Below are 50,773 nucleotides of genomic sequence, written 5' to 3' on the forward strand. Positions count from 1 at the left end.
GTCCCGCTTTGCTCCCCCCCAGCTATCTCCCGCGGGGGGTGGGCCGGCTCGCCCCCCTCCCCCCCCCCCCGCCGCTGTTTCCGGCATCGGCGGCCGCCCTGCCACCGCGGGACGTGCGACAAAGCTTGATTCTTGTCTCAGCTTCGTTATGCTCGTGGTAAGCGATCACCGGCCTGGAGGTGCGATGCCCGCCTCGTCCTCGTCCGTCGCCGCCGGCCGGGCCCGGTCGTCCCGGACCGCCGCGCACGCGCCGCTCGTGCCCGGGACGCTGCTCTGGCGGCACGCCGCCGATCTGCGCTCGCTGCTCCCGGGGGCCGCCGCCGGGCTCATGCAGCTCATGCATCCCGGCATCGGCGCCGGCGTCGGCGAGCACTCCGCGTTCTTCGACGCCCCGTTCGACCGGATCCACCGGTCCGTCCCGCAGATCTGGGCGACGATCCTCGCGCCGGACGGCGTCACCCGCGCCCGCGGCATCCGCGACCTGCACCGCGGCATCGGCGGCGTCGACGAGCACGCCCGCCGCTACCACGCCCTCGAACCCGAGACGTTCTGGTGGGCGCACGCCACCTTCACCTGGGAGATCTTCAAGGCCGCCGAGACCTTCCACCCCGGCACCCTCACCGCCGAGGACCACGAGCAGATGTACGCCGAGACCGTCACCTGGTACTCCCGGTACGGCGTCAGCATGCGGCCCGTCCCCGCCGACTACGCGGCGTTCCAGTCCAAGTTCTGGCACGTCTGCGCCCGGACGCTCGAACTCACGCCCGCCGCCGCCCGCGCCCTGGAGATCGCCAAGCACGGCTCCGAGACGATCACGATCCTGCCCGTCGGCGGGCCCCGCCTCGACCGCGCCGGGCGCATGGTCATCGAGCGGCCGCTGCGCCTGATCACCTTCGGCTGCCTGCCGCCGCTCGTCCGGGAGCGGTTCGACATCCCCTGGTCGGCGCTCGACCAGGCCCGGTTCGCCGCGCTCGCGCTGGCCAACCGGCAGGGCTACCGGATGATGCCGAGCGGCGTCAACCACTGGGCCCTGCGCAGCATGCTCCGCTACATCGGCGCCCAGACCCGCGAGGACCGGTACCGGCCCGCCGCGTGACCCTCACACGGCGGCGCCCTCACACGGCGGCGGCGACCTGGGGGCGCAGCTCCTCGCACGCCTCCAGGACGCGGGCGACGTCCCCGTCCGTCAGGCCCGCGTGGGCGGAGAGGCGCACCAGCGTGCGGCCCACCGACGCCGTCGGCGGGAACAGCGCCGCGCTGAAGATGTCGCGGCCGACCAGCGCGTCCCGCATCAGGGTCGCCTCGGCCTCCGACCCCGCCTCCAGCGCGATGATCTGCGAGTCGGACTCGACCAGGGTGTAGCCGAGTTCCGCCAGGCCGGCCCGCAGCCGGGCCGCGACCGCGCGGAGCCGGTCGCGCCGCCGCCCCTCCCGGCGCACGACCTTCAGCGCCGCCGCGAGGCCCGCGATGTCGTGCGGCAGCAGCGTCGAGCTGAACACCGCCGGGAGCGCGGTGTGCGCGAAGTAGTCCGCGAAGCCGGGACGGTCGCAGGCGATCAGCCCCGCGCGCCCCGGGAGCGCCTTCGCCAGGCTCGCCGTGCGGAAGTCGACGCGCCCGGTCAGCCCGGACGCCGCGACCAGGCCCTCGCCCCGCTCGCCGTGCGTGCCGAGCGAGTGCGACTCGTCCACGACCAGGAGGCAGTCGTGCTCCGCGGCCACCTCCACCAGGCCGGGCAGCGGGCACACCGAGCCGTCGGTGCTGTAGACGGCGTCCACGGCGATCACGCCGGAGCCGCCCACCTCGATCCGGCGGCGCAGGTGGTCGAGGTCGTTGTGGCGGAAGTAGGCCAGCTCCGCGCCCGCCGCCCGCGCCCCCTCCCACAGCGACATGTGCGCGAGGACGTCCAGGTAGACCGGGACGTCGGGCCCGGCGACCACCTGCAGCAGCCCGGTGTTGGCGGCCCAGCCGGACGGGCACAGCACCCCCGCCCGCGCGCCCAGGTGCCGGGCGAACCGCGCGCCGAGGGCGAGCTGCGGGTGGTCGTCGGGTAGGCACGGGCCGGGCGCGGGCACCGCGCCGTCCGTCGCCCGCAGGCTGGCGATCATGGCGGCGGTGATCGCCGGATGCTCGGCCAGGGCGAGGTAGTCGCTACAGGTCAGGACGATCGCGCGGTCGCCGGGGGCCGTCGCGGGCACGGTCCGGCGGCCGCCCCGCGTGCCCCGGAACACCCGTATGCGTTCGCCCAGCCGCTGGTGAGCGCTGGTCATGGTCGTCACACTCCCCGGTCAAATGATCGTCACGTCCTGTAGCGATCCCTGATCATAGTGTGAAAAGAATCTCGGACGGCGACCAAACCCGGCGCGCCGCCGGAGAAAATGCCGTATCCCGGCCGGGCGCCCGTCACCGAGCGCGCATGACTTCTCCGGCCTGTCGGGTAAACGTCCCATATCGTTCGCTTCACCGGGTATCAGCAGGTCGCACGCTCGTCATTCCCATCACCGATCACTGGGGTGTGACCACGATCGCCGCCGGCGCCGAACCCGCGGTGGCCGCCGACACCGGCGCCGACACCGCACCGCCTCCTCTCGTCCAGCGGGCCCACCGGGCCCGCTGGACGATCGCGGGGGTCGTGCTGGCCGGCCTCGCCACCGCGCTGCTGGCCGTCCTCGGCCCCCTGCGCCCCGCGGCCGCCACCCTCGGCCACATGCGCTGGGAGTTCCTCCCGGCCCTGGTCCTGCTGTGCCTGCTGCACTACGTCTGCTCCGCGGTCGCGCTGCGCGGCGCCGCGGGCCGCCCGCTGCCGCTGGTCGCCACGACGCTCGCCCAGTTCACCGCGTCCGCCGCCAACCGGGTCACCCCGGGCGGGCTCGGCGCGGTCGCCGTCAACACCCGCTACCTCGTCTGCCGCGGGCTGCCGCTCCCCCGCGCCGCGGTCGCCGTCGCCGTCCTCCAGGTCGCGGGCGTCCCCGCCGACCTGCTGCTGCTCGGCGCCGTCCTCGCCGCCGGCGGCGGGAACGGCCCGATGCTGGACGCGCTGGGCGAGCACGCCGCCCGGGCCGCCGGGCTCGTCCCGCCCGTCCCGCTGCTCATCGCGGGCGGCGTGCTGCTGCCCGCCGCCGTGCTGTGGGGCCGCCGCGCCGCCCGCTCACCCGCCGTCGGACGGGCCGCCGCCGGGTTCGCCGGCCTGTGCCGCCGCCCCCGCGACCTGGCGGTCACCCTGGCCGCCTCCGCCGGGACCACGTTCGCCCTCGCGATCGCGTTCGCGCTCAGCGTCCTCGCCGTGCCCGGCACGGCGGCGGGCCCCGGCGACGCCCTGCCGCTCCTCGCCGCCTACCTGGTGGGAGCCGCCGCCGGCGGGGCCGTCCCGCTGCCCGGCGGCGTCGGCCCCACCGAGACCGCGCTCGTCGCCGCGCTGGCCGCGCTCGGCGTCGAGGCCGGGCCGGCGCTGCAGGCCGTGCTGCTGTTCCGCGCGGTCACGTTCTGGGCGCCGGTCCCGGTGGGGCTGCTCGCGTGCCGGACGCTCCGCCGGTGACCTTTACATTGTAGATCACTAAATGCGGAAGACCCGCGCGGCGTTGCCGGACAGGAACGCCTCCCGGGCCGCCTCGTCCAGGCCGAGGCCGTCCAGGCCCTGGAGTGCCCGCTCCGGGGTCAGCATCGGGTAGTTGGTGCCGAACATGACCTTGTGGTGCCGGTCCTGCGCCATGTACCGGACCAGCTCGGGCGGATACCTGCGGACCGTGTACGCGGATGTGTCGATGTAGACGTTCGGGTGCTTGCGGCAGACCGCGACCATCTCCTCCGTCCACGGGTAGCCGATGTGGCCGCCGACGATGACCAGCTCAGGGAAGTCGAGCGCGACCTGGTCGATGTACGGGATCGGCCGCCCCGTCTCGCTCGGGCGCAGCGGCCCGGTGTGCCCCACCTGCGTGCAGAAGGGGACGCCGAGCTCCACGCATTCGGCGAACAGCGGATAGTAGCGGCGGTCGGTCGGCGGCGCCTCCCACAGCCACGGCACCACGCGCAGGCCCTTGAAACCGAGGTCGCGCACGCACCGCCTCAGCTCCCGCACGGCCTCCATGGGCTTGCGCAGGTCCACCGACGCGACGCCCATGAGCCGGCCCTCGGCCTGCTGGACGAACGAGGCGACCTCGTCATTGCTCACCAGGTCGCCCTCGGGCCCGTACCAGGCGCTGATGAGGCCGACGTCCACTCCCCCGGCGTCCATGGCGGCGACGGTCTCCGCGACGGGCACCTCCTCCGCCGGCGGCTTGCGGCCCAGCCACCGCCACAGCGAGTCCAGCATCTCGTGCTGCAGGAACCGCACGGTTCCGTGCTGCATCCACGCGTCAATCACCACGGCTGCTCCCCACCGACCGCCACGCGGCCTCGCTCAGTACCTCGACCTGCCCGCCGTCCGGCTCGGCGCCCTGCCCGTTGAGCCAGAGCCGGCACAACTCCTGGGCGGGGCCGAGCCAGAGCACGAACGCGGTCATGGTGTCCACATCGATCAGCGCGCCATGGCGCGCCTGGACGCGCCACCAGGCGCGTACCTCCCGGTAGAACGCCCGGTTGCGCTCGGCCAGCGCGTCACTCGCCGCAGGGCGTTCGGTGAACATGAACCGGGCCCTGGCGGCATGCTCCCTGCACCACCGCACATGGAACGCCACGACACCCGTCACCGCCCCGCGCGCGCTGGCATGCGCCTTGAGCTCGGCGAGGAACGCGTCTTGATACAGGGAGACGCATTCGACGAACAGGGCCTCCGCCACCTGCTCCTTGCCGGAGAAGTGATGGTAGAAGCTGCCGACGCTGACGCCACTGGCCGCCCGCAGCGCGCTCAGCGTCGTCCCGGCCACCCCGTCGCGGCCGAACGCCTCCAGCGCCGCCCGCAGGATCCTGTCCCGTCCCGCCTCACTCACAGAACATTATTCTGTCACACCAGAACAACATTCTGGCAGCGGACGGCCCCGGCCGCCGGGGTGGGCGAGCGGCCGGGGCCGGAGGCGGGGTCAGCCCTGCTGCTGCAGGGCCAGGCTCGCCGATCCGGTCAGCGCGGGCAGGTAGCCGAGCCGGTGGCCGAGCGCGGTCGGGTGGTAGGACGACTCCAGCGGGATCGTGACCGCGTTGAGCCAGTCGTCGCCCGAGCACAGCTCATGGCCGGCGAACTCGTCCCGGACGTCCGACCAGGTGAACCCGGCGCGCCCCGCCGCCTGGGCGATGACGCCGTCGAGGGTGTCGGCGGCCTCGTTGAGCGCGGTGCGCTTGGCGTTGCTCAGCCCCACGCACACGCTCACGATCTTGTACAGGCGCGGGTAGCCGAGTACGACCACCCGCGCGGACGGCGACTTCGCGTGGATCTGGGAGTACAGCGAGTCGAGCCGCCCGGGCAGCGTGTTCCGCATGTAGGTCTCGGCCTGGGCCACCCGGCTCTGGCAGGTCGTGGTCGAGTACAGGACGCACGTCTGCATGACGTCGGCGAACCCGGCGTCGTTGCCGCCGGCGGTGACGCTGACGAGCGTCGTCGACGAGCTGAGCGCGCCGAGCTGCCCGCTCACCACGGTCGCGGTCGTCGCCCCCGAGCAGGCCACGAACTTGAACGAGCTCGTCGAGTGCGCCGCCGCCCACAGGTTCGGATAGGCGTTGGCGCTGCGGTTGCACGATCCGCTCGCCGGATCGTAGTTCCCGGCCCCCGTGCCGGACGAGTAGGAATCCCCGAGTGCGACGTAGTTGGTCCCGGCCGCCGCGGCGGAACCGGACCAGAGCAGTGATGTGGCGGCGAGTGTCACCGCACCGAGAGCGGCCAGACAGGGGCGGGTGAGACGCATCTGCACTCCGGAGCGTCGTATCGAATTATGCCGCTCGCCTTATACCCGTCCCGCCATTCCCCCAAGCCCTGAGACTGATCAACACTATTTGTCAGAATTCGCCGTTGCAATCCGAGATAGCACGGAATTTCCGGGCCGACAAGCCCAGCAAGTGACGACCATTATCCGGCGAATCCCGGACGTCTCAGAGATCACATCGATCACTTCCGCCCGGCCGTCAGGGGCCGACGCGACCGGTCGCCCGCCGTGGACGCGGAGAGTCTTGGGGAACGTCCGCTGCCGCCTGGGAACGCCGTGACGCGCCTGACCTCCCACGCGGCGATCTCGTCGGCGCACGGGAGGTGCTCGGCCGGGAAAAGGCTCGGTGGTCAGAGCGCCTGGTACGGCGCAGCCTTCAGAGCGGCCCGGATGCGGCCTCGATATCCGGCGGCCCTTAAAGGGCAATACCGCCGTCGCTCTACCGGGCCCGGCCGCGTTTCCGTGCCGCGCATCGCCTCACCGAGGCCGGATAAAATCCGCAATGCCCCGGAGCGGGGCGGTGATCAGGATTTGGGGCGGCCGGCCGCTGTGCGGATCTTGTGCCAGGCGGTCTTGGCGTAGCCGTTCAGGCGGGTGCTGATGCGGCGGGCCGTCGGGAACTCGGTGCCGAGGAGGCCGAGGCCGGCGAGGATGGCGACGACGCCCGGGCCCGGCAGGACGAGCATGGCGACGCCCGCGACGATCAGGGCGGCGCCGGCGGTGGCGACCGCCACCTTGCGGAGCAGGCGGACGGGCGCGCGGCGGATGGGCGCACCGCCCTCGGGCGTGCGGCCGGCGGGCTCCTTCTCAAGCGCTGGGCGTTCCATCATGGTCGTCACTGCGTCCTCCCCGTGGCGCGTCCTTGTGTTGTCCGACGAACGGCGGCGGCGCCCGAGATCCCAGTCGGGGCGGGATGTGACGAGGACCACGAGGCAGGACCGTGGGGCCGCGCGGCGACGGCTAGCATCTCGGTAATGAAGATCCCGTCCGGTGTGCGCGCGCGTCTCGGGGTACTGGCCGCGCCAGTGTGGCGGCGGCTCAGCGGGCGGATGCAGTGGCGCGTCGCACGGTTCCGCCACCACACGTTCCTGGTGTACGCGGGCGGGATCGTCCGGGACGAGCGGGGCCGGATCCTGCTGCTGCGGCACCGGCTGTGGCCCGCGTACCGGGCGTGGGGCCTGCCCGGCGGGTACGTGAACGCCGGTGAGCGGCTGGAGGACGGGGTCGTCCGGGAGGTGCGGGAGGAGACCGCGCTGGAGGTGGAGGTCGCCGGGCCCCCGCTGCGGGTGGCGAGCGGTTTCCGGCACCGGGTCGAGGCGTACTACGAGGCGCGGGTCGTCGGCGGGCTGCTCGCCCTGGACGCGGCGGAGATCCTCGAGGCGCGCTGGTTCCCCGTGGACGAGCTGCCCGAGCGCATGTCGCCCCGGCTCCGGAACGTCATCGAAGCACTTGACCTGAAGCTCGGTTGAGGTCGCAGGCTGGACGGTATGAGCCTCACCGACATCGAACGCGAGTACCTGTCCACGCAGCGGCTCGGGCGCCTCGCCACCGTGGGCCCCAAGGGCGACCCGCAGAACAACCCGGTCGGCTTCGCCTACAACGCCGAGACCGGCACCATCGACATCCGCGGCTGGAACCTCGCCGGGAGCCGCAAGTACCGGAACCTGCGCGACAACGACCAGGTGGCCTTCGTCGTCGACGACCTGGCGTCCGTCCAGCCCTGGAGGGTGCGGGGCGTCGAGGTCCGGGGGCGCGCCGAGCCCGCGGTCGTCGAAGGGCCGCAGGGCGCCGACGACGTCATCCGCATCCACCCGCGCGTCGTCTTCTCCTGGGGGATCGACCCGGACGCGGAGGGGATGACCCGGCGGACCATTCCGTAACGGCCGCCGGGCGCGGCGCTCGGGGCGTCCGCTCCGGGCCGATGCGCCGGCGGCGTTCGGTCACCCCGCGGCACGGGACGGCTCAGGCGCCCGGGAGGGGCTCCTGGAGTTCGAACCGGTCGGCGGTGGCATGGCACTTCGGGCAGCGGGGCGGCGCGTGCTCGCCGCGGACGACCTCGCCGCAGACCTCGCACGCCCATTCGGTGGTCAGCAGCGCCATGACGTCCGAGCGGGCGACGATGCCGACGAGTTCGCGGCCCGACAGCACCGGCACGCGCCGGATGCGCCGTTCGAGGAGCAGGTGGCGAGCCTCCTCGACGTCAGTGTCCTCGGTGACGCTGATGACGGCGGCGGTCATCACGTCGGCGGCGGTCCGCCCCTCGCGGGCCAGCAGGTCGTACTCGCTGACCAGGCCGACGACGGCCCCGTGCCCGTCGACGACGGGGACGGCGCTGATCCGGCGGGCGCGCAGCAGGGCCGCGACGTCGGGCACGGCCGCGTCCCGCTCCACGGTGATCACCGGGCTCGTCATGATCTCTTTGACCTTCACTGCTGCCGCCCCAGAATCGCGCGGGCTCCCGCCACCGCCGGTGGATGAAGCCCCGTCCGTCGTCCTCCCATATGACCTTAGATGTCGCGGTCATTCCGGTCCGCACCGGGCCGGAACGGGCCGCTCGTCGGCAGGTCGGTATCAGTCTTCCCGATATCGCGGGAATGATCCCGACCGGGGCGGGTGGACGGGGCGCGCACGGCCCGGCCTGGGGCCCGGTGCGGAGGCGCCGGGCCTTCCGTGCCGGGCACCGGGCCGGGCGCGCGGGATCACCTGGCGGAGCAAGTGTGAGCCATCCCGGTGCCGGTACCAGTCCCTGGAAGCCGAACTCCGTCGACTGGCCGGCGGTGAGCGAGCCGTTGAAGCCGACGTTCGTGAACTGGACCGCGCCGCTGCTGCCGCTGCGGCCGGCGTTCCATCTCCTTCGATTTTCAGCTCGGGCGGGGCCGTTCGGGCGGCGCATCCGCTAGGGCTGCCCGCCTGACGAGCTGGGCGCCGAGGGCTCCTCGCTCGGCCCGGGTTCGGACGGCTCGTCGCTAGGGGTGGTCTGCTCGGACGGCTCGTCGCTGGGGGCGGGCTCCAGGCTCGGCCCCGAGTCCGACGGCTCCTCAGTCGGCGCGGACGGCTCTTCGGAGGTGGACGGCTCCTCGGTCGGCGACGGGGCGGGAGCCGAGCTCGACGGCCCGCCGCCGTGCGCGAACTCACAGTCGATGCCGTCGCCGTCGCGATCCTGATACCAGGCGTACTCGGGGTCGGTGCCCTTCACGTACGGCCCGTACCCGGCGGCGTTCGCCTCCGCACAGGTGCGGAAGCGCGGATCCAGGCCGTTCCCTCCCCGCCGTTCGGAGGACGGCGGCCCGCCCTCGTCCGGCGGCTCCGTCGATGACGAGGACGGCGGCGGCGCGGGTCCCCGGCTGCCCTGCGACGTCTTCCGCTGCGTCTCGCCGCCGCAGGCGGCGAGGTTGGCGAGGAGCAGCACCGCCCCCAGGGCGGTGAGGGCCGCGAGGATCCACCGCTTCGCGGGTGGACGGGAATCGGCAGTCATGGCATGGCCTTCGTCTGCGGAGTACGCCGCATCGGAGTTCATTTCACCTGAAAAACGGTGATATCCGGATCAGTGGGGCGCAGAGTGAGACCAATAGTCAGCCAAATCTCGCCGACCGGGCGTCGCGAGCGGTCCACGGAGAGCGTTCGCGTCGCCGCCGCCTCGCCTCGGCCTGCGCCCGCGTCCTTGCGGACGGGTGGCTGGATTTCGCGATCGACTCTGATTTTTCTGTTATCGCCCGTCCTGTCGGAGGTCTGCACCGTATCTACGGACATCCGACGAGAGAGGACGTGGCATCGCCATGAGCAACCCCCTTCCCCCCAGGGCCGGCGGGCCGGGCCCGAGGCGGCGGCAGCAGCGGACGGTGTCCGGGCGCGCGGCGGCGTGGACGGCCGCGGGCGCGGCGGGGGTGCTGGTGATCGGCGGGATCGCCGGCATGGCGAGCGGCGCGTTCGACGGCGGCCCCGGCGCCGCCCCGGCCGCGAGCGACACCTCGGTGTCCCCCTCGTCCTCCCCGGTCGCCCCGCTCGACACCGCGAAGCCGTCGCCGAGCGAGACGGCCAGTCCCAAGCAGACCCGTAAGGAGCCGCGGAAGACCTCCAAGCCGCGCACGCCGACCCCGCGCGCGACGCGTTCGCGTCCGGCCGCGCCCCCGCCCGCCCGGCCGAAGACGCCGTCCGCGCCGGTGGCCGGAGGCGCCGCGGCGCAGGTCATCTCGCTGGTGAACAAGGAGCGCGCCAAGAACGGCTGCCGGGCGCTGACGTCCAACGGCAAGCTTGCCGTGGCGGCGCAGGGGCACTCGGCCGACATGGCGCGGCGCGGCTTCTTCGACCACACCAACCCGGACGGCAAGAGCCCCGGCGACCGGATCACCGCCGCCGGATACCGCTGGTCCACCTACGGCGAGAACATCGCCAAGGGGCAGCCGACCCCGGCGAGCGTCATGACGTCCTGGATGAACAGCCCCGGGCATCGCGCGAACATCCTGAACTGCAGCTTCCGGGAGATCGGCGTGGGCGTGGTGAAGTCCGGCGGACCGTACTGGACGCAGGTGTTCGGCGCCGCCCGCTGATCACCGGGGCGTCGCGAACACCTGCGTCCACCAGGGGCCTCCGGAACCCTGCACGACCCCGATCCCGACCTTCGTGAACCCGCAGTTGAGGATGTTGGCCCGGTGGCCGGAGCTGTCCATCCAGGTGTTCACGACGGCGGGCGGTCCCGATGGGCCGCGGGCGATGTTCTCCGCCCACGCGCTCCACCGGAATCCGGCGGCGGTGATCCGCTCCCCCGGCCCGTCGCCGCCGGAGCCGCGGTGGTCGAGGACGCGGTGGGACGCCATGTCCTCGGAATGCCGCTGCGCCGCCCGGTGCAGCTCAGGCGAGACGCGCAGCGGCGGGCACCCGGCCGCCGCCCGCTGGGAATTGACCAGCGACACGACCCGCTGCTCGACGGTGGCGGGGGCGCGCGGCGGCGTGACCCGGGCCTTGTCCGGCGCGGCCTCGGGCGTGGGCGGCGGGGTGCTCGGGGTCGTCCGCTGGACGGGCGCCGGGGCGGCGGCATCGGGCGCAGGGCGCACGGGGTCGACCGGTTCCGGCAGCGACCAGTAGACGACCGCCGCGGCGACACCGGCGGCCGCCGTCCCCACCACCCAGCGCGCGGCGCCGGCGGACGACTTCACCGCACCCGTCGCGGAGTGCGTCGCACCTGTCGAGGATGTGCCCGCGCCAGACGCGGTTGTGCCCGCGCCGGAGGCCGCGTTGCCCGCGCCCGCTGCCGCGTTACCGGCGTCCAGCAGGGAGTGCAGCCCGGTCAACACCGCGTGCAGCGAGGAGTCGGCGGGCATGGGCACCATGACCAGGCCCGCCAGCAGCGCTTCGGGCGGGGCGAGGTCACGCTGGCGGGCGGTGCAGGAGCGGCAGTCCCGGATGTGCTTGGCGATCCTCTTGCGCCACAGCGGGGACGGCCGTCCGTCCCAGCCCGCGAGGACCGGCTCAAGCCCGCCGCACCGCCGGCCGCTCACCACGCGCACCACGGCGCGGCATGTCGCCAGCTGCTTCTTCATCCGCTGCACCCGCACCGCCGCGTGGGCCACCGGCAGCCCGAGCCCGTCCGCCAGCTCCCGCCGCGTCAGATGGCCGGACGCCTCCAGCCACCACAGCCCGAGCAGCTCGCGCTCCCCCGCGTCCAGCCACCGCGTCGCCTCGGCGATCTCGCGGCGCTGCTCCGACAGCTCCAGCCGCAGGACGGCAAGACCGGCGAAGTCGTCCTCGGTGCCCGCCACCTGGGCCATGGCCTGCGGATCCATCGGCGTCCCGGCGCGCTGGGCCGACCAGCGGCGGCGCACCTGGTTCATGGCGATGGAGACCAGCCACGACCGGAACCGCGCCGGCTCCCGCAGCCCGCCCAGCCCGCCGAGGGCGCGCAGCACCGACTCCTGGACGACGTCGTCCACGTCGGCGTGGCCGCCGAGCGCCCAGCCGACCACGTTGTAGAGCAGCGGCAGATGGTCGGCTACCAGCTGCTCCCGGGCGCCGGCATCCCCGTCCTGCGCCGCCCGGACCAGCACGTCCACATCCGTGCCCACACGCATCCTTCGCCCTCCAGAGAGTCGCCGCCGGTCCCTCTGGAGACCTCCGAAACCACCAGAGATAACAGGAAACCCGCCAATTCTGCCTCGTCCCTGGTCACGGCGTGCCGCCAATGGGCCTGCGGTCGAGGACGGCAGGCCAGGGCGGGCAGGCGGTGTCACTCATGTACGTGACGATGTGCAGCGCGTGATCCAGGATGTCGGCCGTGCGTGCGGGCCAACTCCCGACGTGTGGTTGCGCCGGAGCGAGAACAGATCCAGTGCGCTTCGATGGAAAGAGGGGGCGGGCCGCAGCGCGCGCGAGCCGAACAGCCGCAGCAGATACCAAGATGGCCTGTCTCGGCTGATCGCACGAGAGGGGATGGACGCCTGGCTTATGGTGCATTTGTGAAGGCAGCGGTTCATGCCAGGTACGGCCCGCCCGAAGTGGTCCAGATCGCCGAGGTGGACGAGCCCGTGGCCGGAGACGGCGACGTCCTCGTCAAGGTGCACGCGACCACGGTGAACCGCACGGACTGCGCCTACCGCGCCGCCCGGCCCTTCTTCATGCGACTGCTCACCGGCCTCGTCCGGCCGCGTCGGAAGATCCTGGGGACCGAGTTCGCCGGAGTGGTCGAAGCGGTCGGCAGCGGCGTCGCGTCCTTCGCCGTCGGCGACAGGGTCTTCGGCTACAACGAGGGCCGGTTCGGGACGCACGCCGAGTACCTGTCCGTCCCGGAGAGCGGCATGATCGCGACCATGCCCGCGGACGCGGCTTTCCGTGAGGCCGCCGCCGGTACGGAAGGAGCGCACTACGCGCTTTCGGCCATCCGCACGTCAGGCATCACGGCCGGACAGGACGTCCTCGTCTACGGCGCGACCGGCGCCATCGGCTCGGCTGCGGTGCAACTGCTGAAAAGCATGAACGTCACTGTGACAGCGGTGTGCGACACGGCGAATCTGCAACTGGTGCGCGACCTGGGGCCTGACCGGGTCATCGACTACACGACCCAGGACTTCACCGCGGACGAACAGCGGTACGACCTGGTACTCGACGCGGTCGGGAAGAGCACGTTCGGCCGTTGCCGACGGCTGCTGAAACCCGGCGGGCTCTACATGTCGTCCGACCTCGGGCCAGGGTGGCAGAACATTCCGTTGTCACTCTTCACGCCACTGTTGCGCGGCAAGAGGGTGAAGTTCGGCGCGCCCACACAGAACAAGGAAATGGTGGAGCACCTCCGGGACCTGATGGAGTCAGGGCAGTTCAGGCCGGTCATCGACCGCCGATACCCCTTGGATCAGATCGTCGAAGCCTACCGATACGTCGAAACGGGCCAGAAGATCGGCAACGTCGTCATCGACGTCGCACCACACCCCTGACCGGCCTGAACGTCCGCCCCCTCAAAACTTTCGCAGGGCCGACCCCAGCACTCGCTCACGCCGCGCATCACCGCAAGCCGCATCCATTCTCCGAACTGTCATCACGGCTGCCTCCACCGGAGATCAGCGAGATCACGGCACGGAACAGCACCGGCACCGGATTTCTACGCTCCTAGAAATCAACATTGAACATCTAGGACCGTTCATCCGCTAGAGCGAGATGGTTCGCTCAACTACCCTCCGGTAGATGTGGCACCCCCGAGGAGATCATTGAGACACCGCATACAACGGAGTATGCGGTGCTGTATTTCCTTTGCCACTCATGGAGCCCGGTCCATAGCGCCGGGCAGATTTCCGCGTTCACCCGTCCCACCGACGATCGGAAACGCACCGTCCATTAACGGAGCCCGACACCGTCGCGTAACGCGGCCACGCCCGAGGTCCTGGAATCGGCTCCACACCCCGGTAACCGCCGTTTCGGCGCTGCCGCCGCCTGCTCTGGTCGGGGAGCGCGGAGAGGCCCGCCACCGGCCTGAACTCCAGATTGGAGAACCACCATGCGAAGACTGATGCAAGCGGCCCTGGTCGCCTGCGCGGCCGCACTCACGATGTGCGGTGCGACCGCCGCGTCGGCTGCCGAACCCCCCGGTGGCGGCGGCGCCCAGCCCATCATCGGCGGCCACACCGCCACGGAGACGTACTCCTGGATGGCGGCGCTGAACAACGGCTGCGGCGGCAGCCTGGTCGCGCCCCAGTGGATCGTCACGGCCAACCACTGCGGCCCGGCGTCGCAGGCCCGGATCGGCTCGATCTACAAGAACTCCGGCGGTGAGGTCCGGTCGATCGACCGGCGCACGACCCGGCCGGGCACCGACCTCACGCTGATGCACCTGTCCTCGCCCGTCCAGGCGGCCCCGGTGCGGATGGCGCAGTCCAACCCCGCGCCGAACACCCCGGTTCGGCTGCTCGGCTGGGGCTGCACGAGTTGGCCGTACTGCAGCACCCCCACCATCCTGCAGGAGATCGACCTGACCGTCCTGCCCAGCGGCCAGTGCTGGGCCGGCGGCGGCACCGCGAACGACGTCTGCGTGTCGGGCGACCGGTCGCACTCCGCCTGCCACGGCGACTCCGGCGGCCCGGCGGTCGTCGGCTCCCGCGGCAACTGGACGCTCGTCGGCGAAACCCACGGCCCGGGCGACAACCGCGGCGAGTGCGCGACCACGACCCTGTACACCGGCATCGCGCCGTACCTGTCCTGGATCAACCAGCAAATCGGCGGCTGACCCCCGCCCCCACCCCCGCAGGAGTTCCCGCATGTTCCGAAAGATCATGGCGGCACTGACCGTCACCCTTGGGCTGGCCTTCCTGGTGCCCGCGCTGGCCGCCGCTCCCGCGTCCGCCGCGGCCCCCGCCCCGCTCGCCGTCCGGACGATCTACTACGACGCCAGCGGCGCCCAGGAGTTCAGGGCGGCCGTCGACGAAGGCGCCGCCGCATGGAACGCGGCCGTGCCCGCGATCCGGCTCGTCCCCGCGACCGGAGCCCAGGCCACCGTCAAGGTCTACGCCGACAACGGGTGGCCCCGCACCTACATGTACGGCTTCGGCCAGGCCGTCATCTACATGGGACGTCAAGCGGTCAACGACGGCTTCTACCCGCCCAGGATCGCCGCCCACGAACTCGGGCACGCCCTCAGCCTCCCTGACAACCGCAACGGACGTTGCGACTACCTGATGTCGGGCCACAGCTCCCCTGTCTCCTGCCAGAGCACCACTCCGCATTCGACAGAAGCAGCACAGGTCACGCGCAACGCGGGCGCCTGGGTCCCCGCAGCGCGCACGGCCGCCACCGCCCGGCAGGCAACCTACGCGGACTGCTTCGTCTTCTGACCGTCCGACCACAGACGTCCCCTGGACGCCGAAACCCGCCGCGGCACCGTCACCAGCAGGCCCCGTGACGGTGCCGCGCCATCGCGTGGCTGCTCTCAGACGTGCGAGCCGGCCGGACGCTTGCGGCGCGGAGTACATCGCGAAACGCTGAGGTGCGAAAACCGCACGAGGCCGGACGCGCCAAAACGCCGAGTCCATGGCAGGCTCGTCCCCGCTACCAGACACTCAGCCCATTCGGGCCTACTTCTGGTGCGCCTGCAAGCGTGTCAAGGCCGTCCGCCAATGCAGATGCGCATGCTCTTCGGCCAGCGCGGTGTGCTCGCCGCAGAACCACTCCACTTCCGGTGGATGGCCGACCCAGCCCTCCCGGTCCCATTCCCGCCGGACGGCCTCCTCCTCGGCGTCGATCGCGAAACGGACGGCCGTGAACGACGCGTACGAAAGGTCGCCCTGAGGGGACGCCCTGCAGATCAAACAGACCGGCGGCCTCACACCAACTCCCATCCGAGGGGCACTCTCCCCCGAACGGTAGCGCCACCGCGCCACACACACCGCCACGGCGCCGGGCGCGCCCTCTGCCTAGCAGCCTGTCCGCTGCACGCAAGGTCGCGAGGCCCCTACAGGCAGCCTCATATCAGCTGTTCTAGGACGTACACGGCATCGTCGTCTCGCTTGAATAGATCCTTGTTGAAGTCAAATTCGTCCCATGCTGCCCACATCATGGGACGAAGCAGTGGAGTGGTCGACGCGATAACTAAACATACGCAGAACCAGGTGGTGCGGCCGAATATCGGGACGTGCAAAGCCTGGACGTGCGCGATTGGATAAGGGCCGGCGTGGCCAGACATCAGCCCCGCACGTCGCGGTACACGTCCGAAGAGCCGTCCGACTGCTCGGATCACTTCCGGGCGGCCAGCGAAGGGGTTGCGAGCGTGGGCGTTGTGCAGGAGAACCGAGATGCTGGGTCGTCTTGAGCACCCGAACCATGCCGCGCGGAGGTGAAGGGGCAGGGCTATGACGCCCGCCTCACAGGCAGCCGCCCGCCTGCCGCGCCGATATCTGCAGCGATCGGACAATTCATCGACAAGCACTTCAAGGGGAAGTAGTGACAACCATCATACCCCCGTCCAGCATCTGCGATTCCTGCAAGCTTTTGAAGAGCGTCCCGGATCCCGACTGGAACCCAAATGAGATAACCAATCCCCTGAAAGTCGGAGTGATAGATTTTTGCGCCGCCTTCCCGGACGAAATTCCCGACGATATCAGCTTTCATGGGTTTGATCACCGACTCCCCTACCCGACCGACGGCGGGATCCGCCACGAGCTGCGGCCGGACATGGCGGATCTTCTGGCCGCCTTCGAGGAAGAGACTCCCATAGAAGTCCGAATCAGGGACGTTACATCGACCGCGCGAGCATGGATGGACCAGATGGCCGCTTTGAGAGCCCGCCGGCTCGAGCTTGCCACGTTCCTGCTGGACGCGGATCAACTCACCGTTCCGGTGCGCAGTGATGGCGAACCAGCGATTTGGATTTTCGACGACTTCCGCATGCTCGGAGTGAGCACCACGGGACCGATCCAACTCGACTTCGCCGAGTCGGACGATTTTCAAGGCTGGCGCACCGACTCGCTCGAGGAGCTCGCCGACGGCATATCCGAGGACGTTATGCTCTACGTCGACAAGAAAGGCCCTCTTCTTCCCGTGCAGACGCTCCATAGCTTCAACATCCCACTGTTTCGCATCATGCGGAACGGATCGATCGAAGAGTTGCGCGAGAAGTTTCCAGATTCGTTGGTCTACCGGCCAAAGGAAGAACGCATCGTCTTCACATCGCTCCTGGCGCTGGAGGCCTCCAGGGGTATCACCACGGCGTGGGAGTCAGTGCGTGGCAGAGACGTGTTGGCGGAGGGAGAGGTCGTCATCGACCCTGGTCACGAGCACCAGGCGACACTGACCGCTTAGAGCTCATCGATCAAGCCTGGTCCGGGGGCAGCGCGGTGCCCCGGTTGCTCTGCGGGGAAGGTAGCCGAATCAGCACACAGCCTTGCCCGATTGTTACGACCGTTGGGACGATTCATCGATGAATACTTCAATGGGAGGCAGCGGCTGTGATCGTACCACGGTGGAGCATCTGCGACTCCTGCGCCCGATTGAAGTGGGTGCCGGATCCGGACTGGGATCAGAACAACCCCAGAAGCCCGTCGGATGATGGTTCGATCTACTTCTGCGAAGCATTCCCCGATGAGATACCCGACGACATCAGATACTTCGGTTTCGATCACCGCCGCCCGTATCCCACCGACGGTGGGATACGACATGAACTGCGACCGGGCAAGGCGGACATCCTTGCCGGGTTCGAGCGAGACAACACCGTTGACGTCCGCGCCAGAGACGTGGCATCCAGCGCCCGGACCTGGATGCGCAAGATGGCCGCGCTCAGAGCCCGCCGACTCGAACTCGCCAAGTCTCTCCTGGACGTGAAACAGCTCAGCATTCCGGTGCGCAGTGACGGGAAACCGGTGATCTGGACGTTCGACGACTTTCGCATGCTCGGCGTGAGCAGCACAGGCCCCATCCAACTTGACTTCGTCGAGTCGGATGATTTTCAAGGCTGGCGGTCCGACACCCTTGAGGGACTCGCCGCAAGCATCTCCGGAGACGTGCTGCTGTACGTCGACAAACGAGGCCCCCTGCTTCCCGTCCAAGCGCTCCAGAGCTTCAACATCCCACTGTTTCGCATAATGAGGGACAGCCACACCGAACAATTGCGTGAAAGGTTCCCAGACTCCTTGGTCTACCGACCAGTGGGGGAACGCGCGGTCTTCACATCACTGCTGGCACTGGAGGCCTCCAAGGGGATCACCACGGCGTGGGAGTCAGTGCGCGGCCGAGACGTGTTGGCGGAGGGAGAGGTCGTCATCGACCCTGGTCACGAGCACCAGGTCACGCTGGCCCCCTAGAGCCCACCCTGATCAAACCGGGGCGCCGGGCTGCGCGACGACCGCCCTCATCGCCCCCTCGCGGGGTTACACGGGTGCGCTCGGGGAAGCCCGTCCGGAAGTGGTGGTGAGCCAGGAAGGACATATGGGCGACGATTCTTTGATGACCGCCGCTGTGCTGCGCCGACACGGCGGGCCGGACGCCCTGGAGGTGCGGGAGGACTGGCCCGTTCCCCGGGTCGGCTCAGGCCAGGTGCTCATTCGTGTGGCTGCGGCGGCGTTGAACAACACCGATATCTGGACGCGGGAGGGCGCCTACGGGCTGCCGGGCCGGCCGGACGCGAAGGCCGGATGGCGCGGCCCGGTGGACTTCCCTCGTGTGCAGGGCGGGGACATCGCAGGTACGGTCACCGCGGTCGGCGGCGACGTCTCCGATGACTGGGTGGGACGGCGAGTCCTGGTCGATCCGGCATTCTACGCCGATGAGGGCGAGGACGCGGTCCCGATCGGTCTGCTCGGCAGCGAGGCGGACGGGGGCTTCGCCACCTATGTGGCGGTCGACGCCGTCCGGCTGCACGACATGACCGACTCGCCGTTGTCCGACGAGGAGCTCGCTTCGCTGCCCGTGGCATACGGCACGGCGATGGGCATGCTGGAGCGGGCCCACATCAAGAAGGGCGAGACGGTGTTCGTGACGGGTGCGTCCGGCGGTGTCGGGTTCGCCCTCGTCCAGCTCGCGGCTGCGCTTGGCGCGCGTGTACTGGCCTTGACCAGCGGCACCAAGGCCGAAGTGGTGCGGGACGCCGGCGCGGAAGTCACCGTCTCCCGTGACATGGACCCGGATGAACTGCAGGACAAGTTGCGGGCGGCGGCGCCCGGCGGGCTGGACGCCGTCGCCGACGTGGCCGGCGGCCCATGGCTCGAGCGGGTGCTGCCCGCACTGCGCGACGGTGCCCGCTGGGTCATCGCCGGCGCGGTCGCCGGGCCCGTGGTCTCGTTCGACCTGCGGCGCCTCTACCTGCACAATCTCAGCCTCATCGGCTCCTCGATGCACACCCGTGCCCATTTCGCAGAGCTGGCGGAACTGGCCCGCACAGGCGCCCTGCGACCGCGCATCGCCGCCAGGTATCCGCTCAGCGACATCCATGCGGCTCAGGAGGAGTTCCGCCACGGCTCACTCGTCGGCAAGATTGTGGTCTTGCCCTAATACGCATTTCGGTGAGTGAGAGCGAGGTCAGGGTTGCTGTCGCGCCTCCAACGCGTTGCCCAGCGGCAGCCCCCGTCCCTGCCTCTGGGTGCGCGCTTGGAGGGCAAGAAGGCGGCAGATCAGCGGGCTAGGCGGCCGTACGTGGAGGACGACTAGAGCCGCTGCCGTAGCGGTGACGAGCCGATCCACACGCGGACCTCGTGAGCTGGCCGAAGTCCGCCGGACACTTCGAATCCCGCGGTCGCGTTGTCGGAGCGGTTCGAGCCGTCTGGACGACCTGGCCGACGTCCCACCGTGTGCTGCTTGGATCAACGGCCGGCGTGATGGCGGGTGTATTCGCGGACGAGGGTGTCGTGAGGCAGGGACGGCCAGCGGCTCAAGGCACCGGTGTGCCGGTCGACGATCAGGATCGGGCGGGTGTCGTCGGCACGGGCGGTCGCGGCTCGGGTGATGAAACCGTCCGGGAACTCTTCGACGACCACCGGGACCGGGCGGGCACCGCACGCGAAATGGGTGTCGGCGCGACGCCATGCCTCGGCGCGGTCGATCGGGCTCGGGCGGACGGTGTAGGCGGCCAGAACATCCGCGATCCCCTGCAGCGTGCGGCAGTCGGGCGTCCCGCACCCATGGCAGATGTCCCGTCCGCGCTGGTCGCTGCTGGGGCGGTGCGCCGACAGGACGCAGGTCAGCGCGGCAGTGCAGGCCAGCACGAGACGACGGGACGCACCGACGAACTCACGGCTATGCGCATCAAGGCTCCCGATCTCGTTCTGGACGAGGGCGGCGTCGATGGCGTGGACGTCCGCGCGCATCGCAGCGGTCATCGCGGCGTGAACGCGCCGCTGGACCCGGACGTGCGTCCAGGAGGCGGGTTCGGTCACGCGGCCCACTCCCCCGCGAAGACGGCGGTGACCGTGCGGCCCTCGCCGTTGCCGTGCCAGCCCCAGCTCGCGGCGGTCAGGGAGACCGTGCGCAGCCCGCGTCCGGACTCGGCGAGTTCACAGGCATCGACGGCGGCGGGCTCGACCGGTCCGCCCTGGTCGGTGACCGACACGGCGACGAGGCCGCCGTCCTGGGCGATCTCGACGGTGAAGGAGCCGCCGTCCTGCCCGGACTTCGTGTGCCGCAGCGCGTTCACGACGAGTTCGTCGGCGGCGAGCAGGACGTCGTCGAGGTAGGGGCAGCCGGCCAGCAGGCAGCCGACGAACCGGCGGACGTCGCGGGCCTGCTCAGGCCCGCCGGGGAAGGAACGCCGCCAACGCATCGGCGCCGGCTGCACCGCCGGAGGCATCGTCAAGGACATCGGAACACTCCTGATCACGGACGTGGACGTTGCGGTTCGCTCGGGTCTCCCCTGCTCCGCACACCGATCGTCACAGGAAGTCGCCTCACGGTCACGCAAAATCGGCGCAGTTGGGGGCCCGGACGGTGGATTGGTACAGACGGGCCGCGCATGGCCGAATCCCGCACGTGCACGTCTCGCACACGGCAGGGGCGAACGCCTCTAAATTCACTCATCCAAATTCCGTACATGCCATTATCAACCCTCCTTCCGGAGGGAATGTCGCAGCATTGTTGACAGTGCGGCTGCAATGCGTGATAAATATCTGCACGGTTCGGCCGCTGCCCTGGGCACGGCCGTTCGGGCGGCAGGCGTCGGCCATTTTCGCGGGCGTCGAAGCCGCTAAGGGGATACGAGACGACGATGACCGGGGAGTGCGATGAACGAAGAGCCCGAGGCGCCGCGGCCCTGGTCGCCGACTGTGGGGACCGAGTGCCCGGTCGGCATCACGCACCAGGCGTGGATCGAGGCGTCGATCATGTGGTTCGTTCGGGAGTTCGGCCGCGGCCCGGCGCTGCGGCCTGTGGCCCTGCCCGGTCCGGCGCTGTGCCCGCAGGACTACACCGGCACGCCGCAGCAGGTCGACCGCCTGCTCACCGCAGTGTGCGAACTGATGGAAATCGATCGGTCCGAGCTCATCGTGGAGTTGTTCGACCGGGCGGACGAAGGCACGGCGGAGAGCGCGGAAAAGCGCGCGGTCGGGCACTACTACGTCGAGAACGGCCGAGCGGTCATCGGGCTGGACATGGCGGAGGCGTCCGATCCTGCCTATCTGATCGCCATCATCGCGCATGAACTGTGCCATGTTCGGCTCCTCGGCGAGAAGCGCATCACCGCCGGACGCAAGGATCACGAGCGGCTGACCGACCTCCTGACCGTCTATTTCGGCTTCGGCGTCTTCACCGCGAACGCCGCGATGAGGTTCGGTGAAACGCGCCGCGGCTTCTCCGTCCAGCCGCTCGGATATCTGGATGAGCGCACCTTGAACGCCGCCCGCAACGACGGCTATTCACGTCTCGGCTACCTGACGGAACATGAGTTCGGCTACGCGATGGCCTGCCTCGCATGGCTGCGCGACGAGCCCGCGCCGCCGTGGGCGCGCCACCTCGACCCGGGACCGCGGGCCCATCTCCGGCAAGGGCTCGCCTACCTGTCGCGCGATGCCGGGGCCGGCGAGTTTCCGACCCGCGCGACCGGTGGGATCCCGGTCTCCATCCGCGTGGCGCCGAAGGCCGATCACGTCTGGCTCAGCGGCCTGCCCTTGATGCCCACCCGAACCGCCTGGCCACCGGACGCCCCGCGCCACCGTCCGTCATGACGGCACCGAGCCCGGCGGGACCTATCCGCGCTAGCCGCAGCGACCCGGCAAGCGGAATGCGGAAGGCCGAGCATCCAGTTGCGCCCCTCCCGCTGCGGGTCCCAGGTCTGGACCTGACTTCCGCAACGGCGAGGGGCACGGAGCCCGCCTACACCCGGGCGGGGGTCAGTCGAGGAGGGCGATGGCTTCGACTTCGACCAAGACGTCCTCTTCAAAGAGGTAATCGACGCCAATGAGGGACGCCGGTGGCATCGGAAGCTTCAGCCCGATTTCCTCGGCGACGGCCTCCACGCCGGCCATGAAGTCACCGATCTTTGCCGGGCTCCATTTCGTGACGTAGAACGTCAGGCGCAGCACGTCGTCGAACGTTGCACCCGCTCCTGCCAGGCCGGTGGCGGTGTTGCGCAGGGCATGGGCGACCTGCCCGGCCAGGTCGCCCGGAGCGACCGGAGCACCGTCGGCCTGGCGGGCGACCTGCCCGCTGACGTGCACGTGCCTGGTGCCGGTGCCCACGGCCACATGGTGGTAGGGCGCGGGCTGCAGCATGCCTTCGGGAGTGAGGTACTGGACGGACATGAGGTGTTCTCCTTCTCAGCTAGGTATCGCTAAGATACTTAGTGCAAGAAGGACACTTCAACGAAACCAGGTTTCAGCATGGATACCGAGGGCGAGATCCGCATCGACGCCGTGCATCGCGAGCTGCTCGACCAGGTGCTCGACAAGTGGTCTCTCAGCGTCCTGAACGAGTTGTGCGAGCGTCCTTGCCGCTTCAACGAACTCCGCCGCGCCATCCCGGGGGTCACCCAGAAATCACTGACCGCCACCCTGCGGCGGCTCGAACGCAACGGCATCATCGAGCGCGAGGTCACCTCCACCCGGCCGGTCGCGATCACCTACCGGATCACCCCGCTCGGCAAGACCCTCCGCGATCCCGTCGACGTCCTGCTGGCCTGGGCCTCCCAGCACATGCCGTCCATCGAACGCGCCCGCGACGCCTTCGACGCCCAGGGCTAATGCGTTCTCACCTGCCGGACGATGATCATGCGCGGTCTTAGCGGGCCGTTCTGGGGGACGAGAACGGCCCCGGAGAACATCTGCGGCCGTTCGGTGCGGAACTCAGGCGGCCATCGCCAGCGTGGAGGCTCCCGGCCCGCCAAGATCGTCCAGCGCCACTGCTCGCCCAGAGATGGCCAAGAGGAGCGAAAGCGCGGTTCCGCTCGCTTCCGGGCCGTCTCCGATCGACAGGTCGGCGTCCGTCGCCGTAAGCCGGAGACGAGCCGTCAACTCCTTGGCCCCGCCGAAAGCCGCGGGCGTACGAGCCTGCAGACGGAGCGATCTGACCACGGCCTCCTGCGGGTAGGAGCGGCTGAGCCCCAACGGCCGACGGATGTCCTCACCGTGGACGACCTCCTCCACGAGCCGGCTGTCGAGCGGCGCCGGAGGCGTCGACCGCCGCGACGCCACCTGGCGAAGCCGCTTCAACGTCTCCTGAGGTGAGGCACCGCGCTCACGCTCCACACCACGTGCGTTCTGACGGTGGAAGTCGAACCGCGCCCGGACGAGGCCGACCACGAACCCCAGACGCGTCGTCCGAGCCGTGCCGACTAGATGGGCGGCCACGTCATGCACCGTCCACCCTTCACACAGCGACGGCTCCCGCCACTGCTCGTCATCGAGATGGGCGAGATCATCGATCAGCGCCGCACGCTCCGCATGAACCATCGGCCAGACGTCTTCTGCCACCGTTTCTCCATCACTCGATCAGGGTGTTTCGCCGGGTGAGACTCGCGGCACGGCAGGAACTCATCGCCAGGTGAGCGAACCGCGATGTCGAACACCTCGTCTCCTCGTGATCGCTCGATCCGGGGAGGAGAGATCTTCGGCCTTCAAGGGCGGTGGAGGTCACCTGACCACGGCCCGCTGTCCGCCCTGACCGGGAAGCGCTTCTTCCACAACAGCTGGCAGGGCGGGGCGACGCATCACTTGATTGCCGACCGTCGGATTCAGCGCCCCTTCCGGCTCAGGCACTCCTTGAGGACGAATCGCGGGTCCTGTCGACCACTTGGAAGGCGAAACGCAGGCACGGCACTTTCACGTCCGATTTCCGCACGTGCAAAGTCTGCACGCGCACGGTTACATAGGGTCCGGTTGCGCCCTGGACGTCGGCCCCGCGCGTCACGGGACATGACCCGCGAACCGTCGCCACGAACCGGTTCGCGCCCCCTCGTGGAAAGGGCCTGCCAGCGTGGGCGTGGAGGACAACGGCGGAACCGGCACCCGCACCGAGACCGCGGACAGGCCAACGTCCGGGGACCGCCCTTACACGCCACCGCCGGACAATCCCGGATCACCCGGCCAGCCGTCCCGCCTGGAAAGCCGCGCCCGCACCCGCCAAGACCAAGAGCAGAGCAAGGGCCAGGACACCGGCGGCGCCCAGGGCACGGCCAGCCCCCGTGAGGCCAAGCCCGGCTCATCGCAGGCGGGTGGAGTTACCGAGAGCGCAGGGACCCAAAGCAGATCAGAGACCGGGCAGGGCAGCCCGCGGAACGAGGAACCGCGCTCACACGACGCCGGCGCTCGAACCGGCGCATCCTCTCCAGGTAGCCGAGACCGTTCCCAGGCCGCCCAGGTCACCGAACGCGAGACCGACACCCGCACCGGGCCCGCCGACAAGCCCACGCCTCCCGCACAGCAGTACACCTTGCCGGCCGACAACCCCGGATCACCCGGCCAGCCGTCCCGCTTGGAAAGCCGCGCCCGCACTCGGCAGGACCAGGAGCAGAACAAGGCTCAGGACGCTGGCTCCAGCAGCGCGGCCGGCTTGGAGGGCGGTGACCGCGATGACCGTCCCAACCCGCAGCAAAGCGAAACCGGCGGCCAGAAGGCGGATGACACCGACGCGGGTCGGGACGTGCGTGAGGCGGGGAAGGGCGAGCACGCACCCGCAAACGCCGAGGGCACGCGGGATGACGAGCGCGAGCAGGAAGCACGGCCCCGCGACACCGGAACACTGACCAACGAAGTTCTCGGCCGCGACGAACCCGGCGACCGCGACCGGCCCGCGCCTCAACTTTCCGGGGAGCAGACCGGGAACCGAGTGCCGGAGGCGCCGCGTCCGCAAGAGCACGAGCCACTCCCACGGCAGGAAGCCGCCGCATCCGCTGACAGCCGAACAGCACCGGACACGCAGCAACCTCCGCAGGACACTGACAAGCCCAGCGACGGCTCCGGCGCGCAGGGAAGCGCTCCTCAGGAGGCCGGGACGGACAGCGCACCCGGCGCCCCAGAGTCACGGGGACGCGATGCCAACCCAGTGGGAGACTCCGAGCCGAAAGCGCCGACGGTGGACGGGCCCACCGACAACGGCCCGGCGTCCCCGTCCGCAGCGGCGGAGGCGGGCGACGAACAGCCCGTTTCCCAGCAGCAGGACCGCCCCACCGCCGAGCGGCCCACCGGCCAGAGCCAAGACTCGCAACGCCCGCTTCCCGCCGAAGAGCAGGCCGAGGCCGACCGTCGCCAAGACGGAGCCGTCGAGCAAGGCACCGAGATCCAGGAGCCTCTCGGCGACCCCGAGGACCCGAATAGTGAAACAGGCGACCGGCAAACCACTGACAACCCTCCACCCTCGTCCGGAGAGACCGCCGATAACCACGGGACGCAAGAACCGCACGCCGAAGACGATGGCGACCGTGGTAAGAAAGCCGAAGACGACGGCACCGAGCAGGACCCGAACGAGACCAATGAGACAAACCCGGAGGCCCACCCCAATCCCATTCTTTCCGATGTGTACACCGACAGCAGTGGCCAAGTACACATCGAACCCCGATATGGACGAGAGCAGACCAGCCAACCCGGTACCGAACTGGCGCGGACCGAACCCGAGGGGACGGAACCGGCCGAACTTCCGACCCGCGAAGACCTCGACCCGGTGGGAGCACAAGGCGGCGACGCCGGACGCGGCGAACTCCGCGACCCCGACGACGACCCGGCTTCCCGCGACTATCAGGAGAGTGATCCCGATAATCCATCTCCCAGCCGCGAGCGCCTCCGCAAATTCCTCAATACTGCAAGTGACGCCAAAGATGCAACAAACACATATTCCGAAACAGCTCAGAAGAATCTGGAGCGCGTGCAACCAACGGGTCAGCTAAGCGGCGCGCGCGCCAACAACGATCAAATAAGGTCGCCCGATCAGAGTGCCAAGGCTGGCGACGCAGTGATCGGAGCCGTTGGTGCAGCAATTGTCGTGACTGAGGTCGTCCGCTCTATCATCAATCTTGCGCGACAGGCAAGAAGGAGAGAACATGCCGATAACTGATGAGCAGGTAGCCGTACTTCGCGCCCAACTCGCAGGGAATCGCGAGGAGCACCTTAGATTGATGGAGCAACTCGATTCTAACGAAGCCAACGTATACTACACAGCGTTGGTCGCTGCCGCTTTCATCGAGGCGGCTGAGCGACGCTTCATCAAAGATGGAATTGTTGCCAACAATTCAGATGTCATTGCCTTTGTTGCCCAGGTGCGCGAAACGGACGAAAAGTCCGCTAGTCTAATAGACCCACAGATCGCCGAGAGCATGCTGCTCGATTTGCTCGGCAGGGGCACCATGGTCGACGCCGATCCAGACACAAAATTTGGCCATCAGACCGTCCTTCTCGCAGCCTTGGTAGGCGAGGAGCAGTTCACGACAAGCGAACTCGACGCATTTCTACGCAAAGCCCGCCTGCTAGCTGACGAGTTGCTCGGGTGATGGATTACTCGGCCGTCCATATCGGCGAAGCGAATATCCTCGCCCTGCGGTCGTTCCTACTAAACGGGCCAGAGGCGTGGACGCCTCTACAAGAGGAGATTCAGAAGGACAACGCGACGGCGGCCGGGTACATGTCGCTGCTCTACGGGGCGTTCTGTGTCGCAGTGCGCCGAAGGTTCTCGCCGACGTACACGGTTGGCGAGATCGTCAGGCTCGTGGCTGACGTACGGATCAAGGCCGAAGAAGACGCAGGACTGATCAACGCACTCGTGGCCGAAGACATGATCCGCCGTGTCGTCGGTGCGCCACCCCTTGAAGACGGCGGGCCGAATGACGTGCGGGCCGTGCTATACGCCGAGATCTTCGTCCTCCTGTACCTCATCGACGAAGCGAACTTCGAGCGGGCGGGGCTGGAGCAGTTCATCGATGAGGCGACCGCCTACACCAGGCAATGGCTTTCCGCACGCCGAAACGAGCCCGCCGAACAGCGATGATACCGGCGGCTTGGCTTCCACCAGGACGCCATCCTCCCAGGAGGGTTCATCTCTAATTCAGCGTTTTACCCCACACATTCGCGGACCCGGCCGGCTCACCAATAACGCTGATCGATAACATCACCCGATCTCGTCCTACACCAGCGAGGTGACGTAGGCCACTACACCGAAATCTACGATCGCCTGCGAGAGGCTGCCCTGTCCCGCGGAGACAGCATGAGCCTCCTCGGCCGGGCGGTCAACGGGCTCTCCGCCCAGACAGGATCGAGGACATGACCAAGCAGTTCCACAGTTGGCGCAAGTCACGCCACAGCGCACCGAACGGCGGATGCATCGAAGCCGGTCAGGCCGCCGATGGGACGATCGGCGTCCGTGACACCAAACTCAACGGCGATGGCCCAACCCTAGAATTCACCAGGGAGGAATGGCGGAGCTTCCTCCACACGATCCGCGCAGACGCCCACTGATGCTACGGATACCACCGGCCTTGGGACGCGCGCTCGCCCCGCGGCTGCCGGCGTCTTGGCGCAGTGCACACTGACGTGTCCCGTGGGACGCGGATCCATCACCTGCGGACGGATCAAGGATCGCCTCTCGTTCACATATCCGATAAGTCGACACATGTTGGCTTTGTGAATTTGGCCTACTGGGACGAATCGGACACGCGAATGTTGAACGTGCGGAAATCGCGTGTGCCGATACCAGGGATCGCGATTGTTTCGGAGACCCGGATCGCGTTTTTGTCCGAGGGCGACCGTACGATTACTCGGTAGTGATCAACTGTGCCGAATCAGTGATCAGTTCGGATCATGTCCGACGCGATTTCGGGAGGACGGCCTTGCCGAGTCCATACGTCCGCCGCCGTCAACTGGCGGTCGAGATCCGCAAACTGCGCGAGAGCCGTGGCCTCACGGCCGATGGTCTCGCTCGCCTCATGTTCTACACCCGTACGAAGGTCTCCCGGCTGGAGAACGCCCAGCGTCGGCCGGACCTGACGGAGATCATGGACATCCTCGACGCACTCGACATCACCGGGAGCCAGTACGACCGGATCTGCCAACTCGCCCGCGAGGCCGCGCAGAAGGGCTGGTGGGACCGCTACGGCATGACTGTGGGTCCTCGTCAGAAGATCGCGGCCGATTTGGAGTACAACGCCGCGACAGTCCGCGCCTACGACCAGACCGCGATGCCCGGCGCTGTACAGTGCCGTCCGTTCATCGAGTCCCTCGTCAGGCTGGACGAGAGTCAGGGAACCCTCGACTACGAGCCAGACAGGATGACCGAAGCTCGCGAACGCCGCCAGCACGAGTTGCTCAGAGCCGGCGGCCCCAGCTACGAGACGATCCTGGACGAGTCGGTGATTCACCGGCTGGCGGTACCAGCCGAGGTGATGGCCGCTCAGCTCCGGCACATGGTCCAAATGGTCTCGGAGATAGAACGGATCACAGTTCGCGTGCTGATGCACGACGCCCGCATACCTGGCGGCTTCCTCCCCAAGTCATCCTTCTACATCTACACGTTCACCGAGCCAGACGACCAGCCCATCGCCATCGTAGACACCGTCACGACTGACCTTGTTCTCACGGAGCACGGCGAGGTGACGCGGTATGCCGGGATATATGACCGCCTCCGGAAGGCTGCACTGTCCACCCGGGACAGTATTGCCTTCCTCACAGGGGTGGCCAACCGGCTCATCGACCAGACAGGATCGGGAACATGACCAAGCAGTTCCACGACTGGCGTAAGTCTCGCTACAGCGAACCCAACGGCCACTGCGTCGAAGTGGGCCGGACGTCCGATGGGGCCGTCGGCATCCGCGACACCAAGCTTTACGGTTACGGTCCGACCCTCGAACTCACCAGCGAGGAATGGCGGACCCTGCTCCAAGAGCTACGCTCAGAAGATCACTGATCCTCCGCCGAACATCAACCGGCCTTGAGGCGAGCCGCTCGTCCCAAGGCCGCCGATGTCTGGGCGCAGTGCACACTCCTGTGCCCCGTGTGACGCGGTTCCGTCACCTGCGGGCGGATCGAGAATCGTTTCGTACGGCTGGCCCCCGCTCCAATGCCTGCGTCATCGCATCGTAGACGGCTAAGGGAGCATTGGACCGTGGCTCATCGTGACTCTACTTTGCGATACAGCCCGGCCCGGAAAGAGGCTTGATCATTCCACTGCCTCCCACCCCGTTCTAGGTTGCCGGCACTGTCGACACAGTGGACCAACCTCGGTCCGAGCATCCGGCCACGCTGAGGGTGTTCTCGTCGTTGAATCGATCAGCCCTGCTGAGGAGCGCGCTCGGCGGGAGGCGGCGAGTTGGCTGATCCAGCTCGTCGATGATGGTCGATAAGAGATCGATAACGCGTCTCCGTACTGTCTTTTCAGCAAGCACTCGACGCATATCGGGGAGGCACCATGACCATCCGCAGGGCAGTCGTTCGGGCCGCTGTTGCCGTCGGAGTCGCCGGGGCGGTTCTGTCGCCGGCCGGAAGCGCGTTCGCAGACGCGGCGGCTCCCGCGGCCGCTTCGAAGTACTACTACAACACCTGGATCACCGCGGACAGCTACAGCTGGGTCGGGAACGGCCACCCTCACTGGCTCCCGACAGGAGGGAAGCTCTTCGCGGGCCGGAACTACTTCTACTGCCAGAACGACTGGGGACAGCGCTACACCGACAAGTGGGGTAACACCAATACCTGGTGGGCCCAGACCGACGACGACAGCGGCAACCGGAAGGTGTGGGTGTCTGCCACCGTGTTCACCGTGGGTGGTCAGAACGAGCGAATCCCCGGCCTTCCCAATTGCTACTGAGCAGTCTGCCCGGCCTCGGCGGAAGGTGCCGCTCTGCGCACCTTCCGCCGAGGCGCATCCATGGAGTAGTCAACTCCGCGTTCGATGGCGCAGGTACACGGCGCCGCTAGAGAGGGTTCTGCCAGTCGGCGCGCTCGCCGAACGTCTCCCGCCACCGACTGCCGGTTATACAACAGTCCAGCTGACCCCGCGCCGGGACGGCGCCCTTGGGTCGCCGCCGTCATCGCCAGGTTCAGCATCCTCGCCAGTAACCCCGCGCGTTGGCCTTGTGTCCATCTGTCATGAGCGCCGATGACAGTCCGTACTGCCACCGCGTGACGCCAGAATGCGACAAACCGACCGAAAGGCGGACGCATGTTGGGCCTGACACAGTCGACCACTCGGCGTGAGTGTGCATTTTTCCTCAGACAATGGGTTGATTGAGTTCACATGTGCTCTACTTGACGCCGTGACTTCGCACAGTTGGACTCCGCCCGCCGGGCTTCGCGGTGAGGCTCATGTCATCCGGCTTTCGGCGAGCGCGCTGGACCGGGACGGCCGGCGCTGCCCCGCGCACATCGCCCTCAAGGCCCGCCCCCTGCTCCGGCCCCGCGTCTACGAGAAGCCGCGGTACGCGCCATGGGAGACGTTTCCGCTGGGCCTGGTCCAGGCTGCGCTGGACCTGGTCGAGTACCAGGACACGGCCGTTGAAGACGCCGTGGTCAGCGTCGTCAGCGGGAGCCGTTCGACCGTTCATGCCGGTGTCGCGGTGTGGGTGAGGCATGCATGCGACGCCTACCTTCAGGCCGCCGAGTGGATCGCGGACGATCTTGAAGTGCAGGATGTCGCGCTGGTTCCCGAGCGGCTCCCCCGGGTCGTCCAGTACGAGTCGGCGGCGGAGCGGCGGATGCTCACCGCATGGGGACGCTGGTACGCGTCGCCGGGCGGCGACGTCCGCGAGTTCCGACGGCTCCGGATGGGTCGCGCGGGTGAGCGCGATGCCCCGTCCAACGACGCCCTGGCCTTCGTGGTGGCCGCGGGCCAGCGCGCCGAAGGAAACGTCTATCGGGACCTGCCGGTCAGTGTCGTTCCCGACGAGTGCGAGCCCTCGCGGGTTCGGGTGGTGGAGGTCGTCCTGGCGAGCGGGGTTCCGCCACGGGTCGTCGTGGACGCGTCGCCCGCCGACATCCGCCGCGCCTACCGGGACAGGACCCGGCACCTCGTCACCGACATCGTCTTCACCGACGTGCGGAAGCCGGGTTCCGACTGCGTCGGCTGCAAGGCGCGGTCGTCCTGCGACGCGTTGCCGCACGCTCCGGCGCTGCTGGGCATCGAGGGCGGCGGGACACATCGGCGGACGTGGTCGGTCACGACCGGGCGTCAGTACCTCATCTGCCCGGCGCAGGCTCACCTGCGTGAACTCCACCTGCCGGCGGCGGCGTGGTCCGATGGTTCGGCGGCGCGGCGCGGCCGGGCCGTCCACCAGTGGCTGGAGGCGGCGCACGCCCGGCACCCCGCGCGCGCGTGCGTCCTCGCCGACCTTCCGGATGCTGACGCTGACGACCTCGGCCTGGCGGCACGGATCATGACCCCGGAGGAGTATCGGGATGCGCGGCCTTACCTAGTTTCGCATCTTGCCGCCTGCCCCATGGCGGGCGCCGTCGGCGATGTCGTCACGGAGCCGACCGTGGCGGCGTACGATCCGGCGGCCGAGGTGGTCGTCGTCGCCTACCCCGACCTGATCCGCGAGGTGGACGGGCGCGTCGTCTACCGGGAGCAGAAGACGACCCGCATGGCGGCGCCGGGTGGCGAGGCCGACGAGGTGTTCACGCGGGTGCCGCAGCTGGCGCTGGCCGTCCGGCTGATCGAGCACGGCGTACTCGGCGGGGACGGGACCGGCACCGTCGAGCTGGAGACGATGACGCCGGGCGCGGCGGAGGTTCTGTCGTTCGACGTCGCGAACCCCGCCGTGCGGGAGGCCGCCGCGCGGGTGATCAGGCGGATGACCGCCGGATGGCACGCCGACACCGTGTTCCGTCCCGATCCGGGACCGTGGTGCGGGACGTGCCCGGTCGGCCAGTGGTGCCCCGACCGCGCCCCGAGCGACCCGAAGGCGCCGATCGTCGTGGACGGCGTGCGCATCGACCCCCGCACCGGAGAGGTCCTGAGCGTGTCCGGCCGGGTGAGCGACCGCGCCGAAGCGGTGTCCGACGACATCGCCGATCCGGACGCGGACGATGATCCGCCCCCGTTCTGAGGACGACCGACGATGACGAACCCGGTGAGCGGCGCCGCACCGGTGGCGCTGGAACACGCGGTGACGGCGGCGGTCTGTTGCCGGTTGCGGTTGAGTTCCGTGGTTGTCCGGAGGCGGACGGGGGGTTGTACGCGGTTCAAACAATTCGGGGGGCGGGGCGCTTCTAGGATGTTCGGACCTGACGCGGGGTCAGGTGGGGTGAAAGGGCGGTGCAGGGGTGGCCCAGCTGGCCATTGCGAACTCGTTCCTGCCGCAGTACGCCAAGCTCGAGCCGAAGGTGCGCAAGGGCGTGGACGCGGCCATCGGGAAGTTCGCGGAGCATACGCATGCGGGACTGCACCTGGAGAAGCTCAACAACGCCAAGGATCCGCGGATCCGGACGATCCGGATCGACCAGTTCTGGCGCGGGGTGGTGCTGGCTCCCGAGAAGGGGGACGTGTACTGCCTGCTGGCCGTGATGGCGCATGACGACGCGATCGAATGGGCGCGGAGCAGGAAGTTCTCGGTGAACCAGGCGATCGGCGTGCTGGAGGTGCGGGACCAGGCCGCGCTGGAGGAGTTGTCGCCGGCGCTGGAGCAGGCCGCGGAGGGGAAGGTCTTCCGGCTGCTGGGGCACGTTTTCGAGAAGGACCTGGTGCGGCTCGGGGTCGACAAGGACGTGCTCCCGCTCGTCCGGGTGCTGACAGAGGACGCGCATCTGCTGGCGCTGGAGAAGCTGCTTCCGGAGCCGCAGTACATGGCGCTTCTGGCGCTGGCGCAGGGGTTGAGCGTCCAGCAGGCGTGGGAAGAGGTCGCGAAGTATCTGCCGGCCGAGGAGAAGCCCGCGGCGGTCGACCCCGACGACCTGGTGACGGCCATGCGGCGGACGCCCGGGCAGGTCGTTTTCGTCAATGGGCCCGAGGAACTGCGCGACATTCTCGAGCACCCCTTCGACACGTGGCGGATTTTTCTGCATCCCGTGCAGCGGCGGGTCGCGCTCCGGCCTTCTTACAGCGGTCCGGCTCAGGTGACGGGCGGTGCCGGGACGGGGAAGACCGTGACGGCGCTGCACCGGGCGAAGTTCCTCGCGGGAAAGGGCGGGCGTGTCCTGCTGACGACGTTCACGCGGAATCTCTCCGAGGCGTTGGAGAAGCAGCTGGACCTGCTCGTCGATGACGCCGAGGTGCGCGGGCGGATCCAGGTGAAGAATGTGGATGCGCTTTCGTACTCGATCGTCGGGCGGCACCACAAGCCCGGTATCGCGAGTGCGGACGTGTTGGAGCCGCTGTGGGAGGAGGCGGCGGACGGGACGCCGTTCTCGCCGACGTTCCTGGAGCGGGAGTGGGAGCAGATCGTCCTGGCGCAGGGGCTGGAGAGCGAGGAGGAGTATCTCGCGTGCACGCGGGCGGGGCGCGGGGTTCCGCTCGGGAAGGCCCAGCGGGCGGTGGTGTGGCGCGCGATCGGGCATGTGGTGGACGGGCTGGCCGCCGAGGGCAAGTCGACGTTCCATCAGCTGGCCAACGAGGCCGCCGAGCTGGTGGACGGCCCCGAGTACGACCATGTCGTCATCGACGAGGCGCAGGACATCCACACGGCGCAGTGGCGGCTGCTGCGGCGGCTCGTCAAGGAGGGGCCGGATGACCTGTTCATCGTCGGGGACCCGCACCAGCGCATCTACGACAGCCACGTGTCGCTGGCCAGCCTCGGCATCAACGTGCGGGGCCGCAGCACCAAGCTGAAGATCAACTACCGGACGACGCAGGAGATCCTGGCGTGGTCGGTGCCGCTGCTGGGGCATTCGCCGGCGCAGGGGCTCGACGATTCGGCCGACACGCTGGACGGGTACCGGTCGCCGATGCACGGGCGGCGGCCCGTGGTGAAGGCGTATCCGGACATGGACGCCGAACTGGACGGGCTCGTCGAACAGGTGCGGGCGTGGCTGGACGCCGATGTGGAGGCGGGCGCGATCGGGGTCGCGGCGCGGTACGTGTGGGTGGCGCGCAAGGCGGCGAAGCGGTTGAAGGAGGCCGGCATCACCGCCTACCAGGTGCCCAGCAAGTCGCCGGGCGTGCAGGTCGGGTCGATGCACAAGATGAAGGGCCTGGAGTTCCGGTGCATCGCCGTCATCGGGGCGGACGAGAAGTCGCTGCCGTCGGCGAAGGCCGTCACTCCGGAGGGCGAGGACCCGAAGGCGCATGCACAGGACGTCCAGAAGGAGCGGTGCCTGCTGTTCGTGGCGTCCACGCGCGCGCGGGACCACCTGTACGTGTCGTACTCGGGGTCGCCTAGCCCGTTCCTGCCTGGCTGAGGTCGTGCAGGAGGGCCTGTAGGCCGACCGCCTGCGGGTGGTCGTCGCCGTACAGGCCCGTCAGGTCGGACAGGAGTTCGGTGAGTTCCTTGCGGGCTTCGCTGGTGCGGCCCGCGGCGAGTTCTAGGCGGGCTATGCGTTCGCGGACGCGCAGTGTGAGGGGGTCGTAGGGGCTGCCGGGCGTGAGGTCGTCCAGGAGCTCACGGAGGTGGGTCAGGGCCGTGCCCGTGGCGCCGAGGTATGCCTGGCAGACGGCCTCCTGCTCGCGGCAGGCCAGGACGTCGGGGTCGTCCGGTCCGGAGACCTCGGACAGGGTGACGGCGGCGGCGCGATAGGCGTGGACGGCGCGCCGGTAGTCGCCGCCCTGGAAGAGCGCTTCGGCGAGGTCCAGGCGGAGCCCCATGTACTCGGGGTCGTCGTCGCCGAGGGCGAGGCGGGCGGGTTCGGTCAGGCCGGAGAGGAGTTCGGCCGCCTGCGTGTAGCGGCCCGCGTCGGCCAGGTCGCCGGCTTCCGCGCGCGCTTGGACGACCTCGTCGAACGTCGGGAGTTCTACCGGTTCTGGCGGTTCGATGGGTTCTTCGGAGCGGGTGGTCGAGGTTCTGCCGGTGAGGCGGATGCGGCTGACGGCCGTCGCGTAGAGGTGCTGCGGGGCGATCGTGTCGACGATCCCCGGCAGCGGCTCCAGGGACGAGACGAATTGCAGGAGACGGTGGTACACGTCGTCCGCGTCGGCTGGGCGGTCTCCTGGCTGCTTAGCGAGGAGTTGCAGGACGAGGGCGTCGAGTGCGAGTGGAACGGCGGCGTTGAGTGCTCTCGGTGGGGTCGGGGCCTCGTCTTCGTGGCGGCGCAGGACCTCGTAGGGGGTGGCGCCTGGGAAGACCTGGCGTCCGGTGAGCATCTCGTAGAGGACGCAGCCGAGGGAGTACAGGTCGCTCTGCGGGCCTGGGCTGCCGTACACCTGCTCCATGGACGTGTAGCCCGGCGTGTAGGGAGCGCCAAGGCCGGTGGTGGTGCGGCGTACGTCGCCTGGGCCGAGACCCACTGCGGCGCCGAAGTCGAGGACTTTCACCGAGCCGTCCGGGCACAGCATCAGGTTGCTGGGCTTGAGGTCGCGGTGGACGAGCGGACGCCGGTGCGCGACGTTCAGCACCGCGCACACCTGGGCGGCTATCAGCGACGCCCAGGAGACGGAGAGCCTCTCCTCGGCGTCGAGGACATGGTCGATCGTCGTGCCATCGACGTACTGCATGACGAGGTAGAAGCATCCGTCGTGGCTGCCGAAGTCGTAGACGGTGGGGACGCCGGGGTGCTCGAACCAGGCCGTGCTGCGGGCCTCCTGCTCGAACCGGCCGACGAGGGACTCGTCCGAGACGCTGGTGAACTTCACGGCGAGGCGCCGGTCGAGGAAGCGGTCGTAGGCGCGCCACACCTCGCCCATCCCGCCGCGCCCGATCGCCTGGTCGAGTTCGTACCGTTCGCGTTCTCCGAGGAGATCGCCCCGCCGCAACGCCCACCTCCACTGGCCCGTGCAGGCAGCGTACCGGCGTCAGTCGGACGGGTGGAGGGTGCCCGCACCGAGCCCTTCGAGGCCGAGGCGCAGGACGTCGGCGCCGAGGCGGTGGGTGTCGCGGAGGGCGGCCTCCAGCTCGGTGAGCTTGCGGAACGCCCGCCCGAGTTCGGCCTGCTCGTCCAGGGTGAGGCGGGGCAGGCGGGCGCGGCGGACGTCGAAGCGGGCGGAGGACGTCGAGCTGCGCAGCCGGGCGCCCTGCGCGCCGAGCAGCAGCCAGCCGGCGACGAAGTCGGGGTCGGTGCGGGCCGGGTCGGCGCGCACGAGGGCGAGGCCAGGGCCGAGCACCGGGCCCTCCTCGGTGATGACGCGGGCCACGGGATGGCGTGCGGACAGCGAGACGACGATGTCGCCGGGGGCCACCTCGACGTGGTCGGGGTCGGGGGCGGCAGTTCCCGTGGGCTGCCGTCCTAGAGCGACGTCGTCCAGGGTCAGGACGGGCACGTTCCCTTCGCCCATCCGGACCTTGGCAGGGGGACGGAGTATCTCCGCCACGCCCGCCTTGGCCAGCTCACCAATGGTGGTCATAGGGACGTCGGCGCGCGCGCGAGCCTGCGTGAGGGACGACAGTTCGGCGACCACGCGCGGTAGTTCGGCGGCCTGATTCTCTAGGCGTTCGCGGGCGGCGACGAACGAGCCTTCCGCCGTCGGTGCGCTCCGCTGCGGCAGGTAGCGGGCGGGGGTGAGATCGACTTCGTCGTCCAGCAGGTCGATGATGCGCACGACGACGCTGGAGTCCGTCCCTGGGGGCTTGCCCTTCGCGTAGCGGCGCCAGGCGTCCAGGGCGGTTTGCCGGAAGTTGTCGGGGTCGGACGATGTGTCGACCATCAGGACGTCGTCCGCGGGTGTGTCGCCAGGGGCCGGACGGCGGAGAACCCACACGGTCAGCGCGACGGCCATGTTCGGCACCGCGCCCGGGGGCAGGCCGATGACGGCCCGGAGCGTCCCACGCCGGAGTAGTTCGGCACGGACGCGGCGCCCGGAGCGGCGGACCGCCACAGCCGGCGGCAGGAGCATGACGACATGCCCCCCTGGCTCGACGTGGGCGAGGCCGTGCTGGATCCAGGCGAGCTCTGATTCCATGCGCGGCGGCAGGCCGTACTCCCAGCGCGGGTCGCCCGTCAGCTGCTCGTAGCCCCAGCCGCGGTCGTTGAACGGCGGGTTGGAGACGACGAGGTCGACCGTCCGCCCGGGGAAGGCGTCGGCGAGGAGCGAGTCGCCGGGGCAGACCTCGGCGGGGGCGCCGCGCAGCGCGAGCTGGATCGCGGACATGCGCGCCGTCGTGTCGTCGATCTCCTGGCCGAGGAGCCGCTCGACGTCCTTGAACAGCGCCTGGGCGGCCTTCAGGTAGGCGCCCGTCCCGCAGGAGGGGTCGAGGACAGTGCGCGCGGGCCCGCCCAGTTCGAGCATCAGCCGGACGACCGGTTCCGGTGTCACGTACACGCGGCGGCTGTGGTGCTCCAGGTAGCGGGTGCGCAGGAACTCGAAGGTCTCGGCAACGCCCAGTTCGTCCACGAGCTGCGACAGGGCGCGGACGATCGGGCCAGGCGACGGCGGCGCGGGTACGGCGCCGGGCAGCGTGTGCGCAATCTCGTCGGGCAGGACGCGCGCGATCTCCGCGTCCGGGGCGTCCGACAGTTCCGCCCAGCGGCCGGGGCGCGCGCGCAGATGGAGCAGGAACGCGCCGGCGAACGTGAGGACGTCGGCGAGGTCCATGCCCTCGGAGGCTGCCGAGCGGAGCGTCTGCCAGACGCGTTCGCGGACGGGCGAGTCGGCGAGTTTGCCCTGGCCGCGCAGCCAGTCCTCCACCTCGGTGAGGGAGAACGTCGGGCTGACCGCCGTCCCGCCGACGGGCTGGGGGAAGTCGTCGTGCCGGCGGCGCCAGTTGCTCACGGCCGCGCGTCCCACCGCGGCCAGGCGGGCGATGTCCGCCGCGGTCACCGTCGCGTCGTTCGCCACCGGCGCTCCCTTCAGCCGACCTTCAGGACCGGCATCACCCTAGTGCCTACCACGCCGGTTGATCTGATTCACGTCGCCGCCGGCAGCGGTCACCATCGCGCGTCGAGCATTCGCCGATTCATTAGTTGATCACGTTCACAACATCCTCTCGACAGAATTCACGGTACTGCGATTACTTATAGCGACGTCAAAGTGACGGATCGTTTACTATTGCGTGATGCGGGTGCGGCACGAGTTCGGGGTGCTCGGGCCCCTGGAGGTCCGGCGGGACGGGGTGCCGCTGCCGATCGGCGCGACCAAGCTCCGGCTCCTGCTGGCCGCCCTGCTCGTGGACGCCGGTCACGTCGTGCCCGTCGACACGCTGGCGGGCCGGTTGTGGGGCGAGAGCCCGCCGGCGCAGGTCCGGAACACCCTGCAGAACTACGTGATGCGGCTGCGGCGCGCGCTCGGCGAGGGCGGTGCCGGGATCGTGCTGACCCACCCCCGGGGCTACCTGGTCGAGGTCGAGCCGGACGCCCTGGACCTGCACCGGTTCGGCGCGCTCGTCCGGCAGGGGCGCGCCGAACTGGAGGCGGGCCGCGCGGCCGGCCGCGCGGCGGCCCTGCTGCGGGAGGCGCTGGGGCTGTGGCGGGGCGAGCCCCTGTCGGACCTGCCGCCCGACCTGCTGCAGGGCGTCGTCCCAGCCCTGACCGAGCAGCGCCTGGACGCTGTCGAGCTGGGCATCGACGCCGATCTGGCATTGGGCCGCGCCGCCCACGTGCTTCCGGAGCTGCGCAACCTCATCGGGACGCATCCGCTGCGCGAGCGCTTCTGGGCCCAGCGCATGCGGGCGCTCTACCAGTGCGGCCGGCAGGCGGAGGCGCTGGAGTGCTACCGCACGGTCACCGCGCTGCTCGCGGACGAGCTGGGCATCGATCCGGGGGCGGAGCTGCAGGACCTGCACCGGCGGATCCTCGCCGCGGCCCCCGAGCTCCGCCCGGCGCCCGGCCCCGGCGCGGAGCCGCGAACCCGCCGGCCGGGGAACCTGCCGGCCGAGACGACCACCTTCGTCGGCCGCGAGCGCCTGCTGGCGGAGGCCCGGCGGACGCTCGACGGCGCCCGGCTCGTCACGATGACCGGAGTCGGCGGGGTGGGCAAGACGCGGCTGGCGCTGCGGGTCGCGGCCGAGGCCGCCTCGTCGTTCCCCGACGGGACGTGGCTCGCCGACCTGGCCGTGCTCGCGCCGCGGACCGACGCCGAGCAGCTGGACCGGACGGTCGCCGAGTCGCTCGGCCTGCGCGACCAGTCGGCGCGCGCCCCGGCCGACGCGGTGGCCGACCATCTGCGCGACCGGTGCGTGCTCCTCGTCCTGGACAACTGCGAGCACCTGGTCCAGGCCGTCGCCGCGCTGGCGCTGCGGCTGCTGCGGGCGGCGCCCGGCCTGCGGATCCTCGCGACGAGCCGGGAGCGGCTCGGCGTGCCGGGCGAGCACGTGCTCGTGGTCCCGGGCCTCGCCGTCCCGGGCGAGGAGGGCGCGCGGCGCGGCGCCGCGGACGGGCCCGCCGGCCGCGCGGACGCCGTCCGGCTCCTCGCCGACCGGGCCGCCGCGTCCGTACCGGGTTTCGCCGTCACCGCCCGCAACCGGGACGCGGTCGTCCAGCTGTGCCGCCGCCTGGACGGCATCCCCCTCGCCATCGAACTGGCGGCGGTGCGGCTCGGCTCGATCGGCGTCGAGGAGATCCTCGCGCGCCTGGACGACCGCTTCCGGCTGCTGTCGATGCCCCGCGCCCGCACCGGCGGCCGCTACCGGCAGACGCTGGGCGGCGTGGTGGACTGGAGCCACGAGCTCTGCACCGCCGGCGAGCGGCTGCTGTGGGCGCGGCTGTCGGTCTTCGCGGGCGGGTTCGACCTGGAGGCGGCCGAGGCGGTCTGCGCGGGCGAGGGCATCGCCCGCGACGAGGTGATGGATCTGCTCGCGGGCCTGGTCAACAAGTCGATCGTGATGGCGGGCGACACCGGGGGCGGGACCCGCTACCGCATGCTGGAGACCATCCGGGGCTACGGGTGGCGGAGCCTCCGGGAGCTGGGCGGCCAGGACGAGATGCGGGACCGGCACAGCCGGCACTACCGCGATCTCACGGTCCGCGCCGCCACCGAGTGGTACGGGCCGGACGAGGTCGCCTGGCTGCGGCGGCTGCGCCGCGAACTGCCCGACCTCCGCGCCGCCCTGGAGTTCTGCGCCGGCGCCCCCGGGCACGCCGGCACCGGGCTGGAGATCGCGGTCGGTCTCATCCGGGCGCGGTCGTGGTTCTTCAGCGGCACGATGGGTGAGGGCCGCCGCTGGCTGGAGCGGCTGTCGGCCCGGTCCGACCGGCCGCCGGCGGCGGTGTGCGCGCACGCGGCGGCGATGCGGGCCTTCCTGGTGATCGTCCAGGGGGACCGGGCGGCGGTGCCCGCCGCGATGGCGCAGTGCCGCGCCTCGGTCGGCCCACACTCCCCCGAGTCGGCCTACCTCGAAGGCGTTCACGACCTGCTGATCCAGAGCGACGCGCGGTCACTCGACCTGCTGGCCCGCGCCCGGGAGGGGTTCACGGCGGCGGACCGTCCGGGCGACGCCCTCATGGCCACCATGTTCTGGGCCATGTCCGCCGTCTTCCTCGGCACCCGGGACACCGCCTTCCACGCCTGCGAGGTGTTCCGCGCGGAGGCCGAGACCGCGCGGGCCACGTGGCTCGCCTCCTGGGCGCTGTGGTCCACAGGGCTCGCCGAGCTGTGGCACGGCAAGCCCGTCCGGGCCCTGCCGCTCCTGCGGGACGCCGTCGTCCGGCAGCGGTCCGTCGAGGACGAGTGGGGGCCGGTGTGGGACGTGGAGGCCCTGGCGTGGACGGCCGCCGCCATCGGGCACCACCGGCACTCGGCCGTGCTGCTGGGCGCCGCGCACCGGATGCGGACGGCGACGGGAGTCGCGATGATCGGCCTCGCGCCGTTCCAGGCCGCGCACGCCGAGGCCGAGCGCCTGGTGCGCGGTGCACTCTGCGAGGAGTCGTACGCGGAGGCATGGAAGAGCGGCGACACGGCCGAGGACTGCGTCGACCTGGCATTGGCCGTGGTGGACGAGATCTCGCCCTTCCGCCGGGAGCCCGGCGAGAGGTGACCGGCGCGTGACCGCCGGGCGACCGGTGCGCGACCGCTGAGCGACCGGCGCGACAGCCCGCTCGGCGATCGTCGCCCTGTGGCACCGGAAAGCGCGCCGGCCGCGGAGGCCCCCGCCCAGCACGCCGGCGGCGCGACACCGAACCGGGCGGCGGCCCGGTCCTTGATCTGGGAGGTCCCGTGCTCGGGGACAGTGAAGGCTCACCGGGCGGCCCCGGCCCCCGGCTCGGCGAGCATGTGCGGCGGCAGACGGCGGCGCTCTGCGAAGCGGCCGGAACCGGGAAGGACGCGGCCTTGGGCCTGCTGGACACCATGCTGGAACCGCTCGCGCCGTTGTCGCTGCTGGATCCGCCGAATGCGCGGAGCTTCGTGTCCGACGACCACTCGCCGGTGGAGCTGTCCTTGGCCTTCTCTCCCGGCGCGGCGCCGGTCCCCCGGGTGCTGCTGGAGCCCGGCTACACCGACGACATGGTCCGCAGCGGCCGCATCGGGCTCCGGGCGGCCGAGCGGCTGGCCGGGCGCGGCGTCCTGTCGTGCGCCCGCCTGCGCACGCTCTCCGACATCTTCTTCCCCGCCGTCCCGCACGGGCCGTTCGCGTTGTGGCTGGCCCTGGAGTTCCCGGACGGCCGCCCCCGGGCGAAGGTCTATCTCAACCCCGCGGCGGACGGCCCGGGGCGCGCGGCCGATGCCGTGGCCGAGGCGCTCGCCCGCCTGGGGTTCGGGAACGCGTTCGCCGCGCTGCGGCGCCAGGCCGGCCGTCCCGAGGACTTCCTGTTCTTCGCGCTGGACCTGGGAGCCTGGCCCGCTCCGCGGGTCAAGGTCTATGTGAGGCACCGGGACTTCTCCGCCGCGGAGGCCGCCGGCGTCTCCCGCGCCGTGGCGGGAGACCACCCCGGACGGGTGGAGGAGTTCATCGGCCTCGTCGCCGGCGAACGGCGGCTGCGGCGGCGGCCGCTCGTCTCCTGCTTCTCGTTCACGCGGGCGTGTCCCGACCGGCCCAGCGGCTACTCCGTGCACGTCCCCGTACGCGACTACGTCCAGGACGACCGGCAGGCCAGGGACCGCGCGGTGGACGCGCTGCGCCGGTACGGCATCGACGACCGGCCTCTGGACAGGGCGCTGGCCGGCCTGACGTCCCGCTCCCTGGACGCCGGTGTGGGGCTGATCGCCTACCTGACGCTGGCCCACGCCGACCGCTGCCCGCCCCGCGTGACGGTCTACCTGTCCTCGGAGGCGTACCGGGTCAAGCCCGCCCGCCGGAGCGTGCTCGGCGCGCCCGGCGGCGGTGAGCCCGGCCCCATGCTGGCGGGGCGGTGACCGGGCCGATGGAGCCGTACCGGATCAAGGCCGTCGAACCCCTGCCGCGCACGACGCGGCCGCAGCGCGAGGCGGCGCTGCGGCGGGTGCACTACAACCTGTTCGACCTGCGCGCCGAGGAGGTCACCATCGACCTCCTCACGGATTCCGGCACCGGGGCCCTGTCGGCCGGGCAGCTGGCGGCGGCGATGGCGGGCGACGAGTCCTACGCCGGGTCGGCGTCGTTCCACCGCTTCCGCGACGCCGTCGAGGAACTGACGTCCTATCCGCACATCCTGCCGGTGCACCAGGGCCGCGCCGCCGAACGCATCCTGTTCTCCACCCTGGCGGGGCCGGGCAGACTCACCCTCAGCAACACGCACTTCGACACGACCCGCGCCAATGTGGAACTCGCCGGCGGTGAGGCCCGCGACCTTCCCTGCCCGCAGTCGCGTGACCTGGACGGCCCCGGGCCGTTCAAGGGGAACATCGACATCAAGGCGCTGCGGGCCGTTCTCGACGGCCCGGAGGCGTCCCGCGTCGCGCTGGTGCTGATGACGGTCACGAACAACGGATGCGGCGGCCAGCCGGTCTCCATGGCCAACCTCGCCGAGACCGCCGCGGTGTGCCGCCGCCACGGCGTCCCGCTGTTCCTGGACGCGGCCCGGTTCGCCGAGAACGCCTGGCTGGTCACCCGCCGGGAGGACGGCCACCGCGGCAGGACGCCCCGGCAGGTGGCGCAGGAGGCGTTCCGGCTGGCCGACGGCTGCCTGATGAGCGCCAAGAAGGACGGGATCGTCCACGTCGGGGGGTTCCTGGGGCTGCGCGACAGCGCGCTCGCCCAGCGGTGCGAGCTGCTCCTGATCGCCACCGAGGGGTTCCCCACGTACGGCGGGCTGGCGGGCCGCGACCTGGACATGATGGCGCTCGGGCTGGCCGAGGCGCTCGACCCCGACTACCTCGCCTCCCGCGAGCAGGCCGCCGGGCATCTGGCCGGACGCGCCCGCGCCGCGGGCGTCGGCATCGTCGAGCCGCCGGGGCTGCACGCGATCTACCTCGACGCCGGGCGCCTGCTGCGGCACATCCCCGCGCACCGCTTCCCCGGGCAGGCGCTGGCCTGCCAGCTGTACCTGGAGGGCGGCATCCGCTCGGTCGAACTGGGCTCGCTGTATCTGGGCCGGGAGGACGAGCAGGGCGAACCGGTCATCAGCGCGCCGTACGAACTGGTCCGGCTCGCCCTGCCGCGCAGGGTCTACACCCGCGGGCACCTCGACCATGTCGGCGACGTCCTCGCCCGGATCGCCGGCGACCCGGGCAGCGTCCCCGGCTACCGCATCACCGAGCAGGCCCCCGTCCTCCGGCACTTCCGCGTCCGGCTCGAACCGGTGAGTACTGCGGGGGGAGTACTTCGGGGGCGGTAGGGCGGGGTGGGTTTTGCCTGCTCTGGGGCGACGACGGGGCGGGGGTTCGATCGCGAGCATTGGGCGGGACGCTCAATGACTCGAGGAGACGATGATGCCAACCGAGGCTCCCCCCGCGGGCGGGGCTCTGGCGGGACTCGCCCGGTTCTGTTACCGGCGCCGCCGACTGGTGCTGCTGCTGTGGGTGGCCGGGGTGATCGCCGTGGCGTTCGCCGGGTTCGGGTACGGCGCGCAGTCCGACAACGACTTCACCGGCGGGGACTCCGGGTCCGCCAAGGCGCAGGCGCTGATCGAGAAGCACTTCCCCGAGCGGCAGGGGGACACGCTCACGCTGGCGGTCAAGGCGGAGAAGGGGCTCGACGACCCGGCCGCGCGCAGGACGGTCGAGAAGGTCGTCGCGGAGCTGGACGCCTCGCCCGTCACCGGGCCCGTCGTGTCGCCGTACACGGACGCGAGCCTGGTGACGAAGGACCGGCGGATCGCGCGGACGACCGTTCCGCTGACGGACGTGGACCCGGCGAAGTCCGACGTCGAGCCGCTGGTGGACGCGGTGAAGGAGGCGTCCGGCGGCGGTGTGGTGCTCGGGCTGGCCGGGGACATGGCGGAGAAGGCGGAGACGCCGCCGCAGGGGCCCGCGGAGAGCGTGGGCGTGCTCGCGGCGGCGATGATCCTGTTCATCGCGTTCGGGTCGCTGGTGGCGATGGGCCTGCCGATCGTGACCGCGCTGATGGCGATCACCGGCGGGATCGCCCTGATCAAGCTGGTGGGGCACCTGGTGCCGTCGCCGGACTTCACGGTGCTCGTCGCGGCGCTGGTCGGGCTCGGGGTCGGGATCGACTACGCGCTGTTCATCGTGACCCGGTACAAGGAGGGCCTGGCGGACGGCGACGAGCCGGAGGGGGCCGTGGTCAAGGCCATCACCACGGCGGGGCACGCGGTGCTGTTCGCCGGGCTGACCGTCGTGATCGCGCTGCTGGGGCTGACCGCCATGGGGCAGCGGCTGATGACGGGCGTGGCCGTGGCCGCGGCGGTGACCGTGCTGGTCACGATGGCGGCCTCGGTGACGCTGGTGCCGGCGTTCCTCGGCTTCACCGGGCGCCGGATCGGCGCGGTGCGGCGCGTCCGGGAGCGGCGGCCGCTCGCCGAGCGGTGGGCCGGCGCGGTGCAGCGCCGGCCGCTGGCCGCCGTGGTGCTGGCCGGCGCGGGGCTGCTGGTGCTGGCCGCTCCGGCGCTGTCGATGCGGCTGAGCCTGCCGGACGCGAGCGTCCAGCCCCATGACCGGAGCAGTTACGCGGCGCACGAGATCCTCACCGAGGGGTTCGGGCCGGGGTTCGGGGCGCCGCTGGTGTTCGCGTCCGCGAACACGGACCTGCGCGCCGTCGCCGGCGCGGTCGGCGGGCAGGACGGGATCGCCTACGTCACGCCGCCGGAGGTCAGCCGGGACGGGAAGGCCGCCGCGTTCCTCGCCTTCCCCAAGACCGGGTACCAGGACGAGGCGACCGCGGACCTGGTGCACGAGCTGCGGGACGAGGTGCTGCCCGACGGCGTCCACGTGGGCGGGCCGAACGCGGGCACGATCGACTTCTCCGAGGACATCGGCGCGCGGCTGCCGCTGATGATCGGGGTCGTCATCGCGCTGTCGCTGGTGCTGCTGGTCGCGCTGGTCCGGTCGGTCACGATCGCGGTGCAGGCGGCCGTGCTGAACCTGCTGTCGATCGGCGCCGCCTACGGCGTGCTGGTCGCGGTGGTGCAGTGGGGGTGGCTCGGCTCGCTCTTCGGCTTCCCGACCGAGATGCCGGTCACGACCTGGGTGCCGATGATGATGTTCCCGCTGCTGTTCGGGCTGTCCATGGACTACGAGGTCTTCCTGATCTCGCGGATCCGGGAGGAGTACGAGCGGTGCGGCGACACCCGCCGGGCCGTCACGCGGGGGCTCGGCCGGACCGCGAAGGTCATCACGGCCGCGGCCGCCATCATGGTCGCCGTCTTCACGACGTCGCTGCTCGGCCCGGACGTCGCGGTCAAGCAGATCGGCCTCGGCATGGCGGTCGCCGTGCTCATCGACGCCACCGTGGTCCGGATGGTCCTGGTGCCGGCTGTGATGGAGCTGTGCGGCAAGGCGAACTGGTGGATGCCGGGACGGCGGGCGGCGGTGGCGACGCCGCCCGAACCGGCCGCGGAGCGGGTGCGGGTCTGACCTCTCAGCGGCCGCTGGGGGCCACCAGGCCGGATTCGTAGGCCAGGACGACGAGCTGGGCGCGGTCGCGCGCGCCCAGCTTCGTCATGGCCCGGTTGATGTGGGTCTTGGCGGTCAGCGGGCTGATCGCCATGCGGTGGGCGATCTCGTCGTTGGTGAGGCCGTGCCCGGCCAGGGTGACGGCCTCCCGCTCGCGGTTGGTCAGCTCCTCCAGGCCGGCGCCGCCGCCCGCGTCGAGCGGCCGGGCGACGTAGCGGCTGATCAGCATCCGGGTGATGGACGGCGCGAGCAGGGCGTCGCCGCGCGCGGCGACCCGCACCGCGTGCAGGAGGTCCTCCGGCTCGATGTCCTTGACGAGGAATCCGGCGGCGCCGGCGCGCAGCGCGTTGAAGACGTACTCGTGGAGGCCGTAGTTGGTCAGGATGACGACGTGGACGCCGGAGAGCGCCGGGTCGGCGGCGATGCGGCGGGTCGTCTCTATCCCGTCCATGACGGGCATCTGGATGTCGACGAGGGCGATGTCGGGCAGGTGCCTCGCGATCTGTTCGAGGCCCTCCGCGCCGTCGGCCGCCTCGGCGACCACCTCGATGTCGTCCTCGGCGTCGAGCAGCGCCCGGAAACCGCGGCGCAGCAGCGGCTGGTCGTCGCACAGCACGACGCGGATCACGAGGGCCGCCCCACGGGGAACTCGGCCTGGACGCTGAAGCCGCCCTCGTCGCGGGGTTCGGCGCGGAGCCGGCCGCCGAGGGCGGTGACGCGCTCGCGCATCCCGAGCAGCCCGACGCCGGGCACCGGGGCGGCGCCGGGCCTGGCCTTGCCGTCGTCGTCGACGCGGACGGCGAGGGTGCCCGGCCGGTAGTCGATCCGGATCGACGCGGTCGCGGCGGCGGCGTGCCGGACGGTGTTGGTGAGCGACTCCTGGACGATCCGGTAGGCGGTCCGGTCGACCGCGGCGGGCACCTCGTGCCGCTGCCCCTCGATCGTCAGCGTCGTCTCCAGGCCCGTCGTGCGCGCCCGCTCCACCAGGTCGGGGACGCGGTCGAGGCCGTGCGGCGGGGGCGCGGCGTCCTCCCGCAGCGTCTCCAGGGTGGCGCGCAGCTCGCGGGTCGCCTCGCGGCCCGCCTCCTGGATCGCGAGGAGCGCCTCCGGCACCTCCTCGCCGTGCTTGCGGGCCAGGTGGACGGCGACCCCGGCCTGCACCTTGATGATGGAGATCTGGTGGGTGAGCGAGTCGTGCAGCTCCCGCGCGATGTGCAGCCGCTCCTGCGTGGCGCGCAGCCGGGCGGCCTCCTCGCGGGTGCGCTCGGCCTCGTCCGCCCGCAGCTCGGCCTGCCGCAGCGCCTCCCCGGCGGCGCCGGCGGCGATCAGCCAGGCCAGTTCCAGCACGCCCCGCGCCTGCGCGAACGCCTCGCTCATCGACCCGTCCGCCGGAGAGGCCATGGTCGCGAAGGGCAGGGCGAGCAGCAGCGCGACGCTGACGGCCAGGGTGACGATCCGGTGCCCGGAGCGCACGGCGGTGTAGACCGCGACCAGGTACGCGACGGCGGGCACGTCGAAGCCGACCGCCCTGTAGCCCACGGCGCACAGCCCGGTGACGGCCAGGACGGCGATCGGGGCGCGGCGCCCGGCGGCCAGCACGAGACCGCTGACCACCACCAGCGCGTATCCGAGCGCGTCGAGGTCGGTGGCGGGGTGCTCCCCTGTCAGCGCGCTGATCAGGAGCACCGCCGCCACACCGGCCGCGCCCGCCCATCCCCTGGTCCGGCGCCAGACACCGGACAAAGCTGTGCTCATACGCGCACGCTAGCGGGGTGTCGGCGCGTGCGGATCCTGCGCGCGGACGAGAGCCCCGCTACCGCGCCCGCAGTACCCGCGCGCGCCCGTTGTCAGGAGGCCGGCTGGTTCGTCATCGCGAGGGGGCCGCCGCCCGGGGCCGTGCCGACCGCGATCATGCCGTTGCCCGTGCCGGGGAGGGCGGTGTAGTCGAACCCGCCCCGGTTGCGGGAGCCGGTGCCGGTCTGCGCGGGCATCGGGATCGTCTGCCACTGCTCGCCGTCGAAGCGGTAGAAGACGGCTCCGGGTTTGCTTGGGTCTGTACCGGTCCAGAGGGAGCCGTCCTCGCCGAGGGTGTAGGCGAGGTAGGCGGACGGCGGCTTGGGAGCGGCGCTCCAGCCGGCGGCGGTGCGGTGCATCAGCTCGGTCTTGCCCGGGCCGTCCACCCAGACGTGGCCGGGGCCCGCCACCGCCAGCTGGGTGTAGCCGTCCGGGACGTCGTCCGCCGGCACCCACGTGTCGCCGTCCCAGCGGGCGATGCCGGGCCGGTAGGGGCCGAGGAGGCTGCCGGCGCCCCACAGCTCCGTGTCGCCGACCGCGTAAGTCCTGTGGATGAACCCGACGGTGTTGCCGTAGGTCGTCCAGGTGCCGTTCTGCCAGCGGGCCAGGCAGCCGTTGCTGACCCAGACGCCGCCGTCCACGGCTTCGAGCTGGAGGTACGTCGCGGTCTTGCACTCCTCGGGCAGCGCGATCTGCGTCCACCGGGAGCCGTCCCAGCGGGCGAGGTACCCCTCGCCCATCTTGGCGCCGGAGAGCCAGACGTTCTCGGGAGAGGAGGCGTCGAGGTCCGTGGTCTCCAGTTTCCAGGCGCCGGGCGGGTTGCGGTTCTCCCAGCCGGTGCCGTTCCAGTGGCGGACGACCGCGTTGAAGCTGCACACCGAGCCCGCGCCCATGCCCGGCCACGACCAGTCGACGCAGGCGAGGCCCTCGAAGCCGGCCGCCCACACGTCCCGCGCGCCGACCGCGGCCACCTCGTTCAGGCCGCTCTCGGGCCACAGCCCTCCCGGTGCGTCCGCCGTCCGCCAGGGGCTCTCGCCGGCGTGGGCGGGCGCGGCCGCCAGCCCGGCGACGAGGGCCGCCACCGCTCCGATCATCCATGCTCGTCTCATGCCGGGCATGATCGCGAACGGCCCGGCACCGGCGCTTGTAGCAACCGTGACAGGAAATACTGGCAAGTTTGCGCTACGGTGCGCGGGTCCCCGCCGGGGGGCGGGACGCCCCTGGCTAGCGGTTGGCCTCCTCAAGAAGGGCCAGGGCGGTCTCGGCCATCGGCCGGGCGTAGGCCTTCAGGTCGTCGAACGACTTGGCCGGGGCGACGAACGACGTGTGCACGGTGACGTTCCGGTGCCGGACGTGGATCTCGTAGCCGCTGGTGACGGGAACGCCGAACGCCTCGTCCCCCAGCCCCGCGATGGGCTGCCGCGTCCCGCTGGCCCCGGCCTTGCCCATGGCCTCGGACGCGGCGTCCGCACCCGGCTTCAGCGCGGTCGCCTTATAGCGGTGCAGGCTCAGGTTCACCTGGACCTGTCCGGCGAACGCCGACCACATCGCCTCCGATTTGTCGGTGTAGTGCCCGCCGCCGGTGCGGCGCCAGCCGCTGTCCATCTGGACCTCCAGCTTGGACGTGATGCGCTGGTCGAGGCCCTTCGTCGAGTCCAGGACCGACAGGGCGTCGGGCACCTTCGTGTGCTCGCCGCGCCCGTTCACGCCCGGCAGGACGACCGTCCATGCCACGGTCGCGCCCACGACCAGGACGAGCACCGCCAGGACGGCCCCACCGATGATGAAGATCCTCTTGCGACGGCGCCCGGCGGGCCTCCCCCGCGGCACCCCCGATCGGGCTCCGGCCCCCGAATCCGCCATGATCCACCACCTCCGCGCGACGATCATGGCAGTGGCTAGATCGTTTCACCAGCGGTTGTCCGGAACAGGCGCGGGTGTGATCCGCGGGCCGCCCCGCCGCGTCAGCGGGGCGTGGGCCGCCGGTGCGGGCGGGGGCCGAGGGCGGCGCGCAGGACGCCGCCGAGGCCCTTGGCGGAGGCGGCCAGGAACGTCGTCCAGTCGAAGTAGTCGCGCCAGAGGGTGATGCGGTCGCCGTGCACCTCGAAGGTGCCGCAGACCCAGAACTCGGCGCGCCACGTCCCGCGCTCCAGGACGTCGGTGCGCTCGGTGAGCACCACCGGGCCGTTCGCGGCGATGTTGTGGACGCGGGCCTCGAAGCCCGTCCCGTAGCGGGTCATGGAGCGGAGCGTCCTCTCCACGGCGGGCAGGCCGCGGGCGGGCGGCAGCGGGACGTTCTGGTAGACCATGCCGGGCGCCGCGTGGGCCAGGGCGCGGTCGACGTCCAGGTCCTCGAGCGCGGAGAGGAAGTCGGTGACGATCTGGGTCTCGGTCATGGCGCTCCTCCAGGGTCGGGACCACCACGGTAGTGCGGGAGAATCCGGACATGCAGTTCGCCATCCTTGGAGCGGTCGAGGCCCGGGCCGGCGGGGACGCCGTGCCGATCGGCGGACCCCGGGTGCGGGCGCTGCTCGCGATGCTGCTGCTGGACGCGGGGCGGCTCGTCCCGGCGGAGCGGCTCATCGACGGGCTCTACGGGGAGGACCCGCCGAGCGGCGCGGCGAACGCGCTCCAGTCGCAGGTGTCGCGGCTGCGCCGCGCGCTCGGGGACGCGGCGCCGGTCGAGGGGCTGCCCGCCGGCTACCGGATCGCCGTCGAGCGCGACGACGTCGACGCCCGAGCTGGGCAAGGGCGGCTGCACCCAGGCGGCGCGGGGCATCTACTCCGACCCGAAGCGCGGCTACGGGCTGGCCGTCACGGTGTTCAACCTG

The 50,773-nt window shown here is 70.7% G+C and carries 48 protein-coding genes and 1 pseudogene; 27 read left to right on the top strand and 22 right to left on the bottom strand.

Features of this window, described 5'->3' with window-relative positions:
• The first annotated feature begins 184 nt into the window (after nucleotides 1–184).
• Nucleotides 185–1,096, top strand: coding sequence for an oxygenase MpaB family protein (locus AB0K34_RS28010; RefSeq protein ID WP_301176520.1), 912 nt, complete (start codon nucleotides 185–187; stop codon nucleotides 1,094–1,096).
• 19 nt (nucleotides 1,097–1,115) lie between these two features.
• Here AB0K34_RS28010 and cqsA read toward each other — a convergent pair whose 3' ends face one another.
• Complete coding sequence (gene cqsA, locus AB0K34_RS28015; RefSeq protein ID WP_301176519.1) at nucleotides 1,116–2,267, bottom strand: alpha-hydroxyketone-type quorum-sensing autoinducer synthase; 1,152 nt, start codon at nucleotides 2,265–2,267, stop codon at nucleotides 1,116–1,118.
• Nucleotides 2,268–2,512: 245 nt separating this feature from the next.
• Here cqsA and AB0K34_RS28020 point away from each other — a divergent pair, with 245 nt between their 5' ends.
• Nucleotides 2,513–3,532: a lysylphosphatidylglycerol synthase domain-containing protein gene (locus tag AB0K34_RS28020; protein ID WP_301176518.1), complete on the top strand. Its 1,020-nt coding sequence runs from the start codon at nucleotides 2,513–2,515 to the stop codon at nucleotides 3,530–3,532.
• A gap of 18 nt (nucleotides 3,533–3,550) precedes the next feature.
• On the opposite strand, the gene AB0K34_RS28025 is transcribed toward AB0K34_RS28020, so the two are convergent.
• The 4 genes from AB0K34_RS28025 to AB0K34_RS28040 all read right to left on the bottom strand — a co-directional run bounded on the left by AB0K34_RS28025 (nucleotide 3,551) and on the right by AB0K34_RS28040 (nucleotide 6,676).
• Entirely contained in the window at nucleotides 3,551–4,360 is an 810-nt protein-coding gene (locus tag AB0K34_RS28025) for an amidohydrolase family protein (protein ID WP_205719074.1), read from the bottom strand.
• Entirely contained in the window at nucleotides 4,350–4,922 is a 573-nt protein-coding gene (locus AB0K34_RS28030) for a TetR/AcrR family transcriptional regulator (protein WP_301176517.1), read from the bottom strand. The genes AB0K34_RS28025 and AB0K34_RS28030 overlap by 11 nt, the downstream gene beginning before the upstream one ends.
• A gap of 90 nt (nucleotides 4,923–5,012) precedes the next feature.
• Nucleotides 5,013–5,789 carry an SGNH/GDSL hydrolase family protein gene (locus AB0K34_RS28035; protein WP_364551946.1) on the bottom strand — a complete coding sequence of 259 codons (777 nt, stop codon included), beginning with the start codon at nucleotides 5,787–5,789 and terminating at the stop codon, nucleotides 5,013–5,015.
• Between the two features lie 581 nt (nucleotides 5,790–6,370).
• A complete protein-coding gene (locus tag AB0K34_RS28040) occupies nucleotides 6,371–6,676 on the bottom strand; it encodes a PGPGW domain-containing protein (RefSeq protein WP_138633647.1) in 306 nt (101 codons plus the stop codon).
• Nucleotides 6,677–6,820: 144 nt separating this feature from the next.
• Here AB0K34_RS28040 and AB0K34_RS28045 point away from each other — a divergent pair, with 144 nt between their 5' ends.
• Complete coding sequence (locus AB0K34_RS28045) at nucleotides 6,821–7,315, top strand: NUDIX domain-containing protein (RefSeq protein WP_301176515.1); 495 nt, start codon at nucleotides 6,821–6,823, stop codon at nucleotides 7,313–7,315.
• A gap of 18 nt (nucleotides 7,316–7,333) precedes the next feature.
• Nucleotides 7,334–7,726 carry a PPOX class F420-dependent oxidoreductase gene (locus AB0K34_RS28050; protein WP_301176514.1) on the top strand — a complete coding sequence of 131 codons (393 nt, stop codon included), beginning with the start codon at nucleotides 7,334–7,336 and terminating at the stop codon, nucleotides 7,724–7,726.
• Nucleotides 7,727–7,808: 82 nt separating this feature from the next.
• Here AB0K34_RS28050 and AB0K34_RS28055 read toward each other — a convergent pair whose 3' ends face one another.
• From AB0K34_RS28055 to AB0K34_RS28070, 4 genes and pseudogenes are all read right to left on the bottom strand, one after another.
• Nucleotides 7,809–8,258, bottom strand: a complete 450-nt coding sequence (locus AB0K34_RS28055) for a CBS domain-containing protein (protein WP_205719076.1) — start codon at nucleotides 8,256–8,258, stop codon at nucleotides 7,809–7,811.
• 382 nt (nucleotides 8,259–8,640) lie between these two features.
• A pseudogene (locus AB0K34_RS28060) lies at nucleotides 8,641–8,739 on the bottom strand (hypothetical protein); the annotation flags it as partial.
• A 3-nt stretch (nucleotides 8,740–8,742) separates the two neighbouring features.
• The gene (locus tag AB0K34_RS28065; RefSeq protein ID WP_301176512.1) at nucleotides 8,743–9,321 is read right to left on the bottom strand and encodes an excalibur calcium-binding domain-containing protein; all 579 of its coding nucleotides are present in this window, start codon (nucleotides 9,319–9,321) and stop codon (nucleotides 8,743–8,745) included.
• A gap of 38 nt (nucleotides 9,322–9,359) precedes the next feature.
• Nucleotides 9,360–9,596 (bottom strand): hypothetical protein, encoded by a 237-nt coding sequence (locus tag AB0K34_RS28070; RefSeq protein ID WP_301176511.1) that lies wholly within the window; start codon nucleotides 9,594–9,596, stop codon nucleotides 9,360–9,362.
• A gap of 26 nt (nucleotides 9,597–9,622) precedes the next feature.
• Here AB0K34_RS28070 and AB0K34_RS28075 point away from each other — a divergent pair, with 26 nt between their 5' ends.
• Entirely contained in the window at nucleotides 9,623–10,393 is a 771-nt protein-coding gene (locus tag AB0K34_RS28075; RefSeq protein WP_301176510.1) for a CAP domain-containing protein, read from the top strand.
• Here AB0K34_RS28075 and AB0K34_RS28080 read toward each other — a convergent pair whose 3' ends face one another.
• Nucleotides 10,394–11,905 carry a sigma-70 family RNA polymerase sigma factor gene (locus AB0K34_RS28080; RefSeq protein WP_301176509.1) on the bottom strand — a complete coding sequence of 504 codons (1,512 nt, stop codon included), beginning with the start codon at nucleotides 11,903–11,905 and terminating at the stop codon, nucleotides 10,394–10,396.
• A 390-nt stretch (nucleotides 11,906–12,295) separates the two neighbouring features.
• Between AB0K34_RS28080 and AB0K34_RS28085 the strand changes: the two genes are divergently transcribed.
• The 3 genes from AB0K34_RS28085 (at nucleotide 12,296) to AB0K34_RS28095 (ending at nucleotide 15,154) form a co-directional block, all read left to right on the top strand.
• Nucleotides 12,296–13,267 carry an NAD(P)-dependent alcohol dehydrogenase gene (locus tag AB0K34_RS28085; protein ID WP_301176508.1) on the top strand — a complete coding sequence of 324 codons (972 nt, stop codon included), beginning with the start codon at nucleotides 12,296–12,298 and terminating at the stop codon, nucleotides 13,265–13,267.
• Between the two features lie 557 nt (nucleotides 13,268–13,824).
• The gene (locus AB0K34_RS28090) at nucleotides 13,825–14,550 is read left to right on the top strand and encodes a serine protease (protein WP_138633572.1); all 726 of its coding nucleotides are present in this window, start codon (nucleotides 13,825–13,827) and stop codon (nucleotides 14,548–14,550) included.
• Between the two features lie 31 nt (nucleotides 14,551–14,581).
• Entirely contained in the window at nucleotides 14,582–15,154 is a 573-nt protein-coding gene (locus tag AB0K34_RS28095) for a snapalysin family zinc-dependent metalloprotease (protein ID WP_301176507.1), read from the top strand.
• A 240-nt stretch (nucleotides 15,155–15,394) separates the two neighbouring features.
• On the opposite strand, the gene AB0K34_RS28100 is transcribed toward AB0K34_RS28095, so the two are convergent.
• On the bottom strand, nucleotides 15,395–15,646 hold the full coding sequence (locus AB0K34_RS28100; protein WP_301176506.1) for a hypothetical protein: 252 nt from the start codon (nucleotides 15,644–15,646) through the stop codon (nucleotides 15,395–15,397).
• A gap of 613 nt (nucleotides 15,647–16,259) precedes the next feature.
• On the opposite strand from AB0K34_RS28100, the gene AB0K34_RS28105 reads away from it, so the two are divergent.
• The 3 genes from AB0K34_RS28105 (at nucleotide 16,260) to AB0K34_RS28115 (ending at nucleotide 19,301) form a co-directional block, all read left to right on the top strand.
• Complete coding sequence (locus tag AB0K34_RS28105; protein WP_301176505.1) at nucleotides 16,260–17,117, top strand: hypothetical protein; 858 nt, start codon at nucleotides 16,260–16,262, stop codon at nucleotides 17,115–17,117.
• A gap of 197 nt (nucleotides 17,118–17,314) precedes the next feature.
• A complete protein-coding gene (locus AB0K34_RS28110) occupies nucleotides 17,315–18,115 on the top strand; it encodes a hypothetical protein (protein WP_301176504.1) in 801 nt (266 codons plus the stop codon).
• A gap of 142 nt (nucleotides 18,116–18,257) precedes the next feature.
• On the top strand, nucleotides 18,258–19,301 hold the full coding sequence (locus AB0K34_RS28115; RefSeq protein WP_301176503.1) for a zinc-binding dehydrogenase: 1,044 nt from the start codon (nucleotides 18,258–18,260) through the stop codon (nucleotides 19,299–19,301).
• 308 nt (nucleotides 19,302–19,609) lie between these two features.
• Here the strand turns inward: AB0K34_RS28115 and AB0K34_RS28120 are convergent, their stop codons facing one another.
• Both AB0K34_RS28120 and AB0K34_RS28125 read right to left on the bottom strand, forming a co-directional pair.
• Nucleotides 19,610–20,182, bottom strand: coding sequence for a hypothetical protein (locus tag AB0K34_RS28120; protein ID WP_301176502.1), 573 nt, complete (start codon nucleotides 20,180–20,182; stop codon nucleotides 19,610–19,612).
• Nucleotides 20,179–20,604 carry an ATP-binding protein gene (locus tag AB0K34_RS28125; protein ID WP_138633591.1) on the bottom strand — a complete coding sequence of 142 codons (426 nt, stop codon included), beginning with the start codon at nucleotides 20,602–20,604 and terminating at the stop codon, nucleotides 20,179–20,181. The genes AB0K34_RS28120 and AB0K34_RS28125 overlap by 4 nt, the downstream gene beginning before the upstream one ends.
• A gap of 418 nt (nucleotides 20,605–21,022) precedes the next feature.
• On the opposite strand from AB0K34_RS28125, the gene AB0K34_RS28130 reads away from it, so the two are divergent.
• Nucleotides 21,023–21,961, top strand: coding sequence for a hypothetical protein (locus AB0K34_RS28130; RefSeq protein WP_301176501.1), 939 nt, complete (start codon nucleotides 21,023–21,025; stop codon nucleotides 21,959–21,961).
• Nucleotides 21,962–22,126: 165 nt separating this feature from the next.
• On the opposite strand, the gene AB0K34_RS28135 is transcribed toward AB0K34_RS28130, so the two are convergent.
• The gene (locus AB0K34_RS28135) at nucleotides 22,127–22,537 is read right to left on the bottom strand and encodes a RidA family protein (RefSeq protein WP_301176500.1); all 411 of its coding nucleotides are present in this window, start codon (nucleotides 22,535–22,537) and stop codon (nucleotides 22,127–22,129) included.
• Nucleotides 22,538–22,615: 78 nt separating this feature from the next.
• Between AB0K34_RS28135 and AB0K34_RS28140 the strand changes: the two genes are divergently transcribed.
• Entirely contained in the window at nucleotides 22,616–22,975 is a 360-nt protein-coding gene (locus AB0K34_RS28140) for a helix-turn-helix domain-containing protein (protein WP_301176499.1), read from the top strand.
• A 102-nt stretch (nucleotides 22,976–23,077) separates the two neighbouring features.
• On the opposite strand, the gene AB0K34_RS28145 is transcribed toward AB0K34_RS28140, so the two are convergent.
• On the bottom strand, nucleotides 23,078–23,704 hold the full coding sequence (locus tag AB0K34_RS28145; RefSeq protein ID WP_301176498.1) for a maleylpyruvate isomerase family mycothiol-dependent enzyme: 627 nt from the start codon (nucleotides 23,702–23,704) through the stop codon (nucleotides 23,078–23,080).
• A 958-nt stretch (nucleotides 23,705–24,662) separates the two neighbouring features.
• Here AB0K34_RS28145 and AB0K34_RS28150 point away from each other — a divergent pair.
• The 9 genes from AB0K34_RS28150 (at nucleotide 24,663) to AB0K34_RS28190 (ending at nucleotide 34,537) form a co-directional block, all read left to right on the top strand.
• Complete coding sequence (locus AB0K34_RS28150; protein WP_301176497.1) at nucleotides 24,663–26,279, top strand: hypothetical protein; 1,617 nt, start codon at nucleotides 24,663–24,665, stop codon at nucleotides 26,277–26,279.
• On the top strand, nucleotides 26,266–26,712 hold the full coding sequence (locus AB0K34_RS28155) for a hypothetical protein (RefSeq protein WP_364551957.1): 447 nt from the start codon (nucleotides 26,266–26,268) through the stop codon (nucleotides 26,710–26,712). The genes AB0K34_RS28150 and AB0K34_RS28155 overlap by 14 nt, the downstream gene beginning before the upstream one ends.
• Nucleotides 26,709–27,206 carry a hypothetical protein gene (locus AB0K34_RS28160; protein ID WP_364551959.1) on the top strand — a complete coding sequence of 166 codons (498 nt, stop codon included), beginning with the start codon at nucleotides 26,709–26,711 and terminating at the stop codon, nucleotides 27,204–27,206. Before AB0K34_RS28155 ends, AB0K34_RS28160 begins: the two co-directional genes overlap by 4 nt.
• A gap of 272 nt (nucleotides 27,207–27,478) precedes the next feature.
• Complete coding sequence (locus tag AB0K34_RS28165) at nucleotides 27,479–27,673, top strand: DUF397 domain-containing protein (protein ID WP_301176494.1); 195 nt, start codon at nucleotides 27,479–27,481, stop codon at nucleotides 27,671–27,673.
• 326 nt (nucleotides 27,674–27,999) lie between these two features.
• Nucleotides 28,000–28,926 (top strand): helix-turn-helix transcriptional regulator, encoded by a 927-nt coding sequence (locus AB0K34_RS28170; RefSeq protein WP_301176521.1) that lies wholly within the window; start codon nucleotides 28,000–28,002, stop codon nucleotides 28,924–28,926.
• Nucleotides 28,923–29,117, top strand: coding sequence for a DUF397 domain-containing protein (locus tag AB0K34_RS28175; protein ID WP_301176493.1), 195 nt, complete (start codon nucleotides 28,923–28,925; stop codon nucleotides 29,115–29,117). Before AB0K34_RS28170 ends, AB0K34_RS28175 begins: the two co-directional genes overlap by 4 nt.
• A gap of 501 nt (nucleotides 29,118–29,618) precedes the next feature.
• Nucleotides 29,619–30,014 (top strand): hypothetical protein, encoded by a 396-nt coding sequence (locus AB0K34_RS28180; RefSeq protein ID WP_138633620.1) that lies wholly within the window; start codon nucleotides 29,619–29,621, stop codon nucleotides 30,012–30,014.
• Nucleotides 30,015–30,462: 448 nt separating this feature from the next.
• Complete coding sequence (locus tag AB0K34_RS28185; RefSeq protein WP_138633623.1) at nucleotides 30,463–32,250, top strand: PD-(D/E)XK nuclease family protein; 1,788 nt, start codon at nucleotides 30,463–30,465, stop codon at nucleotides 32,248–32,250.
• Between the two features lie 217 nt (nucleotides 32,251–32,467).
• The gene (locus AB0K34_RS28190) at nucleotides 32,468–34,537 is read left to right on the top strand and encodes a UvrD-helicase domain-containing protein (RefSeq protein ID WP_138633626.1); all 2,070 of its coding nucleotides are present in this window, start codon (nucleotides 32,468–32,470) and stop codon (nucleotides 34,535–34,537) included.
• Here the strand turns inward: AB0K34_RS28190 and AB0K34_RS28195 are convergent.
• Together AB0K34_RS28195 and AB0K34_RS28200 are read right to left on the bottom strand one after the other, a co-directional pair.
• Nucleotides 34,515–36,044 (bottom strand): serine/threonine-protein kinase, encoded by a 1,530-nt coding sequence (locus AB0K34_RS28195; protein WP_138633629.1) that lies wholly within the window; start codon nucleotides 36,042–36,044, stop codon nucleotides 34,515–34,517. The two genes, AB0K34_RS28190 and AB0K34_RS28195, sit on opposite strands and share 23 nt — an antisense overlap.
• A 39-nt stretch (nucleotides 36,045–36,083) precedes the next feature.
• A complete protein-coding gene (locus AB0K34_RS28200) occupies nucleotides 36,084–38,063 on the bottom strand; it encodes an N-6 DNA methylase (protein WP_301176491.1) in 1,980 nt (659 codons plus the stop codon).
• 217 nt (nucleotides 38,064–38,280) lie between these two features.
• Between AB0K34_RS28200 and AB0K34_RS28205 the strand changes: the two genes are divergently transcribed.
• From AB0K34_RS28205 to AB0K34_RS28220, 4 genes are all read left to right on the top strand, one after another.
• Entirely contained in the window at nucleotides 38,281–41,196 is a 2,916-nt protein-coding gene (locus AB0K34_RS28205) for a BTAD domain-containing putative transcriptional regulator (RefSeq protein ID WP_364551964.1), read from the top strand.
• Between the two features lie 179 nt (nucleotides 41,197–41,375).
• Complete coding sequence (locus AB0K34_RS28210; RefSeq protein WP_301177949.1) at nucleotides 41,376–42,512, top strand: tryptophan dimethylallyltransferase family protein; 1,137 nt, start codon at nucleotides 41,376–41,378, stop codon at nucleotides 42,510–42,512.
• Nucleotides 42,509–43,912 (top strand): tryptophanase, encoded by a 1,404-nt coding sequence (locus tag AB0K34_RS28215; protein WP_301177950.1) that lies wholly within the window; start codon nucleotides 42,509–42,511, stop codon nucleotides 43,910–43,912. The genes AB0K34_RS28210 and AB0K34_RS28215 overlap by 4 nt, the downstream gene beginning before the upstream one ends.
• 91 nt (nucleotides 43,913–44,003) lie before the next feature.
• The gene (locus AB0K34_RS28220) at nucleotides 44,004–46,109 is read left to right on the top strand and encodes an MMPL family transporter (RefSeq protein WP_301177951.1); all 2,106 of its coding nucleotides are present in this window, start codon (nucleotides 44,004–44,006) and stop codon (nucleotides 46,107–46,109) included.
• 4 nt (nucleotides 46,110–46,113) lie between these two features.
• Here AB0K34_RS28220 and AB0K34_RS28225 read toward each other — a convergent pair whose 3' ends face one another.
• The 5 genes from AB0K34_RS28225 to AB0K34_RS28245 all read right to left on the bottom strand — a co-directional run bounded on the left by AB0K34_RS28225 (nucleotide 46,114) and on the right by AB0K34_RS28245 (nucleotide 50,338).
• Nucleotides 46,114–46,776 (bottom strand): response regulator transcription factor, encoded by a 663-nt coding sequence (locus AB0K34_RS28225; RefSeq protein ID WP_301177952.1) that lies wholly within the window; start codon nucleotides 46,774–46,776, stop codon nucleotides 46,114–46,116.
• A complete protein-coding gene (locus tag AB0K34_RS28230) occupies nucleotides 46,773–47,903 on the bottom strand; it encodes a sensor histidine kinase (RefSeq protein WP_301177953.1) in 1,131 nt (376 codons plus the stop codon). The genes AB0K34_RS28225 and AB0K34_RS28230 overlap by 4 nt, the downstream gene beginning before the upstream one ends.
• A gap of 92 nt (nucleotides 47,904–47,995) precedes the next feature.
• Nucleotides 47,996–49,051: a hypothetical protein gene (locus AB0K34_RS28235; protein WP_301177954.1), complete on the bottom strand. Its 1,056-nt coding sequence runs from the start codon at nucleotides 49,049–49,051 to the stop codon at nucleotides 47,996–47,998.
• Between the two features lie 115 nt (nucleotides 49,052–49,166).
• Nucleotides 49,167–49,805, bottom strand: a complete 639-nt coding sequence (locus AB0K34_RS28240; protein ID WP_301177955.1) for a hypothetical protein — start codon at nucleotides 49,803–49,805, stop codon at nucleotides 49,167–49,169.
• A 101-nt stretch (nucleotides 49,806–49,906) separates the two neighbouring features.
• Nucleotides 49,907–50,338 (bottom strand): limonene-1,2-epoxide hydrolase family protein, encoded by a 432-nt coding sequence (locus tag AB0K34_RS28245; protein WP_301177956.1) that lies wholly within the window; start codon nucleotides 50,336–50,338, stop codon nucleotides 49,907–49,909.
• A gap of 50 nt (nucleotides 50,339–50,388) precedes the next feature.
• Between AB0K34_RS28245 and AB0K34_RS28250 the strand changes: the two genes are divergently transcribed.
• The coding region (locus tag AB0K34_RS28250; RefSeq protein WP_364551969.1) for a winged helix-turn-helix domain-containing protein at nucleotides 50,389–50,773 on the top strand (385 nt) is incomplete at its 3' end.

The organism is Actinomadura sp. NPDC049382 (assembly GCF_040677125.1).
Lineage (GTDB): Bacteria > Actinomycetota > Actinomycetes > Streptosporangiales > Streptosporangiaceae > Spirillospora > Spirillospora geliboluensis.

What these genes read in the sequence shown, in the direction of transcription:
- AB0K34_RS28010 (WP_301176520.1), top strand. Translation starts at nt 185, where the DNA reads ATGCCCGCCTCGTCCTCGTCCGTCGCCGCCGGCCGGGCCCGGTCGTCC.
- cqsA (WP_301176519.1), bottom strand. Translation starts at nt 2,267, where the DNA reads ATGACCAGCGCTCACCAGCGGCTGGGCGAACGCATACGGGTGTTCCGG.
- AB0K34_RS28040 (WP_138633647.1), bottom strand. Translation starts at nt 6,676, where the DNA reads ATGATGGAACGCCCAGCGCTTGAGAAGGAGCCCGCCGGCCGCACGCCC.
- AB0K34_RS28045 (WP_301176515.1), top strand. Translation starts at nt 6,821, where the DNA reads ATGAAGATCCCGTCCGGTGTGCGCGCGCGTCTCGGGGTACTGGCCGCG.
- AB0K34_RS28050 (WP_301176514.1), top strand. Translation starts at nt 7,334, where the DNA reads ATGAGCCTCACCGACATCGAACGCGAGTACCTGTCCACGCAGCGGCTC.
- AB0K34_RS28055 (WP_205719076.1), bottom strand. Translation starts at nt 8,258, where the DNA reads ATGACGAGCCCGGTGATCACCGTGGAGCGGGACGCGGCCGTGCCCGAC.
- AB0K34_RS28065 (WP_301176512.1), bottom strand. Translation starts at nt 9,321, where the DNA reads ATGACTGCCGATTCCCGTCCACCCGCGAAGCGGTGGATCCTCGCGGCC.
- AB0K34_RS28070 (WP_301176511.1), bottom strand. Translation starts at nt 9,596, where the DNA reads ATGTCCGTAGATACGGTGCAGACCTCCGACAGGACGGGCGATAACAGA.
- AB0K34_RS28075 (WP_301176510.1), top strand. Translation starts at nt 9,623, where the DNA reads ATGAGCAACCCCCTTCCCCCCAGGGCCGGCGGGCCGGGCCCGAGGCGG.
- AB0K34_RS28090 (WP_138633572.1), top strand. Translation starts at nt 13,825, where the DNA reads ATGCGAAGACTGATGCAAGCGGCCCTGGTCGCCTGCGCGGCCGCACTC.
- AB0K34_RS28095 (WP_301176507.1), top strand. Translation starts at nt 14,582, where the DNA reads ATGTTCCGAAAGATCATGGCGGCACTGACCGTCACCCTTGGGCTGGCC.
- AB0K34_RS28115 (WP_301176503.1), top strand. Translation starts at nt 18,258, where the DNA reads ATGACCGCCGCTGTGCTGCGCCGACACGGCGGGCCGGACGCCCTGGAG.
- AB0K34_RS28125 (WP_138633591.1), bottom strand. Translation starts at nt 20,604, where the DNA reads ATGTCCTTGACGATGCCTCCGGCGGTGCAGCCGGCGCCGATGCGTTGG.
- AB0K34_RS28130 (WP_301176501.1), top strand. Translation starts at nt 21,023, where the DNA reads ATGAACGAAGAGCCCGAGGCGCCGCGGCCCTGGTCGCCGACTGTGGGG.
- AB0K34_RS28135 (WP_301176500.1), bottom strand. Translation starts at nt 22,537, where the DNA reads ATGTCCGTCCAGTACCTCACTCCCGAAGGCATGCTGCAGCCCGCGCCC.
- AB0K34_RS28140 (WP_301176499.1), top strand. Translation starts at nt 22,616, where the DNA reads ATGGATACCGAGGGCGAGATCCGCATCGACGCCGTGCATCGCGAGCTG.
- AB0K34_RS28155 (WP_364551957.1), top strand. Translation starts at nt 26,266, where the DNA reads ATGCCGATAACTGATGAGCAGGTAGCCGTACTTCGCGCCCAACTCGCA.
- AB0K34_RS28165 (WP_301176494.1), top strand. Translation starts at nt 27,479, where the DNA reads ATGACCAAGCAGTTCCACAGTTGGCGCAAGTCACGCCACAGCGCACCG.
- AB0K34_RS28175 (WP_301176493.1), top strand. Translation starts at nt 28,923, where the DNA reads ATGACCAAGCAGTTCCACGACTGGCGTAAGTCTCGCTACAGCGAACCC.
- AB0K34_RS28180 (WP_138633620.1), top strand. Translation starts at nt 29,619, where the DNA reads ATGACCATCCGCAGGGCAGTCGTTCGGGCCGCTGTTGCCGTCGGAGTC.
- AB0K34_RS28205 (WP_364551964.1), top strand. Translation starts at nt 38,281, where the DNA reads ATGCGGGTGCGGCACGAGTTCGGGGTGCTCGGGCCCCTGGAGGTCCGG.
- AB0K34_RS28220 (WP_301177951.1), top strand. Translation starts at nt 44,004, where the DNA reads ATGATGCCAACCGAGGCTCCCCCCGCGGGCGGGGCTCTGGCGGGACTC.
- AB0K34_RS28230 (WP_301177953.1), bottom strand. Translation starts at nt 47,903, where the DNA reads ATGAGCACAGCTTTGTCCGGTGTCTGGCGCCGGACCAGGGGATGGGCG.
- AB0K34_RS28235 (WP_301177954.1), bottom strand. Translation starts at nt 49,051, where the DNA reads ATGAGACGAGCATGGATGATCGGAGCGGTGGCGGCCCTCGTCGCCGGG.
- AB0K34_RS28240 (WP_301177955.1), bottom strand. Translation starts at nt 49,805, where the DNA reads ATGGCGGATTCGGGGGCCGGAGCCCGATCGGGGGTGCCGCGGGGGAGG.
- AB0K34_RS28245 (WP_301177956.1), bottom strand. Translation starts at nt 50,338, where the DNA reads ATGACCGAGACCCAGATCGTCACCGACTTCCTCTCCGCGCTCGAGGAC.